This is a genomic window from Streptomyces sp. NPDC093089 (assembly GCF_044754405.1).
GTDB lineage: Bacteria > Actinomycetota > Actinomycetes > Streptomycetales > Streptomycetaceae > Streptomyces.
Genome location: NZ_JBIVPA010000020.1, coordinates 1 through 56,731 on the forward strand (window position 1 = coordinate 1; position 56,731 = coordinate 56,731).

Here is a 56,731-nt window from a genome sequence, read left to right on the forward strand (position 1 = left end):
TTCCCTGAGCCGTTCCTTCGGGATGCCGCGGCCGCGCGTCACGTTCTCCAGGAACGGGACCACGTCGTCCGGACCCTCGGGGCCGCCGAAGGAGAGCAGCAGCAGGGCGTCGTACGGGGCGGGATCGTGCTGATCGGACATGGCACCGATCCTCCCACCCGGCTCCGGTGGCGGGGGGGTGCGGCCCGTCCGTGCCCGATCGTCCGGAAAAGGGGGATGACCGATCGACTTCAACACCGTAGGCTTTAGCTGTTAATTACACGTGTTGACCAAGGACTCCTCTTGCCCAGTCCCTACCGCGCGATCTTCGAGGCGCCCGGCACCGCCTCGTTCTCCGTCGCCGGATTCTTCGGCCGGATGCCGCTGTCCATGATGGGCATCGGCATCGTGACCATGATCTCGCAGGTCACCGGCAGGTACGGGCTCGCCGGCGCACTCGCCGCGACCCTAGCCATGTCCGCCGCGGCCCTCGGCCCCCGGGTGTCGCGCCTCGTCGACCGCCACGGACAGCGCAAGGTGCTCCGGCCGGTGACGCTGATCTCGCTGGCCGCGGCCGCCGGGCTCCTCCTCTGCGTACAGCAGGGGGCTCCGGACTGGACGCTCTTCGCCTTCACGGCCGTGATCGGCGTCGTGCCCAGCCTCGGCGCGATGACCCGGGCCCGCTGGGCGGAGATCTACCGGGGCGACGGGCGGCGCCTGCACACGGCGTACTCCTGGGAGTCGATCGTCGACGAGGTGTGCTTCATCTTCGGCCCGATCATCTCGATCGGCCTGTCGACGACCTGGTTCCCGGAGGCCGGCCCGCTGTTCGCCGGGGTGTTCCTGACCGTCGGCGTCTTCTGGCTGACCGCCCAGCGCGCGACGGAACCCGAGCCGCACCCCCGGGAGGAAGGCGAGAAGAGCGCGTCCGCGCTCCGCTCCCCCGGCCTCCAGGTGCTGACCCTCGCCTTCGTCGCCACCGGCGCCATCTTCGGCTCGGTGGACGTGGTGACGGTGGCCTTCGCCGAGGAGCAGGGCCACAAGGCCGCCGCCAGCCTCGTGCTGGCCGTCTACGCGCTGGGTTCCTGCCTGGCCGGCGCCGTCTTCGGACTGCTGCACCTCAAGGGCGAGCCGTCCCGCCGCTGGCTGCTGGGCGTCTGCGCGATGGCCGTGAGTATGATCCCCCTCCTACTGGCCGGGAACTTGCCGTTGCTGGCCGTGGCGCTCTTTGTCGCGGGCCTGTCCATCGCACCGACGATGGTGACCACGATGGCCCTCGTCGAAGCGCACGTACCGCGCACCAAGCTGACCGAGGGCATGACCTGGACGGGTACCGGCCTCGCGATCGGCGTGGCGCTCGGCTCGTCGGCCGCCGGCTGGGTGGTCGACGCGTCGGGAGCCGAGGCGGCGTACGTGGTGCCCGTGGTCTCGGGCGCGCTAGCGGTCGCGGTGGGTCTCCTCGGACACCGCCGGCTGAGCAGGCCGGCACCGAACCGGGAGGGGCAGCGTGAGCGGGACGACGACAGCGGGGTCGGGGAGCGCCAGGACGGCGAGCAACCCGTGGCGTAACTGGGCGGGGAACGTCACCTCCCGCCCGGTGCGGGAGGTGAGCCCGGCCTCGGCCGAGGAGCTCGCCGAGGCGGTGCGCCGGGCGGCGGCGGACGGGCTGCGGGTGAAGACGGTCGGGACCGGCCACTCCTTCACCTCGATCGCGGCCACCGACGGCGTCCTGATCCGCCCGGGGCTGCTGACCGGGATCCGGCGCATCGACCGCGAGGCGATGACCGTGACGGTCGAGTCCGGCACCCCGCTCAAGCGGCTCAACGTGGCGCTGGCCCGCGAGGGCCTGTCGCTCACGAACATGGGCGACATCATGGAGCAGACCGTCGCCGGCGCCACCTCCACGGGCACCCACGGCACGGGCCGCGAGTCGGCCTCGATCGCCGCGCAGATCCGCGAGCTGGAGCTGGTGACGGCCTCGGGCGAACTGCTCGTCTGTTCGGAGAAGGAGAATCCGGAGGTCTTCGCGGCCGCCCGGATCGGTCTCGGCGCGCTCGGCGTGGTCACGGCGATCACCTTCGCGGTGGAGCCGGTCTTCCTGCTCACCGCGCGCGAGGAGCCGATGACCTTCGACCGGGTCACCGCCGAGTTCGACGCGCTGCACGCGGAGAACGAGCACTTCGAGTTCTACTGGTTCCCCCACACGAACAACTGCAACACCAAGCGCAACAACCGCAGCGCGGGCCCCGCCGCCCCTCCCGGGCGGATCAGCGGCTGGATCGAGGACGAGCTCCTCTCCAACGGGCTCTTCCAGCTCGCCTGCTCGGTGGGCCGCGCGGTGCCGCCGGTGATCCCCTCGATCGCCAAGGTCTCCAGCCGGGCCCTGTCGGCCCGCACGTACACCGACATCCCGTACAAGGTCTTCACCTCGCCGCGCCGGGTGCGCTTCCTGGAGATGGAGTACGCGCTTCCGCGTGAGGCGGCGGTCGCCGCGCTGCGCGAGCTCAAGGCGATGGTCGAGCGCTCGCCGCTGAAGGTGAGCTTCCCGGTGGAGGTGCGGACCGCGCCGGCGGACGACATAGCGCTGTCCACGGCCTCGGGGCGGGAGACGGCGTACATCGCCGTCCACTTGTACAAGGGCACGCCCCACCAGGCGTACTTCACCGCGGTGGAGCGCATCATGACGGCGCACGGGGGCCGCCCCCACTGGGGCAAGGTGCACACCCGCGACGCCGCCTACTTCTCCGAGGTCTACCCGCGCTTCGCCGAGTTCACGGCGCTGCGGGACCGGCTCGACCCGGACCGGCTGTTCGCCAACGACTACCTGCGCCGGGTCCTGGGCGACTGACCGTCACCCGGCGGCCGGGTCGCCGTCGGCCGGTGCCGGGGCGTCCGGCGAGCCGGTGCCGGTGGCGGGCTCCTGGGTCGGGGCGGTGGGCGTCGGGGCGGTCGTGGGTCCCGTCGGTGTCGGGGCGGGCGTCTCTCCCCCGGTGGAGCCGGAGGGGGTCGGCTCCACCGACGGGGTCGCCGTCCCGGTGCCCTTCCCGCCGTCCCGGTCGCCCGGGGTCGGGGTGGCGCCCGTCGCGGGCGTGCCGTCCTCCGGCCGCGTGACGGCGCCGGAGGAGCCGGAGGGCGCGGGCGCGGGCCGCTCGTCGCGGTCCGGCGCGTCCTGCCCCGCGCTCCCGCCGCGGACGACGGAGCCGAAGGTGGTGGTCCCCCGGGTGCCGCCGAAGTCCTGCCCCGAGACCAGCTCGTAGGTGGTGATGCCGCCCATGGTCACGCCGAAGACCAGGGCGGCGGCGAGGGCCGGGCGCTTCCAGCCGCGCACCCGGGTGCCGTGGGTGGTCGCGTCGCCGAACTCCCCGTCGTACGGGGCGGGGGCGGGAGCGATCGTGCCGAGCATCAGGGTGCGGTCGTCCGGCGGCCCCGCCGCGACCGGGACCTGACGCGCCTTCGGTTTGGCGGCCGCGGTCGCGTCGCGCATCTGTTCGCCGGTGCGCCTGAAGAGGTGCTGGAAGAGCGGGCCGCCGCAGGTGGCGATGACACTGATCACACCGGCGCCGAGGATCGTGCCGTACACGCCGAGGGTGGAGGCGAGTTTGGCGGCGATGACCGCGGCCAGGGCGCTGCCCGACACCTGGGCCACGCTCAGGTCGATCCTTCTCCTGCCGTTCTCCCGCTCCTCCTTCGGTTCTTCCGTGTCGGTCTCCGGCCTGTGACGCATCTCCAACCCCTGACGGCTCATCCGTTCGCCTTGCACCCAGAAGGGACATATGGGCGAAGCGAATAGTTCCGTTTCTGCTGTTTCTGTGAACAGCGACACGTATGGGGGAAGATCGCGGAGACTCAACTCCCGTACCGCCCGAGAAGTTGGGCGGCGCGCCGGTCCACCCAAGTGGCCCGAATGGAGTACATTGACGAACCCTGGGTCCGGACGCCTTCGGGCGCCCGGGATCAAGGGGAGGGAGCCGAAAGCGGCACTCGAACCGGTGACGCCACGGCACCACACGGAAACCGGCTGCACAGAGTGACCACCAGTCACTCCGGGTAGCCATCAGGTCACCGTGTCATAACGGCGTCCCAGGGTCCATGCCCGACACGCCGGGCAACTCGGCAAGGTAGTGGCAGGCTGCACCCGGGCAGGCCACACTCGACTAGCGGAAGCAGCGACGCACGTGACGTCGGCAGGCACCACCCGGGAGGTCCCCATGCCCGAACTGCGTGTCGTGGCCGTCTCCAACGACGGCACACGACTGGTGCTGAAGGCTGCGGACAGCACGGAGTACACGCTTCCGATCGACGAGCGGCTCCGTGCCGCCGTGCGCAACGACCGCGCACGCCTCGGCCAGATCGAGATCGAGGTGGAGAGCCACCTCCGCCCCCGTGACATCCAGGCGCGGATACGAGCCGGTGCCTCCGCCGAGGAGGTCGCCCAGCTCGCCGGCATCCCCGTCGACCGCGTCCGCCGCTTCGAGGGCCCTGTGCTCGCCGAGCGCGCCTTCATGGCGGAGCGGGCCCGCAAGACACCCGTCCGCAGGCCCGGCGAGAACACCGGCCCGCAGCTCGGCGAGGCGGTGCAGGAGCGGCTGCTGCTGCGCGGCGCCGACAAGGACACCGTGCAGTGGGACTCGTGGCGGCGCGACGACGGCACCTGGGAGGTGCTGCTCGTCTACCGCGTCGCGGGCGAGGTCCACACGGCCAGCTGGACGTACGACCCGCCCCGGCGGCTCGTCCAGGCCGTCGACGACGAGGCACGGGCCCTGATCGGCGAGACGGACGATACGATCGCCGCCGCGCCCGAGCCGAGCTTCCCGTTCGTGCCGCGCATCGCCCGGCTGCCCCGGGACAGGCCGCTCGACCGGGCCCTCGACCGCCAGATCGACCGGTCGGACCGCCAGCTGGAGCGGGCGTCCGCGTCGGCCGAGCCGGAGGAGGAGCGGGACTCCCTGACCAGCCTCCTGGAGGCCGTGCCCAGCTTCCGCGGCGACATGATCGTGCCCGAGCCTCCGGACACGGAGCCCTCGGAGGAGGTCGAGGCGGAGGAGCCGCCGGCCCCGGCCGCCTCGGCGGGCGCGGGTTCCGCGTACGCCGACGTCCTGATGCCCCGCGCCGTCTCGGGCCACCGGGACCGGCTCACCGGCACCACCGACCGCCAGGCCGAGGCGGACGGCGTCCGTCCGGGCCGCCGCGCCGCGGTCCCCAGCTGGGACGAGATCGTCTTCGGCACCCGGCGCAAGAAGCAGGAGTAGCGCGGTACGCGAAGGGCCCGTGCCGTCGTCCGGCGCGGGCCCTTCGCGTACCGCCGCTTCCCGTACGGACTACCGGGGGTCCGGGCCCGTGGCCACCGGACGGGCGGGGTCGGCGGACCACTCCGACCAGGAGCCGGCGTAGAGCGCCGCGGGGATGCCCGCGATCTCCAGGGCCAGGACCTCGTGGGCACCGGAGACGCCGGAGCCGCAGTAGACCGCGACCTCGGTGCCGTCCTTCGCGCCCAGGGCGGTGAAGCGCTCGCGCAGGGCGTCGGGGGCGAGGAAGCGTCCGTCGGCGTCGACGTTCTCCGTCGTCGGGGCCGAGACCGCGCCGGGGATGTGGCCGCCGACCCGGTCGATCGGTTCCACGTCCCCGCGGTAGCGCTCGGCCGCGCGGGCGTCCAGGAGCAGCCCCGCGTCCGCAAGGGCGGCCGCCGCGTCGGCGTCGAGCAGTCCGAGCGCGCCCGGCTCGGGCCGGAAGTCGCCCGGCTCCGGCGCGGACACCTTCTCGGTGAGCTCGCCCGTCCAGGCCGCCAGGCCCCCGTCCAGGACCCGTACGTCCGGGTGGCCGGCCCAGCGGAGCAGCCACCAGGCGCGGGCCGCGCCCCAGCCGAGGCCGCCGTCGTACACGACGACGGGCCGGTCCGCCGAGACGCCCGCCCGGCGCATCGCGGCCCCGAAGGCCTCCGGGTCGGGCAGCGGGTGGCGTCCGCCGCTCCCGGGCGGGCCGGCGAGCTCCGCGTCCAGGTCGACGTAGACCGCGCCGGGCAGGTGGCCGGCCTCGTACGCGGGCCGTCCGGGCGGGCCGCCCAGCGTCCAGCGGACGTCCAGGAGGACCGGCGGCCTGACCCCGGCCGACTCGCTCAGCAGTTCGCTTGCGGAGATGATGGGCTTCATGGGGCCATCCTCGCGCAGCCGCACGGCCGCCGGGGGCGGACCCGGCGACCTCCCTGCCCGATCGCGCCACGCACGGCGCGGCCGGGGGCGCGCCACGGCCCCGACGGTGGCACCATCGGACCGGGGCACGACCACGACGATGGTCCGAGGAGAGAGTGACGATGACCGAGGCGACTCGGCGCACATCCGGCACCCCCTGTTGGGTGAGTCTGATGGTGCACGGGCTTGACGCCACCCAGGAGTTCTACAACGCGCTCTTCGAATGGGAGTTCGTACCGGGCCCGCGACAGCTCGGCCCGTACGTGCGCGCGCTGCTCGGCGGCAAGGAGGTGGCGGGCATCGGCCAGCTGCCGCCCGACCGGAACCTGCGGATCGCCTGGACCCCCTATCTGGCCACCGACGACGCCGACGAGACCGCCGAGACCATCCGCTGCTGCGGCGGCACGGTCGCGGTGGGCCCGCTGGACGCCGGGGAGGCGGGGCGCCTGGCCATCTGCTCCGACCCGGTCGGGGCCGTCTTCGGGGTCTGGCAGGCGGAGGCGCACCACGGGACGGCGGCGGCCGGGCCGCCGGGGACCCCGGTCTGGAACGAGCTGCTCACGTACGAGACCTCGTCGGTCGGGAAGTTCTACCGGAGCGTCTTCGGGTTCGAGGTGGATCCGGTCGTGTCCGCCGACCACGACTACGCCACGCTCCTGGTCGACGACACGCCGGTGGCGTCCCTGCACGGCGTCGGCAACGCGCTGCCCCGGGACCGGGGCCCGCACTGGATGACGTACTTCGAGGTCGCCGACACGGACGCGGCCGCCCGGTTCGTCGTGGAGCTCGGCGGCCGGGTGCTGCGCCCGCCGCGCGAGGGCACGGCGGGGCGGCTGGCGGTGGTGGCGGACCCGGAGGGCGCGGTCTTCACCCTCGTGAGGTCCGCCCCGGAGTGACGCCGGCCCGCTCGGGACGAGGCGCCCGGCGGCTCAGCCGCGCAGGGTCCGGGCCAGGGTCCGCAGCCGGGAGGAGCCGCCGCGCGCCCGGGCCGGGTCGCTGCCCGGCAGGCCGAGCTCGGTGAGCCGTTCGGTCGTGAAGTGGTGTGCGGTGCCGGGGTCGGCGAGGTGCTCGGTCAGGAAGCGGGCGGTCTCCTCCCGGAGTCCCGGGTGGATCTTGTGCCGCATGCAGTAGCCGACGGCCCGGACGAGCGGCGTGAGCGACTCCGGGGCCGCCCCGGGGACGGCAGGCTCCGCCGCCCGCTCCAGGTCGGGGACGAGGTGGTCGACGACGGTGAGCGGGATCCGGTTGCTGTTCTCGAAGGGCGTGAGGCGGGCGAGGACCTCGGCCGTGCCCACGCGCGCGACGGGGATGCCGTAGTACACGGCGGCGGTGAGCATCGCCGTGGAGAAGCAGCCGACGACCAGCGAGGGCCGGCACCGCTCGTAGAAGGTCTCGGCGAGCAGCGGCCCGTCGAGGACGGTCAGCCGGACGCCGGAGCGTTCCGCCTCCTCGTGGAGGGCCCGGGAGTAGCGGGCGGGTGCGGTCGGGTGCGGCTTGAAGACCACCGAGCGGTGTCCGGCCGCCGCGGCCCCGCGCAGCATCCGTACGTGCAGCTCCTCCTCCTCGTCCGCGGTGAGCAGCGCGAGGGCGGCGAGGTACTGGCCGAGCAGGAGGGCCGTGGCCCCGGCGGCGGCCGTCCGCGCGATGCCGGGGTCGTCGGCCGCCTCCTCGGCGATCTCGGCGAGGACCGCGCGGAAGGCTTCGTCGGGGACCAGCTCGGGTTCGACGCCGTACTCGCTCAGGAGGAGCGGCCGGAGGCCCGGCACCAGGTCGAGGTGGAGGACGCGCCGGAGCCGGCAGGCGATGGACTGCGCGAGGTCGGAGCGGGTGGGGCCGTAGCTCATGAGGCCGTCGGCGTAGACGTGCAGGTCGCTCTCGGGGAACGCGCCGGCGAGCGCCTTGGCGGGGTTGACCTGGATGGACTCGACGACCAGCTCGACCGGGCCGGTGCCGAGGTCCCAGGCGGTGCGCAGGACACGCTGCCAGAGCGGGGCCTCCTCGGGGCGGGGGGCCCAGCCGGCGGGGTGGTACGGGTGGATCGTCTCGTTCCAGTCGAGGACGCCGTCGAAGCGGGCGGCGATCCGGTCGTAGCCGGTCATCGTCTCCAGGCGCAGCGCGGTCTCGGGGATCTCGGCGTTGTGGGAGAGCAGCAGGAGCCTGCGGGCCTCCTCGCGGGGGCCGAACCGTCCGGCGTCCAGGGCGGCGGCGAGCGTGGCGGCGCCGTACAGGGTGGACACCTGGAAGAGCTGGACCCGGCGGCCGTCGGCGGCCGCCTCCGGCGCCGGTCCGGGGAGGGGCGCGGATGCCGTGTCGGTGGCCATGGTTCAGGCGGTCCTTCCGGTGTCGCGCAGGCTTCGCAGGAGGGTGCTGCGCGGGGTGTCCATGGTGGCGAGGGTCTCGTCGAGGACGCCCTGCGGCATCCGGTGCAGGGCGTCGCGGACGTCGGCGCGCAGCCGCGTGGCGACGGCCGGTTCGTACAGCGCGACCTTGCCGACGTGGAAGGCGATCATCGCGCAGTACGTGCGGACCGCCTTCGGCAGGAACCGGTCCGCCTCGGCGTCCCGGGAGACGTCGTCGAGCAGGAGGTCGTACGAGGGGATGAAATCCAGCTGCCGGTTGTCGGTGATCTGGGTGAGCGAGGTGGTGACGCCCCTCCGGTAGAAGACGCCGTGCAGGGAAAGGGCGGCGAAAGTGCGGGCCTTGAGGTGGAGCCGCCAGATCCAGAGGCGGTCCTCGGCCGTTCTGAGGGAGGTCTCGAATCGCGAGGCGCCGTTCTCGAAGAGGCGTCCGCTGTAAATACCGAAGGGGACGAACGGATAATCGACCATCGTGACCATGCTGGCCGGCGAGATGCCGTCCCTGGGGTCCATCACCGTGTCGCGGCGCTTGGCCGGCGCATAGCGGATCTGGCGTTTCCTGCCTTCCGACAGGACGTGGTCGGTGCGCGCGAAGTCGCAGTCGAGGCGGGAGATTCCGTCCACCGCGGCGCGCAGGTGGCCGGGGGCGTACCAGTCGTCGCCGTCGAGGAAGGTGATGTAGTCGCCGCGTGCCGCGTCGATCCCGGTGTTCCGGGCCTGGGCAACGCCCTGGTTGGTCTCGTGCCGGATGACGGTGGCGTGGGGGAGGCGGTCGCGCCAGCGGTCGAGGATTTCCGGGGTGTCGTCCGTCGAGCAGTCGTCGACCAGCAGGAACTCGAATTCCGGATCCGCGTTGTTGGCGAGGCTGCGCAGGGTGTCGGGCGCGTATGCCCCGACGTTGTGGAACGGTACGACGACGGACAGTTTCGGCACTCGGAATCCCTACACTGATTCGAACGGTTAAACGTCGCTACGGCGGGCAGGCTAGCCGTCCGCTTTCCCGGGCGAACGATCCGTACGTGCACTGCGGGTGAACTCTTTCCGTCTCCCGCGGATACCCGTCACGGCCAGTGCGAGCAGCGCGGCCGCGCCGACCGCGCCGCCGAGCTCGAGTCCCGGGGGCCGAAAGGAGCAGCGGACGGTGGTGGCGCGCCCGTCGAGGGGGACGGCGACGAGGCCCTCGTACGCGCGCGCGGGGCGGAGGTCCGTGTCCCCGGCGGCGCAGCTCCAGCCGGAGATGCGGGGTGCGGCGAGGACGGCGACGCCCGTGCTGCCCGGCGGCAGTTCGGCGGTGACGGTGTGTCCGGTGGCACGCACGCGCGTGGCGCCGGTCGCGGTGAGCTGCCGTACGGCGGCGTCGAGGCGGGCGCCGACCAGGCAGCCGACCGGTTGCCGGGGCAGCCGCACGCGGGCCTCGGGGCCCAGGTCGATCCGGACCTCGCCGGAGTCCGGCACGGTCCCGAGGGGCCGCATGGGGGCGCGTACGGACGGCGGCTTGCCCTCGAACTCCACCGGCGACCCACCGGCGAGGGTGGCCGTGCCCCGGTACTCGGGGGCCCAGAACCAGACCTGGGAGCCCGCCGGGCAGCGGGCGGTGACGGTGCGTCCGGTACGGCGCGGGGCGGGCGGCAGCTCGTACACGTCGGAACCGAGCAGGCGTTCCTGGCGCGCGAAGGCGGAGTCCCCGGGGTGCGTGGCCGGCGGCTCCGTCGGGCGGACGGTGACCAGCGGCGGTACGGGGGTGGTGGCGGCGGTGACGGTGGCCCGCGGCAGCGCGTCCTGGCGGACCGGCTCCGCGGGCCGGGAGCGGATCCGGGTGCCGATGGAGAAGAGGGCGTCGGTCACCGGGTTGTCGAGGCTGACCGGGTGCCGGCCCTTGGCGTAGTGGCCGAAGCCGAGCGAGGCCAGGGTCCGGGAGGTCACGTCGGCGGTGAGGCTGCTGTAGTAGTCGGCCCCTTGCCCGCCGACGAGCAGGACGTCGTTCCCGCCGGGGACCTCGCCGGGGTCCGTGCGGTGCTGCGGCCAGGCGTCCGCGCGCGCCGCCTCGCGGGCCACCTCCTCGTGCCACGGGCCGATCCGCGGCGACCAGGAGACCTCGCTCCGCTGCTGTTCCTCGATCCGCTTCCCGGTGACGGCCGCCTCGCCCGCCTGGGCGGCGACCAGCAGGACCACGGCGAGGACGGGAAGCACGCGCGCGTGGACCCGGCGGGCGCCGGCCAGGGCCAGGAGGACCGCCGCGAGCGTCAGGAACGCGGCCGCGCCGAAGGCGGGGAAGGTCCACCGGTCGATGTCGACGCTCCCCCGGGCCGCCCACGCCAGGGCTCCGAGCAGCGCGCCGCCCGCCAGGAGCGCGGCCGGCCGGGGCACGCCGCGGGCGGCCGAGAACCAGGCCGCGACGAGCAGCAGGCCGCACAGGACGAAGGTCTGGCGGTAGGGGATGCCGTTGGGCGAGGCACCGGCGTGCCAGAGCAGATGGGTGGGCTCCCACTGGAGGGAGAGCGCCACGAGGACGATCGCCGCCGTCCAGCCGGCCCGGACGCGCGGGGCGACGGCCCGGTTGAACGGCAGCGTCAGGGCCAGCGCGAGGGCGGGCGTGCCGATGAAGAGCGCGGGGCTGGCCACGCTCGCCGTCGCGGGCAGGAAGCGGGCGAGGACCTCCGTCCAGGCGGCGGGCGCGAAGGTGGTCTCCGGGGTGGGGTCGGCGACCTTCGTGGCGACGAAGACGACCACCACGAGCGGCGCGGCGAGGCCGATCCCGATGAGCACGCTCCGGGCGGCGCGCAGCGCGCCGGCGACGCGCTGCCGGGCGCCGGCGGTCTCCTCGCAGGTGAGGAGCCGGACGACGAGGACGACGGCCGCGCCGAGGGTCGCCATGTACGCGGTGTAGAAGTTCGCGATCCAGGCGAGCGCGACGACCAGGGGGCCGAGCACGGGGCGGCGGCCGGTGCGGGCCCATTCGCCGACCAGGCAGAGCAGCGGGAAGGCGACCAGCCCGTCGAGCCACATCGGGACGGTGGCCCCGTAGTTGAAGGTCCAGCCGGAGAGCGCGTACGCGGTGCCGAGCAGGGCGGCGACGGGCCATCGGCCGGGGCGCAGCCGCAGGAGCAGCAGGGCCATCGCCGCGCCGGCCGCGGTGATCTTGGCGGCGGTGACGACGTAGAGGGCGAGCTCGATCCGGTCTGCCGGGAAGGCCACGACGAGCAGGTCGAAGGGGCTGCTCAGATAGGTGCCGATGTCGCCGAGGAAGTTCGCCCCGAAGCCGGAGTTCCAGTTGAGGAAGGCGTCCCCGTGCGTCTCGCCGAGGAGGAACGCGCGCCAGTAGGCGTGGTACGGCAGGTACTGCTGGCCCAGGTCGACGATGTTCCTGGTCACCGGCCCGAAGGGGTGGCTGCGGGAGAGTCGGCCGGCCAGGCAGAGGAGTACGGCGGTGAGCAGGGCGGCGGCCAGCGGGGCCGCCACGGCCGGGGCCCGGAGTCCCCGTCGCGGGGCACCGGGGCGCCCGCCCGCCCCGTCCCCGCCCCCGACCTTGTCCTCGTCGAGCACGGTTTCGGCGGCGGGGGGCACACGTCCTCCAGGGGGCGCACGGAGCGGGGTGCCCGGAGGGTGGGTCGTCACGGGCCGACCGCCATTACCGCCGAGGCGGGCGACCCGTAACCGATCATCAGGCGGTCTTCCGGCACACCCCGGGTGAACACCCGGTGCGACGCGGGCCGGTGCGCTTCCGGGACGGTGTGGTCCCACCCGTTCGACGGTGGGCGCCGAGGGGCTTCCGGTGTCGCGCTGGTCCCACCCGTTCGACGGTGGGCGCCGAGGGGCTTCCGGTGTCGCGCTGGTCCCCCGTTCGGCGTCCGGTCCCGAGGGGCTTCCGGTGCCGGCCACCTGTCTTGGTGTCAGCCGGCGGGCGTGAGGGCGACGAGGTCGTCGACCGTGCGGGCCACGGTGCCGAAGAGGTCGGAGACCGTGGTGAGGGCGGCGACTTGGAGGGCGTCCGACGACAGGACGGTGCCGTCCGGGGCCGCCAGGGGGCGGGTGGCGGTGGCCTCGGCGACCACGGTGGGGCGGTAGCCCCGGTTGAAGGCGCCCTGCGCGGTGAACTGGACGCACATGTGCGTCATGAACCCGGCGATGACGAGGTCGCCGCCGACGCCGAGGTCCTGGAGGGTCTCCTGGAGGTCCGTGGCGTGGAAGGCGTCGGGGAACTGCTTGACGACCACCTCCTCCCCCTCGACCGGGGCGACCTCGTCGCTGATCGCGCCGATCTCCGCCCGGATGTCGTACGGGGTGCCCTCGCCGCCGTCGTTCACGACGTGCACGACGGGCGCGCCTGCGGCACGGGCGGCCGCGAGCAGCCGGGCGCCCGCGGCGAGGGCCCGCTCGGCGCCGTCGAGCGCCATGACGCCGGTGCGGTAGGTGTTCTGGAAGTCGATCATGATCAGGGCGGACTCACCCAGGCGCGGGAGCTCCTGGGGCAGGCCGATCACATCGCGCAGGGTGGTGGACGCGGTCATGGCGGTTCCTCTCGGTTCGGACGTGAGGTGCGGGAGCCCGGGCGTTATCGACGCTAACACATTTCGCAATCATCGATAACGGCGTTCCGCACGGCCCTCCCCCGGAACGGAGAAAGCCCAGGTCCGCGCTGTTAGCGCTGTTATCGTGGGGGCCATGTCGACGGCACGAGAGCGCATCCTGGAAGCCACCGGGGAACTGCTCGCCACCAAGGACGCGCCGGCCATCTCGACCCGGGCCATCTGCGACCGGGCGAAGGTCGGCATGCCCGAGATCTACCGCCAGTTCGGCGACAAGCAGGGGCTGCTCACGGCCGTGGCCGACATCGGCTTCGCACGCTTCCTCGCCGACAAGCGGCGCAACCCGCTCACCGACGACCCGGTCGCGGACCTCCGAACCGCCTGGGACGGCCACGTCCGGTTCGCGCTGCGCAATCCGCACCTCTACCGCCTGATGTTCACCCCGACCGGCGACACCAGGCCGGAGGCGATCCACGAGGCCCGGGCGATCCTCCTGAAGGCCATGGAGCGCTGCCGCGACGCCGGACGCCTGCGCACGACCCCCGAGCTGGCCGGCCAGACGATCCTCTCCGCCAACGTGGGCGTGTGCATGATGGCGCTGTCCTTCCCCGACCTGTTCGGGGACCCCGCCGTCTCCGGATCGGTCCGCGACGCCGTGATCGGCAAGGTCACCGGCGACGAGCGGGAGGACACCCGGATCGGCCCCGCGACCGTCCTCGCCCAGGCACTCGTCGACACCCTCACGGGCACCGCCCCCGTCGACAGCCCGGCCCTCGACCGCCTGACGGACGCACTGCGGACCGAGTGACCCGGCCGGACGACTCCCGCCGAATTCCCCCGGAAATCAACAGAGTCAGCGATCCCGCGCATTCACCGAACCGGCCTGGATTCCGCCCGATCGCTCTGCAGGATGAATTGATCAAGCGGGACGGGGGTAGCGCCTGCCAGCATTGACCCCTGCTTCGAAGTGTTGCTGTCCGAGGGGGTCACCATGCTTATGCCGCGCACTGTCAAGGGATTTCGAAGTGGACTGGTCGCGATTTCCGCAGTCGTTCTGACGTCGCTGAGCAGCGCCACGGCCGACGCGTCCACCAGCGCTCCAGTGCTTGGCTACGGGAGCTCCGGCTGGGGAGTGAAGTGCGTTCAGGCCGGCATCAACGAGTGACACAGGGGCACAACATGAGTCATCTCGATATCGCGGTGGACGGAATATTCGGGGCAGCCACACTGCGAGAAGTGAAGCACTTCCAGCAGCATTACTCCTACGACGTCGACGGAGTTGTCGGACCCAAGACCGGAAACGGCCTCTACTGGACCTTCCTGGACCACCTTCAGATCGACTGCTACAACTCGATTCCCACCACCGAGTAATAACGCGATCCCCGCCGTTTCCGTCCGGGACCTCCTCGGACGGAAACGGCGGGGCGGTGGAACCACCGGACGGGCCTGCCGGTCTGCCGCGGACACGTCGACCGGAAGCGCAGCGATGTCCACCTGGCCCTGACGGTCACTCCCTCGTCAGGGAGGCCGTCGAACGGCTCTCAGCCCGTCAGGAGCTTCTCCCAGGTCCTCTGGCCGACGATCCCGTCGACGACGAGGCCGTGGTTGCTCTGGAACCTGCGGACGGCCGAGTCGGTGCGGGCGCCGAAGGCGCCGTCGACGAAGTTGCCGCCGCTCTGCTCCCACGCCGTCAGGCCGTACCGCGAGACGAGTTCCTGGAGCCCGGCGACACAGTCGCCGGAATCGCCCAGGGAGTAGTCGCCCCGCGGAATGACGTACCCGTTCGGGGAGAGGCGCGTGCCGTACGCGTCCTTGCAGATCTTGTAGGAGGAGTCGTCCGCGTGGGCAGCCGGCGCGGAGACGAGCAGGGCTCCGGCCGAGACCGCCGCGAGCAGCAGCGCGGCGGCCCCCTTCGCGGGGCGGTGCATGCGCATGTCGGTAAACCTTTCGCTGGTGACACCGCAACCCTGTCGCACGGGGAGCGGCTCGTCTCCCGCGTCCCGCCGTCCCGGGACGCGGGAGACGAGCCGCTCCCCGGCTCCGGACGGGCTTGCGCCGCTCGTCTCAGGGACGTCCCGCCATCGACACGGGACGTCCGGTCGCGCTGGGAGGCGTCAGGCGTGGTTGACCGGGAGGACGTCCGGGGACAGGGCGCCGGCTCGGGCCGAGGCGGAGGTCATGCGGCGACGGTGGTGGCGGCGGCAGAGCACCTCGTAACCGATCTCCTCCGACGGGCGGTTCACGTCGCCGACGACGACCTGCTCGCCCTCGACGACCATCTCGCCGCCGACCGTGCGGGCGTTGTGCGTGGCCCGGGCGCCGCACCAGCACAGCGCCTCGACCTGGAGCTGCTCGATCCGGTCCGCCAGCTCGATCAGGCGCTGCGAGCCGGGGAAGAGCTTGGTCCGGAAGTCCGTGGTGATGCCGAAGGCGAAGACGTCCATGTCGAGGTCGTCGACGATCCGGGCGAGCTGGTCGATCTGGTCGGGGGCGAGGAACTGCGCCTCGTCCACGATCACGTAGTCCGCCTTGCCTCCCTGGGAGAGCTGGCCCACCAGATAGGCGTAGAGGTCCATGCCCTCGCCCGCCTCGACCGCCTCCGTCACGAGCCCGAGGCGCGACGAGAGCTTGCCCTCGCCCGCCCGGTCGTCACGGGTGAAGATGACGCCCTGGAGCCCGCGGGCCGACCGGTTGTGCCCGATCTGGAGGGCCAGGGTGCTCTTCCCGCAATCCATGGTTCCGGAGAAGAAGACCAGCTCGGGCATGACGGGTCGGGGACCTTTCAGGTCGTGGGGGGTGGGGAGCGCGGGTGGGTGAAGGCGTCAGGAACGCACTTCGAGCAGCGGGACGAACTGCTCCGCCGGGGTCATCGACCCGTGCATGCCGGCCATCGCGGACTCGTGGGGCTCGTTGACGGACGCGGTGATCGCGAAGTCCTCGTGGGCCGCGACGACGACGTCGCCGATCCGCCCGTACACCCGCTCGTCGATCTCGTCGCCGAACCAGCCGAGGGAGACGGCCTCCTCGCGGCTCGCGACCCAGAACTGCTCGCCGACGACCTCGCGCCAGCAGGTGAGGACGTCCGCCTCGGCGCCGGGCACCGCGTACACGTGCCGGGCGCGGCCCTCGCCGCCCAGCAGGGCGACGCCGGCCCGCAGTTCCCAGTCCTCGTCGAAGTCGATGCGGTGCTCTTCGTCGAACGGGATGTCGACCATGCCGTGGTCGGCGGTCACGTACAGGGCCGAGCGGGGCGGCAGCTGCTCCGCGAGCCGCTGCACGAGCCGGTCGACGAACATCAGCTGGCCGCGCCAGGCGTCGGAGTCGATGCCGAAGCGGTGCCCGGCGCCGTCGAGTTCGCTGTAGTACGTGTAGACCAGCGAGCGGTCCCCGGCGCCGAGCTGCTCGGCGGCGAAGTCCATGCGCTCCTCGCCGGAGAGCCGACCGTGAAACGTTCCGCCGCTGAGCGCGACCTTGGTCAGCGGGGTCTGCTCGAAGATCGGGGACGACACCTGGGCGGTGTGGATCCCGGCCTCGTGCGCCAGCCGGAAGACGGTCGGGTACGGCTGCCAGACGTGCGGCGACGTCCACGGCTTCCAGCGCAGCTGGTTCATCAGCTCGCCGGTCTCCGGGTTGCGCACCGTGTAACCGGCCAGCCCGTGCGTACCGGGGTAGCGCCCCGTGCCGACGGAGGCCAGCGAGGTCGCGGTGGTCGCGGGGAACCCGGCGGTGATCGGGCGGCCCGTGCCGCCGCGCGAGGAGCCGAGCAGCGAGGTCAGGTACGGGGCCTCGTCCGGGTGCGACCTGATCTGCTCCCAGCCGAGCCCGTCGATCAGGAAGACGCAGTTCCGGTCGGCCGGCGCCAGCTCCTCGATCCGCCGCTCGAAGCCCGCCACGCCCTGGCCCGCGACGAGCGTCGGCAGCAGGTCACCGAGCGAGCCGGAGGCGTACTCCGGGACCGGCGCGCTCTCCGGCGCGAGCGGGACGGGGTCGTCGGGCCAGCCGTGGGGCATCGCGGTGGACTGCGCCATCAGCGGGTGGGCGCGGCGGTCGCCGCGATGGCCTCGGAGAGCGCCTGCGCGAAGGCGAGCGTCTGCCGGACGGTGTCGGGGCCGTCGCCGGCCTCGCTCACCCGCAGGCTCAGGTCGTCCGCGGTGGCGTTGCCCGTGTAGCCGTGGTCGGCGTCGCAGTTGGAGTCGCCGCAGGCGGCGGGCTCCAGGTCGATGCGCGAGACCGCGCCCCAGCCGATGGTGAGGACGACCTCGCGGGGCAGGGTGCCCGGCGTGTACGACTCGGGGTTGGCGACCACGCGGCTGACGACGACCGACGAGATCCGGTCGAGCTTCACGGACTCGGTGGACGTCGTGGCGTACGGGGTCGGGGAGCTCGTGTCGGCGGCCTGCTCGTCGGTGTGGCTGACGATGAAGCGGTGCGGCGTCAGGACGAGGACGGTGACGTGGCGCCGGACCTCGTTCGCGTCGAAGGTGGTCTCCTGGTGGACCACGTACGACGCGACGGCCTCACCGCCGACGGCGGCCTCCACCGCCTCGGCCACGAGGGCCGGGTAGTAGCCGCTGCGCTCGATCGCCGCGCGCAGCCCCTGGGTCGTCGTACCGCTCTTTGCCATGGACTCCATCCTAATCCGTATGCAAGCACGGCTTGGCCGATTGCGAAGGGGGCCGGGCCGTTCGAGAGCACCGGGGCTGTGACATCTGACTCCATCCGGGCCGTCCGACCTGGGCCCCGCCCCCATGGCCGTGCACGTGAGGAACGCGGGAACCTCACGGCGGTCCGGCGGAGGAACCGAGAGATCGAGGCCTCCTTCGATTTCCCCACGCGCCCACGGGAGCACGGCTTGACGAGTGGGGCGCCTGAGGTGTCCACGGGGCCTCGGACCCCCTCCGGCCCCGTCAGTAACTCGGCAGGCTGCGCGGACCGAGGTCGGTGCGGGGCGGGGGCGGGGCCAGCCGGACGGTGGCGCCGAGGACGGAGAGTCCGCGGGGTGCCACCACCACCGGTTCCAGGGAGACGGCGACCACCTCGGGGTGGTCGTCGACCAGGCGCGAGACGCGCAGCAGGAGCTCCTCGAGGGCCGGGGTGTCGACGGGCGCGGAGCCGCGCCAGCCGAACAGCAGGGGGGCGGTGCGCAGGGAGCGGACGAGTTCGGCGACGTCCCGGTCGGTGGCCGGCACCAGTCGGTGGGCGGTGTCGCCGAGCAGTTCGGAGGCCGCGCCCGAGAGGCCGAAGGAGAGGACGGCGCCGACGGCCGGGTCGATGGCGGAGCGGACGACGGTGTCGACGCCCCGGGGCACCATCGCCTGGACGACCGGCAGGAGCTCCTCCGGCTTGCCGAGGACCTCGGTCAGCTCGGCGTACGCCGTGCGGAGCTGCTCCTCCGAGGCCAGGTCGAGCCGGACGCCGCCGAGGTCGGGGCGGTGGCGGAGGTGCGGCGCGGTCGTCTTCAGCGCGACCGGGTAGCCGAGCCGGGCGGCGGCCGCGACGGCGTCGTCGGGGGTGGGGGCGGGCAGCGTCGGCAGCACGGCGATCCCGTACCGGGCGAGCAGTTCACCGGCCTCGGCCGCGCCGAGGGTCACGCCCCGGGCGTCCGCGCCGTCACCGGCCCGGTCGCCGAGCGTCCGCTCGATGAGCGCGGCGGCCCCGGCCTCGTCGATGTCCTCGTACTCGGGGACCCGCCCCGGCTCGGCCGCCTGCCGTCGCCATTCCCCGTACCGCACGGCCTCGGCCAGTGCCCGCACGGCCCGCTCGGCGGCGGGGTAGGCGGGGATGGTGGCGGGCGCGGCGGGCGGCGCGGTCGTGTCGGACGTCACGTCCGTGCCCGGGGTCGCGTGCGTGTCGGACGTCACCGTCGCGCCCGGGGGCATGTCCGTGCCGGGCGTCACCGCCGGCCCCGGGACCGCTGAGGCATCGGGCGTCACCGCCGTCCCCGGGAGCACGGAGGCATCGGGCGTCGCCGTCCGGTCCGTGGGGCGGGTGGCGGGGCGGGGTCCGGTCGGGGGGCCGCCGCGGCCCGCCGGGGCCGGCCGGGTGCTGGTGGCGACCGCGAGGGCTTCCGCGAGGCCGCCCATCTCGACGTGGACGACGACGACGGGCTTGGTGGGCGCGGGCGCGGAGGCGACGGCCGCGCGGAGGGCGGCCGCGAGGACCTCTCCGTCGCCGAACTCGGTGGCGCCGTTCTCGCCGACCCAGGGGATCGCGGTCACGACGACCGCGTCGGCCGTCTCGTCCGCGAGCGCGGCCGCCAGCGCGTCCCGGAAGTCCGCCGGGACCGCCGCCGTCGTCAGGTCGAGCGGCCGCAGCGGCCGCAGTCCCTCCGTGAGGCAGGCGTCGTACGTGAGGAGGCCGAGCGACTCGGAGTTGCCGAGGATCGCGACGCGGGGCCCGGCGGGCAGTGGCTGGGCGGCCAGGAGCAGTCCGGCGTCGACGAGTTCGGTGACGGTGTCGACGCGGATCACCCCGGCCTGGCGGAGCAGCGCGGAGACCGTGGCGTGCGGGATGCGGGTGACCGGCACCCGGTGGCCGGGCGGGGCGCTGCCGCTGTGCCGGGCGCCCTTGACGACGACGACCGGTTTGACGGCGGCGGTGCGGCGGGCGAGCCGGGTGAACTTGCGGGGGTTGCCGATCGACTCCAGGTAGAGGAGGACGACGTCGGTGCCGGGGTCGTCGTACCAGTGCTGGAGGAAGTCGTTGCCGGAGACGTCGGCGCGGTTGCCGGCCGAGATGAAGGAGGAGAGGCCCGCGCCGTGCCGGTGGAGTCCGGCGAGGAGCGCGATCCCGATCGCGCCGGACTGGGCGAAGAGCCCGATGCGCCCGGCGGCCGGCATCTGCGGGGCGAGCGAGGCGTTGAGCCGGACGTCGTCGGCGGTGTTGATGATCCCGAAGGCGTTGGGGCCGATGATCCGCATGCCGTACGAGCGGGCCTGCCGTACGAGCTCGCGCTGGCGGTCGCGGCCGGCCGGACCGCTCTCCGCGTATCCGGCGGAGAGGACGACGAGGCCGCGCACGCCGTGCTCGCCGCAGTCCGCGACGGCTTCCGGGACCCGCTCGGCGGGGACGGCGACGATCGCCAGGTCCACCGGCTCCCCGATGGCGCCGATCGAGGAGTGGGCGGGGACGCCGTCGAGTTCCGCGGCGCCGTCGGTGAGCGCGGCGTTCACCGCGTACACGCGTCCGGTGAAGCCGGACTCGATCAGGTTGCGCAGCACGGTCCGGCCGACGCCGCCGGGTGCGCGGCCGGCGCCGACGACGGCGACGGACCGGGGGGTGAGGAGCCGCTGTACGGAGCGTGCCTCGGCCCGCTGTTCCCGCGCGCGCTGGACGGCGAGGGAGCGGTCGGTGGGTTCGAGGTCGAGGTGGAGGCGGACGGAGCCGTCCTCGAAGCTGCGCTTCTGGGTGTAGCCGGCGTCCGTGAAGACCTTGATCATCTTGTTGTTGGCGGGGAGGACCTCCGCGGCGAAGCGCCGGATGTCCCGCTCGCGCGCCACGGCCGCGATGTGTTCGAGGAGCGCGGAGGCGACGCCGCGGCCCTGGTGGGCGTCCTGGACGAGGAAGGCGACCTCGGCCTCGTCCGCCGGTGCGGAGGCGGGCATCCCCCGGTCGTCGATGCGGTCGTAGCGCACGGTGGCGATGAACTCGCCGCCGACCGTCGCCGCGAGTCCCACCCGGTCCACGAAGTCGTGGTGGGTGAAGCGGTGGACGTCCTTGGCGGAGAGGCGCGGGTAGGGCGCGAAGAACCGGTAGTACTTCGACTCGTCGGAGACCTGCTCGTAGAAGCTGACCAGCCGGTCGGCGTCGTCGGCGGTGATGGGCCTGATGCGCGCGGTGCCGCCGTCGCGCAGGACGACGTCCGCTTCCCAGTGGTCGGGGTAGACGTGCTCCGGCGGGGCCGGCCGTTCCGCCGCTTCCGACTGCTCCGACGCGCTCTGCATGGGGTCAGCCTACGGCCGCGACACGACCGTGGCACCGCTCGCGCGGCGGGTGCGCGCCGTGCAAGGTAGGGAGGGCCGAAGGGCGGTCCGGTCCGGGCCGGAGGTCGGCGCGAGCACCACGCAGCACATGAGAGACTGGTCTAGACAACCCGCTTGAGACCCGAAGGGCAACACCATGGCTGAGCGCCGCGTCAACGTCGGCTGGGCCGAGGGCCTGCACGCCCGCCCCGCGTCCATCTTCGTCCGTGCCGCCACGGCTTCCGGCGTGCCGGTGACGATCGCCAAGTCCGACGGCACCCCGGTGAACGCCGCTTCCATGCTCGCGGTGCTCGGCCTGGGTGCGCAGGGCGGCGAGGAGATCGTCCTCGCGTCGGAGGCCGACGGCGCCGAGGTCGCGCTCGACCGTCTCGCGAAGCTGGTCGCCGAGGGTCTGGACGAGCTCCCCGAGACCGTCTGATCCGGTCCCCGCTCGACGAATGCACGACGAATGGCCGTGGCCGCCGAATTCCGGCGGCCACGGCCATTCGCATTATCCCGGTCACTTTTCCGGGCAGCACGAATAACGCCGTGCGAATACTTCTTCTTTGTATACGGTGCGCACGTTAATTCCGGGCGCTCGCCGTGTTGACTGCATGTTGCGAAACCCTCACACGGCCCCGATCCGGCCTTTTGAGCCGGTGCAGCGACAGGGAGCGTTCGGCGTGCAGCACGGTCAGCGCCCTGGCCCGCTCGGCATCGCCGCGCGCCACCGCGTCGACGATGGCACCGTGCTCGGCCCAGGCCTCCACCGGCTGGGCGGGCGTGTCCACCGCGTACATCCAGGCGATCTTGTGCCGGAGCTGGGTGAGCAGCGCCGTCAGGGCCGGACTGCCGGAGGCCTGCGCGAGCGTCTCGTGGAACCAGCCGCCGAGCGAGCGCAGATCCTCGCCCTGGCCGCGCCTGGCGCGCTCCTGACCCAGTCTGACCAGGCCCCGCAGCACCTTGAGGTGGGCGTCGGTGCGCCGCTGCGCGGCCCGCGCGGCCCCCAGCGGTTCGAGCAGCGACCGCATGTCGAGCAGGTCGGCCGCCTCCTGCTCGGTGGGCTCGGCGACGTGCGCCCCCGCATGCCGGCGGGTGACGACGAAGCCTTCGGACTCCAGCGTGCGCAGGGCCTCGCGGACCGGGACGCGCGAGACCCCGTACCGGCGGGCGAGTTGTTCCTCGGTCAGCCGGCCGCCGCGCTCGTAGACGCCGGAGACGATGTCGTCCCTGATCGCCGTGCATACCGAATGCGCGGGAATGCGCATGTCCGACCTCCGCCTTGGTCCGCGCGAGACAATTCGAGCGGCGCCTGTTCTGCGCCTGATCATCGACTCTATTGCAGCGCGCCGGGATTTCCGATGCCCCGGCGGAATCCATGGCATTGTTCCACTGCCCCGCGAGCAGCGAAAAGCCCCGGCTCAGTACGAGCCGGGGCTTTTGCGACGCGGTGCGGAACCGGGCCGGGCGGGGTCAGACGTGGACGCCGCGGGCGCGGAGGTACGCGATCGGGCTGATGTCGGAGCCGTAGTCGGCGCCCGTGCGCGCCTCGAAGTGGAGGTGCGGTCCGGTCGAGTTGCCGGTCGAGCCGGAGATGCCTATCTGCTGACCGGGCTCGACGGTCTGGCCGACGTGGACCCCGATGGAGGAGAGGTGCCCGTACTGCGTGTACGTGCCGTCGTTCATCCGGATCACGATGTTGTTGCCGTACGCGCCGCCCCAGCCGGCCTCGACGACGGTGCCGGAGCCGACGGAGACGACCCTGCTGCCGTAGGCGGCGTGGAAGTCGACGCCGGAGTGGCTGCCCGAGGACCAGAGCGAACCACCGGTCTTGTAGCCGGTGGAGACGTACGAGCCGGCGACGGGGAGCTGGAAGGAGGCCAGACGGCGGCGCTCGGCCTCGCGGGCGGCGCGCTCGCGCTCCTCGCGGATCTCCTTGGCGCGGGCCTCGGCCTTGCGCTTCGCCTCGGCCTTGGCCTTCGCCAGGGCGAGGGCCTCGACGGCCTCCTGCTCCTGGGCGGCGGCCTGGGCGTCGATCCGGTCGACGAGGGAGTCCTCGGTGATGACCTGGGTGAGGCCGGTGTCCTCGGCGGAGCGGTTGTCCGTGTCGGCGGCGAGCGCCGGGGAGGCGAGGGTTCCGATGACGCCGGTGGTGGCGAGCGTCGCGACGCCGGCGATGCCCACGCTGCGGCGCGCCATCCGGCTCGGACCACGATGCTTCCCGGTGGCACGGGTGAACGCCATGTAGTGGCTGATCCTTTCCTTCCTTCTCGCCTACCGGGTTAGCTGACGGGTTCGGAGCAGGAAGGTCTCCTACGAACCCCTCCGTACGGGACGAAGGCGTCCGATTCACCCCAGGGACTCATGTGGGTCCCCGGCTCCCCAGGCTCGCGCCTGACGGGGACTCGGCGATGACTGTCCGATGCCGCGGCTGCGGCACGTGCAACTGACGAACAGCCGCACCGACGCTATGCGGATCGTCTTTCAATCACCAACCAGACACGCTTTTTGTAAGACTTGCCACAGGGCAAAGAGTTACCCTTGCGCCCAATACGGACATAACGGAGGACCCCGGCGAACCTGCCGCCGGGGCCCTCCCGTTGTCACACCGGAACCGGAATCAGCCGGTCACGACGGTCACTTCACCGATGCCGAGCGCCCGCACGGGCTCCGCGATCTGCGCCGCGTCGCCCACCAGCACCGTGACGAGCCGGTCCACGGGGAAGGCGCTGACCACGGCAGCGGTCGCCTCCACCGTGCCGGTCTCGGCCAGGCGCGCGTACAACTGGGCCTGGAAGTCGTCCGGAAGGTGCTGCTCGACCTGGTCGGCGAGCGTCCCGGCGACGGAGGCGGCCGTCTCGTACTTCAGCGGCGCGACCCCCACCAGGTTCTGCACGGCGGTCTCCCGCTCGGCGTCGGTGAGCCCCTCGGCGGCGAGGGTGCGCAGCACCTGCCACAGGTCCTCCAGGGCCGGACCGGTGTTGGGGGTGTCGACGGAGCCGCTGATGCCGAGCATCGAGGCGCCGTTGCCCTCGGCGTCCGAGCGGAGCACCTGCCCGAAGGCCCGCACGCCGTACGTGTAGCCCTTCTCCTCGCGCAGGACCCGGTCGAGCCGCGAGGTCAGGGTGCCGCCGAGGCAGTACGTGCCGAGGACCTGGGCCGACCACACGCGGTCGTGCCGGTCGGGGCCGATCCGGCCGATGAGCAGCTGGGTCTGCACGGCGCCCGGGCGGTCCACGATGACGACCCGCCCGGCGTCGTCGGCGGTGATCGGCGGCATCGGGAGCGGCTCGGCCGGCTCACCGGTCCAGGCGCCCAGCGTGTCCGCGAGGACCTTGTCGAGGTCGACGCCCGTCAGGTCGCCGACGACCACCGCCGTGGCCGTGCCGGGCCGGACGTACGCGTCGTAGAAGGCGCGGACGGCCGGGGCGTCGATCGCGGCGACGGTCTCCTCGGTGCCCTGGCGCGGCCGGGACATCCGGGACTCGGCCGGGAACAGCTCCTTGGAGAGCTGCTTGGCGGCGCGGCGGGCCGGGTTCGCCGTCTCGTGCGGGATCTCGTCGAGACGGTTGCGCACCAGGCGCTCGATCTCGGTTTCCAGGAACGCCGGGGCGATCAGGGCCTCGGAGAGCAGCCCGAGCGCCTTGGGCAGCCGGGAGACGGGGACCTCCAGGGAGACCCGTACGCCCGGGTGGTCGGCGTGCGCGTCGAGCGTCGCGCCGCAGCGCTCCAGCTCGGCCGCGAACTCCTCGGCGCTGTGCTGGTCGGTGCCCTCGGAGAGCGCGCGGGCCATGATCGTGGCGACGCCGTCGAGACCGGCGGGCTCCGCGTCCAGCGGGGCCGGCAGGAAGATCTCCACGGCCACGACCTGCTGGCCGGGGCGGTGGCAGGTCAGCAGCGTCAGGCCGTTGTCCAGCTTCCCGCGGTCCGGGGCCGGGAAGGCCCAGGGCTTCGCGTCGCCCGGCTGGGGCTGCGGGTGGAAGTCCATGCTCGTCAAAGACGCGGCAGCGTCGGTCACTGGTCCGCTCCCTCTTCGTCGTCGCCGTTGTCGCTCTGCTCGGTCGCCAGGGGCTCGTAGACCAGCACCGCGCGGTTGTCGGGGCGCAGCTTGGCCGCGGCGACCGCCCGCACCTCCTCGGCGGTGACGTCCAGGACGCGGTCCACGGCGGTCAGGGCGAGCTGCGGGTCGCCGAACAGCACGGCGAACCGGCACAGTTCGTCGGCGCGGCCCGCGACGGTGCCGAGCCGGTCGAGCCACTCGCGCTCCAACTGGGCCTGCGCGCGCTCCATCTCCTCCGGCGTGGGGCCCTCGGCGGCGAACCGGGCGAGCTCCTCGTCGACGGCCGCCTCGATCTGCGGGACCTCGACGCCTCCGGAGGTCTTCACGTCCAGCCAGCCCAGCGAGGGCGCGCCGGCGAGCCGCAGCAGGCCGAAGCCGGCGGCGACGGCCGTGCGGTCGCGGCGGACCAGCCGGTTGTGCAGCCGGGACGACTCGCCACCGCCCAGGACGGTCAGGGCCAGGTCGGCGGCGTCGCACGCGCGCGTGCCGTCGTGCGGCAGCCGGTAGGCGGCCATCAGCGCGCGGGCCGGGACCTCCTCCTCGACGACCTCGCGCAGCTGCTCGCCGATGACCTCGGGCAGCGAGCCGTCGCGCGGGGGCAGTTTGCCGTCGTGCTGCGGGATGGAGCCGAAGTACTTCTCGATCCAGGCGAGGGTCTGCACCGGGTCGATGTCGCCGACGACGGACAGCACCGCGTTGTTCGGCGCGTAGTACGTACGGAAGAAGTTCCGCGCGTCCTCCAGCGTCGCCGCGTCCAGGTCGGCCATGGAGCCGATCGGCGTGTGGTGGTACGGGTGGCCCTCCGGGTAGGCGAGGGCGGTGAGCTTCTCGAACGCGGTGCCGTACGGCACGTTGTCGTAGCGCTGGCGGCGCTCGTTCTTGACGACGTCCCGCTGGTTCTCCATGGACTCGTCGTCCAGGGCGGCCAGCAGCGAGCCCATGCGGTCGGCCTCCAGCCAGAGGGCGAGCTCCAGCTGGTGCGTGGGCATGGTCTCGAAGTAGTTGGTGCGCTCGAAGCTCGTCGTGCCGTTGAGCGAGCCGCCCGCGCCCTGCACCAGCTCGAAGTGGCCGTTCCCCTGGACCTGCTTCGAGCCCTGGAACATCAGGTGCTCGAAGAGGTGGGCGAGGCCCGTGCGGCCCTCGACCTCGTGGCGCGAGCCGACGTCGTACCAGAGGCAGACCGCGGCGACCGGGGTCAGGTGGTCCTCCGAGAGCACCACACGCAGGCCGTTCGCCAACCGGTGCTCGGTCGCTGTCAGGCCGCCGGAGCCGGCCTCGGCCGTGGCCGTGTGACCCATGGGCATGTACGTCCCTTCGATCGCGATGTGAAAAAGTCCTGCCACTGTATGCAAGCGCGCCGACACCTCGCGAAGTTCCCGTCGGGTCCCGATGTCCCTCTTCCGGGTCGCGGTCGGCGTTGTCGGTGGCACGGTCCACAATGGTCCGCGTCAGATCAACCTTGTTGGTGAAGGAGCCGCAGCCGCGATGGCCCGCCGCAGCACGAAGACACCGCCGCCGGACGACGCGTTCGAGGAGCGAATCCTCGACATCGACGTCGTCGACGAGATGCAGGGCTCCTTCCTCGAGTACGCGTACTCGGTGATCTACTCGCGCGCCCTCCCCGACGCCCGCGACGGCATGAAGCCCGTCCAGCGCCGCATCGTCTACCAGATGGGCGAGATGGGGCTCCGCCCCGACCGCGGGTTCGTCAAGTGCGCCCGCGTCGTCGGCGAGGTGATGGGCAAGCTGCACCCGCACGGCGACGCCTCGATCTACGACGCCATGGTCCGCATGGCGCAGCCCTTCTCGATGCGGCTGCCCCTCGTCGACGGCCACGGCAACTTCGGCTCCCTCGGCAACGACGACCCGCCGGCCGCCATGCGGTACACCGAGTCGCGGATGGCCCCGGCCGCGCTGCTCATGACCGAGTCCATCGACGAGGACACGGTCGACTTCGCGCCGAACTACGACGGCCAGGAGCAGGAGCCCGTCGCGCTCCCCGCCGCCTACCCGAACCTGCTGGTCAACGGCGCGTCCGGCATCGCGGTCGGCATGGCGACCAACATGCCGCCGCACAACCTCGGCGAGGTCGTCGCGGCCGCCCGCCACCTCATCCGGTACCCCGGCGCCGACCTCGAGACCCTGATGCGGTTCGTGCCCGGCCCCGACCTGCCCACCGGCGGCCGGATCGTCGGCCTCTCCGGCATCAAGGACGCGTACGAGTCGGGCCGCGGCTCCTTCAAGATCCGCGCCACGGCCACCGTGGAGACGGTGACGGCCCGCCGCAAGGGCATCATCGTGACCGAGCTGCCGTTCACGGTCGGCCCCGAGAAGGTCATCTCCAAGATCAAGGACCTGGTCGGCTCCAAGAAGCTCCAGGGCATCGCCGACGTCAAGGACCTCACCGACCGCAGCCACGGCCTGCGGCTCGTCATCGAGATCAAGAACGGCTTCGTGCCGGAGGCGGTCCTCGAGCAGCTGTACAAGCTGACGCCGATGGAGGAGTCCTTCGGCATCAACAACGTGGCGCTGGTCGACGGCCAGCCGCTCACCCTCGGCCTCAAGGAGCTCCTGGAGGTCTACCTCGACCACCGCTTCGAGGTCGTCCGGCGCCGCTCCGAGTTCCGCCGGACCAAGAAGAGCGACCGCCTCCACCTGGTCCTCGGCCTGCTCGTCGCCCTGCTCGACATCGACGAGGTCATCCGCCTCATCCGGGAGAGCGACAACTCCGCGCAGGCCAAGGAGCGCCTGATGGAGCGCTTCTCGCTGAGCGAGATCCAGACCCAGTACATCCTGGACACCCCGCTGCGCCGCCTCACCAGGTTCGACCGGCTGGAGCTGGAGACCGAGCGCGACCGGCTCAACGGCGAGATCGACGAGCTGACCGGCATCCTCGAATCCGACGCGGAGCTGCGCAAGCTCGTCTCCGCGGAGCTGGCCGCCGTCGCCAAGAAGTTCGCCACCGACCGCCGGACCGTCCTGCTCGAGTCCGCCGGCGCGCCCGTCGCCGCCGTGGCCCTGGAGGTCGCGGACGACCCCTGCCGGGTCCTGCTGTCCTCCACCGGCCTGCTGGCCCGTACGGCGACGGCCGAGCTGCCCCCGGTCGACCCGGAGGCCGCGCGGGCCAAGCACGACCTGATCCTGTCCGCGGTGGCGGCCACCCAGCGCGGTGACGTCGGAGCGGTCACCTCGACCGGCCGGCTGCTGCGGATCGCGGTGATCGACCTGCCGCAGCTCCCGGACACCGCCAACGCCCCGAACCTGGCGGGCGGCGCGCCGCTGTCCGAGTTCCTCACCCTGGAGGCGGACGAGACGGTGGTCTGCCTGACCACGCTCGACGAGTCCTCGCCGGGCCTGGCCCTCGGCACGCTGCAGGGCGTCGTGAAGCGCGTGGTCCCGGACTACCCGGCGAACAAGGACGAGCTGGAGGTCATCACCCTCAAGGACGGTGACCGGATCGTCGGCGCGACCGAGCTGCGCACGGGCGAGGAGGACCTGGTCTTCATCACCTCCGACGCCCAGCTGCTCCGCTACCAGGCCTCGCAGGTACGGCCGCAGGGCCGTCCGGCCGGCGGCATGGCGGGCATCAAGCTGACCACAGGCGCCGAGGTGCTCTCGTTCACGGCGGTCGACCCGGCGGCGGACGCCGTCGTCTTCACCGTCGCGGGCTCCACGGGCACCCTCGACTCCTCGGCGGGCACGTCCGCGAAGCTGACCCCGTTCGACCAGTACCCGCGCAAGGGCCGCGCGACCGGCGGCGTCCGCTGCCAGCGCTTCCTGAAGGGCGAGGACGTGCTGACCCTGGCCTGGGCCGGCGCCACTCCGGCCCGCGCCGCGCAGAAGAGCGGCGCCCCGGTGCCGCTCCCGGAGGCCGACCCCCGCCGCGACGGCTCGGGGACCCCGCTCCCCCAGCCGGTCGACGTGGTGGCGGGCCCGGCGAACTAGGAACGGTTCCGTCGGTCGGGCCGGAGTTCCGGCCCGACCGGCAGGGCGCCCACGGGCCCGGCATGACCGGCGAGACGCCCCCCGGGGGGTGTCCTGTCGATCAGCCCGGCCCGATCGGCAAGGCGCTCCCTAGGAGTCTTCGGGCTCCTCCTCCGTGTGCCGCACGTACCGCAGGACGCCCCACATCGCGTGTTCGTCGGGGGCGTCCTGCGGGCCGTTCAGCTCGCAGGACGCGAGGTCCTTGCGCAGGCCGGCCGCGTCGACACCGGAGCCGATCAGGACGAGCTGGGTGAGTCGCTCCTCGCCCTCGGGCCACGGCTCGGGATGGAAGCGCAGGAAGCGTCCGACGGCGTGCACGGTGTAGCGGTTGGCCGGGTCGGCGGCGCCGAAGTCGACGAACCCCTTGATCCGGTAGAGGCCCTCGGGCCGGGCGTCCAGGAAGGCCATGAGCCGGCGGGGGTGGAGCGGGGTCGAGGCCGCCAGGGAGACCGTGTCGTAGGCGGCGTGCGGGTGGGCGTGCGCGTCGTCGTCGCCGTACAGGATGTCCTCGATGGACATCTGCCCCTCGATCTCCCCCTCGGGGGCCACCCGGTCGAAGAGCAGTTCCGGATCGATCCTCCCGTGCCGGGCGTCGACCACCACGGCCTTGCCCGCGAGGCCGCGCACCGTCTCGTGGACGGCTCGCAACTCGTCCTCGGAGACCCGGTCGGCCTTGTTGACCACGACGAGGTCGGCGATCGGCAGGTGCCGGTCGGTCTCGGGGTGCCGCTGCCGGGTGGCGGAGAACTCGGCGGCGTCGACCACCTGGACGAGGCCGCCGTACACGATCCGCTCGTTCTCGCTGGCGAGCACCATCCGCACCAGCTCCTGCGGCTCGGCGAGGCCGCTCGCCTCGATGACGATCACGTCGAGTCGCGACGAGGGCCGGGCCAGGACCTCCAGGTACTCGTCGAGCTCGCTCGCGTCCACGGCACAGCACAGGCACCCGTTGCCCAGCGAGACGGTGGAGCCGACCTGCCCGGCGACGCTCATCGCGTCGATGCCGATGTCGCCGAAGTCGTTGACCATGACGCCGATACGGGTGCCCCGGGCGCTGCGCAGCACATGGTTCAGGAGCGTGGTCTTCCCGGCCCCGAGAAACCCGGCGAGAACGACGACGGGGATCTGCTGCGTGGTCAAGGGACGTGCCTCCGGTTCCTTCGTGCCCCACGGCCGTGGGAAGCCCCCAGGATAGGCAGCCCTGAGTGCGGCACACCGGGGACGCGTCGGAGCCCGCACCAGGTGCTCCGCACCCTCCGGGTGTCCGTCGCGGTTCCGTGTTTCCGGTCGCGGGGCGGGGCGCCGTACCGTTTCCGGCATGAGCCCCGCACAGACCAGCCCCTCGCGCCCCCGCGCGCGCCGACGGCGGATCGGGTGGCCGCAGCGGGTGTTCTCGCAGGTCCTGCTGATGCAGCTGGCCATCGCGACCGGTGTGACCGTCCTCGCCACGGGGCTCTTCCTCGCTCCGCTCAGCGCCCAGCTCGACGACCAGGCCATGCGGCGGGCCCTGGCCATCGCGGACTCCGCGGCGTCCCCCCGGCTCGCCGCGGACCTGACCGGAACCCCTCCGTCCGCGCGGGGCCCCGTGCAGACGGAGGCCGAGCGGATCCGGACCGCGACGGGCGCCGAGTACGTCGTGGTCATGGACACCCGCGGGGTGCGCTGGTCGCACACCGACCCCGCCCAGATCGGCAGGCTCGTCTCCACCGACCCGAGCAGCGTCCTCGCCGGGCACGAGGTCATGGAGATCGACGACGGCACCCTGGGCCGCTCGGCGCGCGGCAAGGTGCCGCTGCGGGACGCGGACGGCCGGATCGTCGGCGCGGTGTCGGTCGGCATCGAGTACGAAAGCGTCCGGGACCGGCTCCTCGCCGCCATCCCCGGCCTCCTCGCCTATGCCGGCGGGGCGCTCGCGGCCGGCGCCCTGGCCGCGTACCTGATCTCCCGGCGCCTCCAGCGACAGACCCACGACCTGGCCTTCTCCGACATCTCGGCGCTGCTCGCCGAACGCGAGGCCATGCTGCACGGCATCCGCGAAGGCGTCGTCGCCCTGGACCGCAACGGCTCCGTACGCCTGATGAACGACGAGGCCCAGCGCCTCCTCGGCCTCGGCCCCGAGGCGGCGGGCCGGCCGCTCGACGAGGTCCTCGGCACCGGCCGCACCGCGGACGTCCTGGCGGGCCGGGTCACCGGCGACGACCTCGTGACCGTCCGGGGCCACCGGGTGCTGATCGCCAACCGGATGCCGACGGACGACGGCGGCGCCGTGGCCACCCTGCGCGACCGCACCGAACTGGAACACCTCGGACGCGAGCTGGACTCGACGCGCGGTCTGATCGACGCCCTCCGCGCGCAGGACCACGAGCACGCCAACCGGCTCCACACCCTCCTCGGCCTCCTGGAACTGGAGATGCACGACGAGGCGGTCGAGTTCGTCACCGAGGTCGTCGGTGTCCACCGGGCCACCGCCGAACAGGTCACCGAGAAGGTCCACGACCCCCTCCTCGCGGCCCTCCTCGTCGGCAAGGCCACCGTCGCCGCCGAGCGCGGGGTCTCGCTGCGCCTGGCTCCCGACTCGCTGCTCCCGGACCGGCTCGTCGACCCCCGCGAACTGGTCACCGTCGTCGGCAACCTCGTCGACAACGCCCTGGACGCCGTCGCCGGCACCCCGGGCGCCCGAATCGTCGTCGCCTTCCGCGCCGAGGGCCGGACGGTCGTGCTGCGGGTCTCGGACAGCGGCCCCGGAGTCCCCGAGGAGCGCCGCGAGCTGATCTTCACCGAGGGCTGGACGACGAAGGCGCTCCCGTCGCACGGGAAGCGCGGCCTCGGCCTCGCCCTCGTGCGCCGCCTCGCCGAGCGCCGCGGCGGCACCGCCACGGTGGCCGCCGGCCCCGACGGGGGCGCCGCCTTCACCGTCCTCCTCCCGGACGCCCTGACCGACCCGGAACCCACCGCGCCCGAGCCTGCCCTGCCGGAGGAGGTCTTGTCCGAGTCGGTCCTGAGCGAGCCGAACCTGCCTGAGGCGGCCTTGTCGGGGGCGGCCCTGTCCGAGGGAGAGCGGTCCGGGGACGGGACCGGGGCCGGACCGTCCGTGCCGGAGAGCGCCGAGGAGGCGCGATGATCGACGTGCTCGTGGTGGACGACGACGTCCGGGTCGCGCGGATCAACGCCGCCTACGTCGCCAAGATGCCGGGGTTCCGGGTGGTCGCCACCGCGCACTCGACCGCCGAGGCGCTCGCGGCCCTCGACGGGCGGCCGGTGGACCTGGTCCTCCTGGACCACTACCTGCCCGACGAGAACGGTCTCGCGGCCGTACGGGAGCTCCGCGCGCGCGGCCACCAGTGCGACGTGATCATGGTGACGGCCGCCAGGGACGTGGCGACCGTGCAGGCCGCGATGCGGCACGGGGCCCTCCAGTACCTGGTGAAGCCGTTCAACTTCGCCGGACTGCGGGCGAAGCTGGAGGCCTACGCGACCCTGCGCCGCACCCTGGAGAGCGGGGGCGAGGCCGAACAGGCCGAGGTGGACCGGATCTTCGGCGTCCTCGCGGCCGGTTCCGTCGCCCCCGACCTGCCCAAGGGGCACTCCCCGACGACGGCCGAGCTGGTCCGGCAGGTCCTGCTCGCCGCCGACGGACCGCTCTCCGCGCAGGAGATCGCCGAGCGGGCCGGCGTCAGCCGACAGACCGCCCAGCGCTACCTCAAGCTCCTCGAACGCACCGGCCGGGTGCGCCTCTCGCTCCGGTACGGCGAGACCGGCCGCCCCGAGCACCGGTACGCCTGGACGCCCTCACCGCCCGCCGCCTGAGCGGCGGTCCGGAAACGGTCGGACGGCGCCCGCCGCCTGAGCAGCGGTCCGAGATCGGTCAGACGGCGCCCGCGCCGGTCAGCGCCCGGACCTCGGTCTCGGCGTGGCGCGCCTCGTCGGGAGGCTCGGACGACGTGACCGTGCCGATCCAGCCCGCGAGGAAGCCCAGCGGAATGGAGACCACACCCGGGTTCTGCAGCGGGAACAGGTGGAAGTCGACGCCGGGGAACAGCGCCTCGGGGTTGCCGGAGACCACCGGCGAGACCAGCACGAGCAGCACCGCGGGAACCAGACCGCCGTACACGGACCAGACCGCGCCCCGCGTGGTGAACTTCCGCCAGAACAGGGTGTACAGCAGGACCGGCAGATTCGCGGAGGCCGCGACCGCGAAGGCCAGACCGACGAGGAACGCCACGTTGAGATCACGGGCGAGCAGCCCGAGTCCGATGGCGGCCGCGCCGATCACCGCGGCGGCGACCCGGGCCACGGTCACCTCGCTGTACTGCTTCGTGTGCCGTCGGCGCAGCGAGCTGTACAGGTCATGGGCGACGGAGGCCGAGGAAGCGAGCGTGATCCCCGCGACGACGGCGAGGATGGTCGCGAAGGCGACGGCGGCGACGATCGCGAAGAGCACCGTGCCGCCGGTGGAGCCCGCTCCCCCGCCGAGGTCGAGGGCCAGCAGCGGCACGGCGGTGTTCCCCGAGGCGTTCGAGGCGCGGACCTCGTCCGGGCCGATCAGGGCGGCCGCCCCGAAGCCGAGCACGATGGTCATCAGGTAGAAGCTGCCGATGAGCCCGATGGACCACACGACGGAGCGGCGGGCGGCGCGGGCGGTCGGCACGGTGTAGAAGCGCGACAGGATGTGCGGCAGTCCCGCGGTGCCGAGGACCAGGGCGATGCCGAGGCTGATGAAGTCGAGCCGGGACGTCCAGTCCCCGCCGTAGCGGAGTCCGGGGGCGAGGAAGTCCGTTCCGTGGCCGCTGCGTAGAGCCGCGGTGGACAGCAGGCTGTTCACGTCACCGTGGAACCGGAACAGCACGAGGACGGTGAGCGCGACCGTGCCCGCCATGAGCAGCACCGCTTTGACGATCTGGATCCAGGTGGTGGCCCGCATGCCGCCGAGCGACACGTAGATCACCATCAGCGCGCCCACTCCGATGACCGTCCACGACCGGGCCGCCTCACCGGTGCCGCCGAGCAGCAGGGCGACCAGGCTCCCGGCCCCCACCATCTGCGCCACGAGGTAGAGCACGGAGACCGCCACCGAGGACGTCCCGGCGGCGATGCGCACCGGCCGCTCGGCCATCCGCGCGGCGACGACGTCGGCGAGCGTGAACCGACCGCAGTTGCGGACCAGTTCGGCGACCAGCAGGAGCACGACCAACCAGGCCACGAGGAAGCCCACGGAGTACAGCATGCCGTCGTAGCCGTAGAGCGCGATCAGCCCGGAGATGCCGAGGAACGAGGCTGCGGACATGTAGTCGCCGGCGATGGCGAAGCCGTTCTCCATGGGAGAGAACAGCCGTCCGCCGGCGTAGAACTCCTCTGCCGAACCGTGCCGGTTGCGGCTCACCCAGGTGGTGATTCCGAGGGTGACCGCGATGAAGACGCTGAACAGCACGAGCGCCAGCGTCTGGTGGTGTCCGGTCACCGCTGCGCCGCCCCTCGGGTCATCTCCTGCGTGTCCCAGCGCAGCTCCAGCGCCGCCCGGTCCCTGCGCAGCCGCGCGTGCCGCGTGTAGGCCCAGGTCAGCAGGAAGGTGGTGAGGAACTGTCCGAGCCCCGCGACCATCGCCACGTTCACCGCTCCGGCGACCGGCCGGGCCATGAGCCCGGGTGCGGTCGTCGCCGCCACGACGTAGGCGAGGTACCAGAGGAGGAAGGCGAGGGCCGCTGGGAAGACGAACCGGCGGTAGCGGCTGCGCACTTCCTGGAACGCGGGGCTCCTCTGGACCTCCAGATAGATCTCCGCCGCGCTGTGGACCCGCTGCCCCGGCACCGCGTCGGGGCGGCTGCCGTCGGGCCCCTCGGCGCCCGACCGCTCACCCCACTCGAAACCCGCCGTGTCGTACCAGGGGTCATCGACCGGCATTGCCGGAGCGCCGCGCCCCTCCTGCTCGTCCACCTGCTCCACCGGTCAACTCTCCTTGTCAGCGAACCGTTTCGGCCGCGTGCCCAAGGATGGACAGAGCGGGAAGATCCCGGACTCTTCTGCCCTCTCACTTCACCCCATCAGGTGACTCTTCTCCCAGGTGCCCTGACCACACCGTGCTGATATGCGTATCGCACGGCCTGGGCCCGGTCGCGCACCCCTGTCTTGGCGAAGAGATTGTTGATGTGGGTCTTCACCGTCGCCGTGGAGATCCGCAGCCGCCCGGCGATCTCCTGGTTGGACAGCCCGTCCGCGACGAGCACGAGCACCTCCGTCTCCCGTTCTGTCAGACCATCCGCCTCAGGCGCCCCGGCACCACCCGGTCCACCCGAACCACCCGAACCACCCGGTCCACCCGACACCCCGCGCCCCTCCGCCCCCTCCCCGATACGACCGCCGGGAACCACCCCACCCGAGACCGCCCCGCCCGTCCCCCCGAAGCCGGCTGGGCCCGTGGCCCCTGCCACCCCCGCGGCCTCGCCCGTCCCCGCGTGCCCGGCATTCCCCGGCCATCCGCCCGGCGCCGACCGCCCCGAAGGCTCCGACCGCTCCATCAGCTGCTCCAGCAGGCGTCTCTGCACGGACGGCGACAGCCCCGCACGCCCGTCGACGACGTCCCGCAGCGCCCGGACGATCTCCTCCCCGTCGGCGTCCTTGGTCAGATACCCCCGGGCTCCGGCCCGCAGCGCCGGGAACAGCGAGTCATCGTCGGCGTACGTGGTGAGCACGACGACCTCCGTCCCGGGGAACAGCTCACGGATCCTGCGGGTGGCCTCGACCCCGTCGCAGCGGGGCATCCGCAGGTCCATCAGCACCACGTCGGGCTCGTGTGCGGCGGTCAGCGCGACCGCCTCCTCGCCGTCCCGAGCCGATCCGACGACCTCGACCCCCGGCAGCAGTCCGAGCAGCATCACGATCCCTTCGCGGACGATCGCCTGGTCGTCGGCGACGACCACCCGCACCATCCGGTGGCTCTCGGCCGCGCGCGACCCCTCCTGCCCGCTCACGCCGGCACCCGCAGCCGCACGGTGAACCCCGGGCCCTCGGGCCCGGCGTCCAGGCTGCCGCCGAGCAGCTCGGCCCGCTCCCTCATGCCGAGCAGCCCGTATCCGGACCCGGAGGAGCCCAGCCCCTGCCCCGCCCCGGCGCCTCCGGACGCTCTGGGCGGCCCTGAGTCACGTATCTCCAGGGAGATCTCGTGCGTGCCATAGGCGAACCGGATCCGGGTCCGGGCGCCCGGGGCGTGCTTGCGGACATTGGTCAGCGCCTCCTGGGCGACCCGCCGCACCGCCTGCGAGGCCTCCGCGGGCAGGTCCCGGCGCTCGCCGGTGACGGCGACCTCGGCCCGGTCCTCTCGGGCCAGTTCCCGCAGGTAGTCCTCGACGGGCGCCATGTCCCCGCGCAGCGCGGAGAGCGCGTGGCGGGTCTCGGCAAGCCCTTCCCTCGCCATGGAGCGGGCCGAGGTCACGAGCTTGAGGATCTCCGCCCGCTCGGCCCCCGCCTCGATCTGGAGGCGGGCGACCTCCAGGTGGACCATCTGGGCGGACAGGCTGTGGGCGAGCACGTCGTGTATCTCGCGGGCGATCCTGGCCCGCTCGGCGAGCGCCGCCGACGCGGCCTCCGCCTCCCTGGCGAGCCGCTCCTGGGCGAGCAGCCGGAACCCCGCGCCCCGGGCCTCGGCGTCCAGCCGGAGCGAGTAGCCCGCGAGGAGCACGGCGGCCGTGGTGACGGCGGCTCCGAGGATCCCGGTCTCGTCGGCCTCCACGAATCCGGGGACGAGCACGGCCACCGTCGCCAGCCCGGCGGGCAGCGGCAACCGCTGCATCGCCATCACCGAGACGACTATCCACATCACGGTCGCGGCCGTCGGGGCACCGGCGGCATAGGCCCCGAGACCGCAGAGCGCCATCACGCCGAGGAGCCCCAGCGAAGCGGCCGCCCGGTGGTCGAGGGTCGTATGGTGGAAGCCCAGCGCGGCCGCCACGCACAGCCCGAACCCGAGCGGCGGCACCAGCGCGTATCCGCCGGCGAAGGCCCCCGAGGTGTAGCAGCCGCTCAGCACCCAGACGCTCAGGCCCGCCATCATGCTGTAGTCGAGGACCATCCGACCCCGGGGCACTCCGACCCGGGTCAGCGCCTCCCGCGAGGGCCAGCCGCGCCAGGCCCGTGGGCCGCGCCAGGTGCTCTCCGTACGACCTCGGTCGCGCTTGTCTTCCATCACCGTCCCCCTCCGTCGTCTTGATGCTACGGAGAGTCGGCGACCGTGTGATCGGCCCGTGGGTGGAGCGTGTGGCTCCACCCACGGGTGGAGTGGATCAGGCGTCGATGCGCGACCGGTCGAGCGTCGCCGCCGAGCCGGTGATGAACTCCTTGCGGGGCGCCACGTCGTTGCCCATGAGGAGGTCGAAGACCTGCTCCGCCGCGTCCAGGTCGCCGATGTTGATCCGGCGCAGGGTGCGGTGCCGCGGGTCCATCGTGGTCTCCGCCAGCTGGTCGGCGTCCATCTCGCCCAGACCCTTGTAGCGCTGGATGGAGTCCTTGTAGCGGACCCCCTTGCGCTGGAACTCCAGGAGCGTCTGCCGCAGCTCGTTGTCCGAGTACGTGTAGACGTACTTGTCCTGGCCCCTCTTGGGCTGGACGAGCTCGATCCGGTGCAGCGGCGGCACGGCGGCGAAGACCCGGCCCGCCTCGACCATGGGCCGCATGTAGCGCTGGAAGAGCGTGAGCAGCAGGCAGCGGATGTGGGCGCCGTCGACGTCGGCGTCGACGAGGAGGACGATCTTCCCGTACCGGGCCGCGTCGATGTCGAAGGTGCGGCCCGAGCCCGCTCCTATGACCTGGATGATCGCCCCGCACTCGGCGTTCTTGAGCATGTCCGAGACGGACGACTTCTGGACGTTGAGGATCTTGCCTCGGATCGGCAGGAGGGCCTGGAACTCGCTGTTGCGCGCGAGCTTGGCCGTGCCGAGGGCCGAGTCGCCCTCGACGATGAAGAGCTCGCTGCGCTCCACGTCGTCGCTGCGGCAGTCGGCCAGCTTGGCCGGCAGCGAGGAGGATTCGAGCGCGGTCTTCCTGCGCTGCGCCTCCTTGTGCTGCCTGGCCGCGATCCGGGTGCGGGCCGCGGCGACGGCCTTGTCCAGGACGGCCCGGGCCTGCGCCTTGGCGTCCCGCCGGGTGGAGGTGAGGAAGGCCTTGAGCTCCTTGGCGACCACGTTCGCCACGATCCGGCGAGCGGCGGACGTACCGAGGACCTCCTTCGTCTGCCCCTCGAACTGCGGCTCGGCGAGGCGGACCGTGACGACGGCGGTGAGGCCCTCCAGGGCGTCGTCCTTGACGATGTCGTCCTCGGCGACGCGCAGCATCTTCGCCGAGCGCAGCACCTCGTTCACCGTCTTGGTGACGGCCGTCTCGAAACCGGAGACGTGGGTGCCGCCCTTGGGGGTGGCGATGATGTTGACGAAGGACTTGACCGTGGTGTCGTAGCCGGTGCCCCAGCGCAGGGCCACGTCGACGGCGAGCTCACGGGTGACCTCCGTCGGGGTCATGTGGCCGCGCTCGTCGAGGACGGGCACGGTCTCCTTGAAGGTGCCCTGCCCGGTGAGCCGCTGGATGTCGCAGACGGCCTTGTCCTGCGCGAGGTACTCGCAGAACTCGCTGATGCCGCCGTCGAAGCGGAAGGTCTCCTCGCTCTTGCCGATCCCGGCCAGGTCCCGCTCGTCGCGGACGACGATGGTGAGGCCGGGCACGAGGAAGGCGGTCTGCCGGGCGCGCTGGTGGAGCGTCTCCAGGGAGAGCTTGGCGTCCTTGAGGAAGATCTGCCGGTCCGCCCAGTAGCGGACGCGCGTGCCGGTGCGGGTCTTGGGGACGCGCTTGCCCTTGAGCAGGCCGTTGGCCGGGTCGAAGGGGCTGTCGGGGCCCTGCTCGGTGAAGATGCCCGGGACGCCGCGGCGGAAGCTGATCGAGTGCGTGGCGCTGTTGCGGTCGACCTCGACGTCGAGGCGGGCCGACAGCGCGTTGACCACGGAGGCGCCGACGCCGTGCAGACCGCCGGACGCGGCGTACGAACCGCCGCCGAACTTGCCGCCGGCGTGCAGCTTGGTCATGACGACCTCGACGCCGGAGAGTCCGGTCTTCGGCTCGACGTCGACCGGGATGCCGCGGCCGTTGTCGCGGACCTCGACGGAGCCGTCGTCGTGGAGGATGACCTCGATGTGGTCGCAGTAGCCTCCCAGGGCCTCGTCGACCGAGTTGTCGATGATCTCCCAGATGCAGTGCATCAGGCCGCGGCTGTCGGTGGACCCGATGTACATACCGGGGCGCTTGCGGACCGCTTCGAGCCCTTCGAGTACGAGCAGGTGCCGCGCGGTGTAGTTGGAACCGTCACGGTCTGCGGTCAGCAGCGCACTGGACGGCACGGACGTCTCGGCGGTCACGCGGTTCGCTCCTCGCTGAATTTGAAATGTGGCCCAGTGGGGTAAGGCCCGGCGTCGGTCACCGGTTCAGAGGGTACCGATGCCTGGTAGAGCCGTTGCCACACCACCCACTTCGATTCCTCATGCTAGTCCAGGGTCGTATGGATGTTCGATCCCTCGATGGGGTGACGCGAACATCACGTTCCCTTCCAGGCATGAACCATTTAGGCTCCGGGCACGTCCTCATGAACAACCGGCAACCACGCCGGGAGGACGAACCGACACAAGCAACGCGAAATCCGTAGAGCAACGCAATACGGCTCATTCGCCGCCAACCGGCAGCAGACAGCCACCTTGGGAAGAAGTTTCAAGGAAAAGCCACGAGCGGGAACGTTTTCGGCCTGGTTGGATGTTGACCCTGGTACGACAGCTCGTCGAGCTAGAGAAGAGGCGACGTGACTACTGTTCTGACCCCCGCGAGCCCCCTGACGGCCGCTGACCGTTGCGACCGCTGCGGCGCCCAGGCATACCTGCGCGTCGTTCTGACCAGCGGAGGTGACTTGCTCTTCTGCGCCCACCACGGACGCAAGTTCGAGCCGGAACTCAAGAAGATCGCCGTTGAGATACAGGATGAGACGGACCGGCTCACGGATGTGCCGGCCCGCACGCAGGGCGAAGACCACGCCTGACCTCATCCACGACGAGCCCAGGGCCGGTCGCTGACCCCGACCGGACGACGGGCGGCCACCCCCGCGAGGGGGTGGCCGCCCGTTCTCGTACCCGGAAGGAAGCACGACCCTCGGAGCGGGCCCGGGCCCCGGCACGCGAGTTCCGGATCAGAAGCGCGCCGGCAGCACCGCCGAGACCCGCGTGTAGACGCCCGGATTCTCCGCCTGCCCGCAGCCGCTGCCCCAGGACACCAGGCCGACGAGAAGCCCCTTGGCCACGAGCGGACCTCCGCTGTCCCCCTGGCACGCGTCCTTGCCGCCCTGCGGGTCGCCCGCGCACAGCATCGTCTCGCGCTGGTACCGGACGCCGAAGCCGCCCGGGTACGCCCGCTCGCACGACGCGTCGGGGAGCACCTGCACGCGCGCCGTACGCAGCGTGGAGGCGTAAGCGCCGTTGCCGGTCGTGTCACCCCAGCCGTAGACGTCCGCCTCCGTGCCGGGCCCGTACGCCGCGTCTCCCGAGCGGGCGACGCCGATGACGTACGACTGCGGCAGCGCGCTCGCCAGCGTCAGCACCGCGAGGTCCCCCGAGTTGCTCGTCGGGTCGTAGTCGGGGTTCACCCACGTGTCCGAGATCCGGACCTCCTGGCCGCCCTGCCCGCGCAGCGCGGCGCGTCCCGCGATGACGACGAAGTCGCGCACCTCCCACGGCTCGCCGCCGAGCACCTCCCGGCCCAGGCAGTGGGCCGCCGTGAGCACCTTGGTCGGGGCGACCACCACACCCCCGCAGAACTGCCCCGCGCGCGTACCCCCGAACCGGTCACGGCTGGACAGGGCCACCACCCACGGCGCGTCCGTGATCTGAGCCGTGCTGCCACCCACCACGACGCTGTCGGCCGCCGCGGGGGCGGCGGTGGCGACCTGCCCCGCCGCCGCGGCGAGCAAGCCCACCGCACCCGTCAATGCTCGGGCCAAGGAACCACGCATGGAGCCTCCTGACTCTCCGGTGATGTCGGTTCACCCAGCGTCCAGCACAGCTCCGCGCCTTGCACCCCCGCACGCCGGAGGGCCCGGCTCCCCCTCTCGGGGAACCGGGCCCTTCCGCGTACCGCTCTGTGCCTCGTACGGATCAGTCGAGGTAGTCGCGCAGCACCTGCGAGCGCGACGGGTGGCGGAGCTTCGACATCGTCTTCGACTCGATCTGGCGGATCCGCTCTCGCGTCACGCCGTAGACCTTGCCGATCTCGTCCAGCGTCTTCGGCTGGCCGTCGGTGAGACCGAAGCGCATCGAGACGACGCCGGCCTCACGCTCGGAGAGCGTGTCGAGGACGGAGTGCAGCTGCTCCTGGAGCAGCGTGAAGCTCACCGCGTCGGCCGGGACGACCGCCTCGGAGTCCTCGATCAGGTCGCCGAACTCGCTGTCGCCGTCCTCACCCAGCGGGGTGTGGAGGGAGATCGGCTCACGGCCGTACTTCTGGACCTCGATGACCTTCTCGGGGGTCATGTCGAGCTCCTTGGCCAGCTCCTCCGGGGTGGGCTCGCGGCCCAGGTCCTGGAGCATCTGACGCTGCACGCGCGCGAGCTTGTTGATGACCTCGACCATGTGCACCGGGATACGGATGGTGCGGGCCTGGTCGGCCATGGCGCGGGTGATCGCCTGACGGATCCACCAGGTGGCGTACGTGGAGAACTTGTAGCCCTTGGTGTAGTCGAACTTCTCGACGGCGCGGATCAGACCGAGGTTGCCCTCCTGGATCAGGTCCAGGAAGAGCATGCCGCGGCCGGTGTAGCGCTTGGCCAGGGAGACCACGAGACGGAGGTTGGCCTCCAGGAGGTGGTTCTTGGCCCGACGGCCGTCCTCGGCGATGATCTCCAGCTCGCGCTTGAGCTTCGGAGCGAGCTTGTCCGAGTTCGCGAGCTTGTCCTCGGCGAACAGGCCGGCCTCGATGCGCTTGGCGAGCTCGACCTCCTGCTCGGCGTTGAGCAGCGGGACCTTGCCGATCTGCTTGAGGTAGTCCTTGACCGGGTCGGCGGTGGCGCCGGCGACGGCGACCTGCTGCGCCGGAGCGTCGTCCTCGTCCTCGTCGGACAGGACGAAGCCCTTGCTCTCGCCCTCGGTCTCCTCTTCCTCACCCTTGCCGGGCGCGACGTCCTCGAGGAGCTCCTCGCCCTCGACGAGCTCGTCGGAGTCCTTCTTGGACGTGGCCTTCTTGGCCGTCGCCTTCTTGGCGACGGTCTTCTTGGCCACCGTCTTCTTGGCGACGGTCTTCTTCGCCGCCGCCTTCGGGGCGGATCCGGCCTCGTCGGACGGGTCGGCACCCTCGGCCGCGGCGGCCGAGACGGTGGTCTTCGTCACGGTCGTCCTGGCGGTGACGGTCTTGGTGGCGGTGCGCTTGGCCGGGCTCTTCGCCGCGACGCTCTTGCGGGCGCGCTTCGGCGACTCCGCTGCACTGACCATCAGCGTCACACCCTCTTCCTCGAGGATCTGATTGAGGCTGCGCAGAACATTCTTCCACTGGGTTGGCGGAATCTGGTCAGCCTCGAAGGCACGACGCACGTCATCGCCGGCGATCTGCCCATCAGCCTTTCCCCGCTCGATGAGCGCCATCACAGACTCGGACTCGGCGATCTCCGGCGGGAGCGTACGGGATGTGCTGGCCGACACGAACAACCTCTCGGAACGATGGAAACGGCTTCCGGCCCCGCTCTGGATCGAGCTGGAGCCGACGACCGTCGACGGGGAATGTGCCGACGGCGCGGGTTGGGCCGGGGAACTGCACAGCGCCTCCACGGGCTGCTGTATTCCTTCCTCGGCTGTCACCTCTTAGGTCATCGCACGGCTCGGAGGAGTGTTACGCCCAATCTTCGTGGCCCGAGTCACACCTCATTTGCGGCGAAACGGCCAGAGTGGTCGATCGGTGCACATTCGTACCGCCGGAACCCTGGCGTCACCCGGGGGACCCTGCCGGGCCCCCGGGTGACGCTCGGATCCGGCGGCACGCACCGCGCACGCCTCAGCACTCCCGGCCACGGCCCGCGGATCAGTGTTCGCGAGGGGCGGGGACGACGCGCTCCACCTCGGGGTGGACCGTCAGCAGCTGCCGCATGGCCGTCTCGGCGCCGTGGGCGTCCCCCGCGGCGAGTGCGTCCACGATACGGCCGTGGTGGGCGAGACAGGCCTCGCTCGGCCGGTCGCAGCCCGTGACGGGGCCGCCGGACACCTGGAGCGCGGCGGAGACGATGCCGGAGAGGTGCTCCAGCATGCGGTTCCCGGCGAGCTGGATGAGGAGGGAGTGGAACTCGGTGTCGGCCCGGGAGAAGGTGATGCCGTCGCCCTGCGCGAACGCGTGACCCATGATCTCGACCATGTCGGCGAGACGCTGCTGCACGTCCTCGCGGCCGTGTCCGGCGGCGAGCCGTGCCGCGAGGGGCTCGATCGTCCAGCGCAGCTCGTTCAGCTCGCGGCGCTGGTCGTCGCGCTGCGGACCGAAGGCGCGCCACTCGATGATGTCGGGGTCGAGCAGGTTCCAGTCGCTGACCGGCCGGACCCGGGTGCCGACGTTCGGGCGGGCGCTGACGAGGCCCTTGGCCTCCAGCACGCGCAGCGACTCGCGGACGACGGTGCGCGAGACCTCGAACCGCTGGCCGATCTCCTCGGGGACGAGCGGACGGTCGGCTCCGAGGTCGCCGGAGACGATCATCTGACCGAGCTGCTGGACGAGCTGTCCGTGCAGCCCGCGCCCCCGGTTGCCCGCGGTCCGGCGACCCACGCGGCCGAGGTCGGTGTCCACCCCCTCCCAGGAGGGCGGGCCCACGCGGCCGGCGGCGGGCGCCTCCGCGTAGGGGTAGCGGTCGAGGTCGCCCGGGGCGCCGAGGGGGGAGTCGACGGGGCGGGCGGCGGTCATCATGGTGTGCGCAAGGGTACTCACGCATCCTTTGTCGGCGTTGCCCCCGTGACCCTTGAGGTCTTTGGTGAAAAGCACACGAAAGGGTGATCGGCGCCCTCTGCGCAATTGACGATCAATCTGACATATGGGGCATATTTCAAGGAAGTTGACGGTGAACCGGAGCCTTTCGGTCCGCAAGTGATCACCAACGGGCCTTCCGCCGAAGACCGGTGAACACGTAGGCGCAGAGCAACCCTGTCAACGTCAGCGAGAGCGCCACCCCTGCGGGTTGCCCGACCACCCGCAGGGCCCCTGCCAGCCAGTGCTCGGCGGCCGGCGACCAGCGCGGGCCGGCGAACTCCCGCAACCGGCCGGGAAGTCCGGCGGCCGACCGCACCGACGGCCCGGTCAGCACCTTCTGCAGCAACGGCACGAAGGCCACCGGTACGGCGAGGACCGCGGCCACGCCTGCCGCCGCGGCCCGGAAGACCCCGGCGCCCAGCAGCCCGGCCCAGGCGCAGCCGATCAGCAGCCCCAGCCAACTCGCGCAGAGAGTGGGCCAGTTCCTCGGTACGGGGATCAACTCGCCGCCGTAGAAAAACCGCAGCGCCCCGAGGTCCGCGAGCACGACGAGCACCCCGAGGACGAGGGCGACGGAGGCCGCCACGACGAGCTTCGCCAGCAGGAGGCCGGGCCTGCGCGGCACCGCACCTCGCCCCGAGGTGAGCGCCGGGTAGCGGTACTCCTCTCCGAAGGAGAAAGCGCCGAGCAGCCCCGCGCCGAGCGCCGCCGGCGGCAGCGGCGAGATCGCCGGCCAGCCGGCCAGGACCGCGGGCAGCGCGGCGCGTCCGCCACGGCCGAGGAGCAGTGCGAGCGTCACCGACACCAGCAGGACGGCCGCCGCCACGAGCGGAGTGCTCGGCACCCCCAGGAGCCGGTGGAGTTCGTACCGCAGCGGCCGCAGCGGCGAGCGGGCCGGCCGCCGGGCGGCGCGCCGTCCGGTCGAGTCGCCGCCTGCCGCGGCGGACCCCGACCCGCCCTCCGGCGACTCGCCGGACCGGCTTCCGGGGACGGCGTTGCGGGATGCGGCGCCCTCGGCGCCCGGTGCGGGCACGAGATCGCCGCGTCGGGGCGCTCGCGGAGCGGCGGGGGCCGCGTCGCCCGTCTCGTCGACGAGCCGGTGGATCGGTACGCCGTGGCGGAAGGCCGTGTCTCCGACGGCGGCACAGTCGCTGCCGTAGACGGACAGGCGATTGCCGGCCTCGGCGACCACCTCGACGGCGCGGCGGGCGGCCCTGGCCTCCTGCGTCACGGCGGCGGCGAGACGCGCGGGGTGCGGGGTGCGGACGGCGACCCGGGGGCGCAGCCGGGTGCGGGCGAACTCGGCCGCTTCCTGGTCGGCGACGAGGCGTCCGCCGTCGAGCGTGACGACCCGGTCGGCGTTGCGGGCGGCGTCCTTGGGGTCGTCCGTGGTGTAGAGCACGGTGCCCCCGTCGGCCGCGTGGGCGCGCAGGAACTCGTACAGCCAGGCGCCGTCGGGCGCCGAGAGGCCGGCACCGGGCTCGTCGAGCAGCAGCGTGTGCGGGGTCCCCAACAGGGCGGATGCGAGGCCCAGTCGGCGGTCCGCGCCGAGCGGCAGGGTGCCGATCCGCCGGCGTTCGAGACCCGCAAGGCCCACGGTCCGCACCAGTTCGTCGGACCTCGACGCGGGCACCCCCGTGGCGGCGCAGAGCATCCGGAGCTGGCCCCGGAGCGTGCGCGAAGGGTGTCCGGGGATGTCGCCGAGGAGTACGCCGACCTCGCGGGGAGGGTGGGCGATGCGGTGCAGCGGCCGACCGCGGAAGTAGGTGATCCCGCGGCCCGGCTCGAGTTCGAGCATGAGCCGGAGGGTGGTGGTCTTGCCGGAGCCCGGGGGGCCGAGGAGGGCGGTCACGGCACCCGGCCGGGCCTCGAAGGTCAGATCGTCCACGGCGGGCGGGCGATCGCGGCGGGGCGTGCTGGTCAGTCCGATTGCCTGGAGCATCGCTTCTCTCGCGGTAGGTGACACCGCTCCGCGGCAGGGCGGCGCTTCCGCAGCAAGATAACGCTACATTTCGGACTTTCCGCGCAGGGATGGCACTCCGAAGGGCGGGATGTCCGGGCCCGTCAGACCTCGGGTCGCAGCATCGGCGGGTTGAGAAGGGTCGCCCCACCTGCCCTGAAGAGCTGGGCGGGACGCCCGCCCTGACGGGTCGTGGTGCCACCGGCCGGGACCAGGAAGCCGGGCGTGCCGGTCACCTTGCGGTGGAAGTTGCGCGGGTCGAGGGCCACGCCCCAGACGGCCTCGTACACGCGGCGCAGCTCTCCGACGGTGAACTCCGGCGGACAGAAGGCGGTGGCCAGGGAGGAGTACTCGATCTTGGAACGGGCGCGCTCCACCCCGTCGGAGAGGATCCGGGCGTGGTCGAAGGCGAGCGTGCCGCCCTCCTCGCCGCCTCCGGCCGCCGCGTCCTCGCCGAGCAGTTCCTCGACCGGAGCCCAGCGGGCGCTGTTCGCGTCCCCGCCCGCCCGCGGCGCCGGGAGGTCCGGGGCCAGGGCGAGGTGCGCGACGCTGACCACCCGCATGCGCGGGTCGCGGTCGGGCGCCCCGTAGGTCGCCAGCTGCTCCAGGTGCGCACCGTTGCTCGGCACCGGCGGCGGGGCCGCCGGATCGTGGGCGCAGAGGCCGGTCTCCTCGACGAGCTCACGCGCGGCCGCGGCCCCGAGGTCCTCCTCGGCGCGGACGAAACCGCCGGGGAGCGCCCAGCGGCCCCGGTACGGCGACTCCCCCCGCCGTACGACCAGGGTGCAGAGCGCATGGCGGCGCACGGTCAGCACGACCAGATCGACGGTGACGGCGAAAGGCGGGAAGGCCGACGGGTCGTAGGGAGGCATGCCGCGATCATAGTCGTCTTCCTGACGATAAACACTCCTCGCGGAAGCATCGAGGACGACTTCCTCCCCCTGCCGCGAAGCTTCCCGCGTGTCTGCGCCCGGCATCTCGTCACACCCCCAGTTGAAGGCCCTCTGCGGCCTCCTCGACCATACCGAGACCGAGCCTGCCGACCCGCACGGCGAAGGGCTCGCCCGCGACCACGAGCCCCGAGAACCGGACCGCTCCGAGCGGGGCCGAGGGCAGCGGGTGCACCGACACGGACCCGCCCGGCACGTCGGGCCGGATTCCGGCCAGGGCGAGGAGCGAATGGAGCGCTCCGGCGGCCGCGACGGCCGCCGGTCTGCACGCAGCCGGGTGGGGCACCGGGCGCCCGCCGGCCGTCCGCTGCTCCCCCGCGTACATCTCGGGGAGGCGATGGGCGAAGGACTCCGCCGCGTCGAGCAGCCCGCGCAGCAGGGAGGCCGCCTCCCGCTCGTGGCCGGCGGCGGCGAGACCGGCCACGGCGACCGCCGTCTCGTGCACCCGGACGGCACCGGCGCGATGGCCGAAGGGATTGTGCCCGGGCTCCTTGGCGCCGAGGCTGCGCAGTCCCCAGCCGGAGTCGAGGACCGGGGCTCCGAGCAGTCTCGCCACCTGCCCGGTCTCCGTACTGTCGAGCAGCCCCGGCGCGTGGCGGCCGCCGCCCAGCAGCCCGGTGTCGAGCAGATGGGCGGCCCAGCCGCCCATCTCGGGCCGGTTGCGGCCGTCAGGCGTCCGGGCGACCGCGGGGCGGCCCCCGGCCCGGTCCTCGATCCAGAACTCCCGCCGGAACCGCTCGCGCAGCATCCCCGCCCCGTCGCGGAGCGCGTCTCCCCCGGGCCTCCCGCAGCCGTCGAGCAGGTCGGCGCCGAGCAGCGCCGCGCGGTGCGCGTGCGCCTGGGTCTCGGCCCGCCACGGCCCGGCGGGCCCCGGGTCCGGCACGAAACCGGTAGCGGCGAAGACCCGGCGCAGCCAGCCGAGGCACCGCTCCGCCACGGGAAGCAGCTCGTCGAGATCCGCCGAAGGCAGCCCCCAGCGGCGGGCCTCCGCGAGCACGACGGGGAAGGCGAGGGTGGCCTCGACGCCGGTGCAGCGGGGCGGGAGGTACGGGCCCGCGTCCCTGAGGGGCCCGGGGATCCGCCCGGACCCGGGCCCTGTTCCCGAGAGCTGGGTACGGCCGAGGGCGCGCAGGGTGGTGGCGGCGAGCCGGGTGCCGAGGGGCAGGGCCATCCGGGCCGCCCAGAGCGCCTCGGCGGTGACCGGTCCGCATCGCCAGGGGACACCGGCGGCGAGGTGGACATCCGCGGGGTGCGCCGGGTCGCGTTGGAGGAGCGCCCGGAGGTCCTCGACGGAGCGGCGCAGCAGTTCGGCGGGGCGGGGGTCGTCGCCTTCGGCGCGGGCTTCGGAGAGCAGGTGGCCACCGAGCCGTCCGGCGCCCGCTCCCGAGGGAGCGCCGGGTCGGGTGGCCGCTTCGCCCCGGACCCGCAGCTGGACCGTGAAGGCGGCTCCGGGGGCCAGCTCGGCCTCCCAGCGGAGCACGCCGGCCGCGGCCAGGGAATCCATCGGCGGCGGGTCGGCCGTGACGGCGACGGATCGGCCGTCGCTGCCGGTCCAGCGGAGTCCGGTGCCGTGGACGCTGGCGGTGAGTTCGGGTCCCGGCCTGCCCGACGCCACCGCGCCCAGGTCCGCGAGATCCGTGCCCAGAGCGATCTCGACGGGGAGCCGGAGGGCGCGGGGGGCGGAGCTGCGCAGGGTGATCCGCTCGGTTCCGTCGGCGCTCCGTGTGCGTTCCACGGCGAGGCCCGGGTCGGGTCCCAGATCCCCCGGCACCCGTAGGACGCCGAGGAAGACTGCCCGGTCCGCGGCCGCCATGCGTCCCTGGAGGGCGACGGGTTCACGGCCCGCCACCCGGAGGACGCATCGGGAGAGGAGTCTTCTCCCCGCCGTGTAGACGCCTTCGGGCCCGTCGCCGGTGAGTTGGCCGTGCTCGGCGCAGACGGCGAAGGCGGGCAGGGCGACGCAGAGGAGGGCGCCGTGCACCGAGGGGAGCTCCATGGGGCGGGCCGCGCGCGGGAGCGCGATGCCCGCACCGGACGTGTGTCCGGAGGGGTACCCGGGCGGATGTCCGATCGGGTGCGGGGACGGGGAGGGGTGGCCGCTCTGGGGGCCGGTGGGTCGGCCGGGGGCCGGGACGGGTCTGGAAGCCATGGCGGGTAGGAAGTGCTCTCTGTGCGAACCGGGCGGCCGGCGAGGTGTCGGCGGCACGGTTCGGACGACTCCGCCACAGAGCTGAACGCGCTCGCGGGCGGCCGGGTCACGGTCGTCATCGGCCGCTCCTGGTGCCGCGCTGCCCGTCGTACCGGGGCGCCCTGTTCACGGGCTTCCCCGTGGCGCGTCCGCCGGGTCGGACCCCGGCGGCCGGCCCGCGCTCCCGCACGGTGGTCCGTCCGGGCTTCCTGAGGGTCTGCCGGGTGCCCTGCGGGCGCGTGGCACGGGCCCTGACCCGGCGGGAGGACGCCGTATCGGCCTGCTCCGCCGCGACCCGGGTGTCCCGCTCGGCCCTGAGGCACGAGCGCAGGGATTCAGGGTCGAGTCCTTCGTTGCAGGCCTGGTGCAGCAGCCGGGCGAAGACGTACTCCGGGTCGGCGTCGAGCGCGAGCCCGAGGGCGACGCGGGCGGTCGGCTCGTCTCCGGTGGACCAGGCCGTCCACCCCGCGAGGCTGAGGGGTGCGGCGGCGTGTTCCTGGTACGGGGTGACGCAGCGTCGGGCCAGCACGCGCCAGAGGCGCAGGGCGGCGGTGCCCTCCCAGCCCTCCATCCATTCGGCGGCGCGGTCCCGGGTGACGCGGTCCTGGAGGCCGAGGATCAGCGCGGCCGCCTCGTCGGCCCCGATCAGGGCGTCGTCCGCCGCGTCCGCCTCCGCCGTCGTACCGGCCGACCTGGTCGACCGCGCCGGGCGCGCGGCCCCGGCCGGGCCGCCGGGAGGCGCCGGGTTCTTCCGGTGGGCGAACCGGAGCATGGACTCGCGGGCCAGCCGCAGGGTCGTCTCGCGGACCTCTTCGCGCCCCTTCCCTTCGGCGCCTTCGAGGATCCGCGGCACGATCGCGGCCGCGGCGGAGTCGAGGGCGGCGCGCTGCTGCTCGTCCCCGGGCTTCCCGGAGGGCTTCAGCCGTGCCTCCATGTCCCTGAGGGATCCGCGCAGCTGGACTCCCGCGTACGCGGCCGTCGCGGCCATCACCGAGGTGCCGGTGAGGGCGAGCGGGGTGCCGTCCGGCGGGCAGCACCGGGCGTCGGGGCAGCAGTAGGAGAAGTAGAGGCCGTCGGAGATGCACAGGGCCTCGTAGACGGGGATGTCGAGGGCGCCGCAGGCGGTGCGGAGCCGCTGCGCGAAGGGCCGCAGCCGCTCCATGACCACCCGGGCCGTCTCGCCCGGCGCGGGGTCCTGGCAGAGGAAGACCACGATGCCGTCCGGTCGGGTGCCGTGGCGGCTGCCTCCTTCGACGAGGCATTCGGCGAGGTGGTCGGCGGTGCTCGCCCATTCGCGGGGCGAGCGGGGGATGCCCAGCCTGACCCGGCCGCCGAAGCGGCCGTGCTCGCCGTGGAGGGCGGCGAGGACGACGGAGTCGGTGGGGTGGAATCCCAGCATGAACGGGAGGGCGTCGGCCAGTTCCGCCGGGCCGCGCAGGGTGATCTGCTGGGTACGGGAGGGTCCGCTGGTTTCGTGGTGATTCGCGTTCATGGTCAGGACGGTCTCGTGATCTCCCGAATTCCGAAACCCCTGTGGATAACTCCCGAAACGGGGCATCCGAAGACCCTGCGAGTTGTCCACAGGTTCGGACGCTCATTCGCGCGATGTCCGAGGCATCGGGTTGCATGGAGGCATGACCCACGCAGACCCCCTGGAAGACCGCGCCGCCCTCAGGACCGCCGCCGACACCGTGCTCGCCCGTCTCGTCTCGGACCCGACGGGCAAGGCGAGACTGCGCGAGGACCAGTGGCGGGCGATCGAGGCGCTGGTCGCCGACCGGCGCCGGGCCCTGGTGGTGCAGCGGACCGGCTGGGGCAAGTCCGCCGTGTACTTCGTGGCGACCTCGCTGCTGCGTGAGCGCGGCAGCGGCCCGACCGTGATCGTCTCGCCGCTGCTGGCGCTGATGCGCAACCAGGTGGAGGCGGCCGCCCGAGCGGGCATCCGCGCCCGGACGATCAACTCGTCGAACACGGAGGAGTGGGAGACCGTCCAGCAGGAGGTGGCCGCCGGCGAGGTGGACGTGCTCCTGGTGAGCCCCGAGCGGCTCAACAACCCCGACTTCCGCGACCAGGTGCTCCCCCGCCTCTCGGCCGCCACCGGGCTGCTCGTGGTCGACGAGGCGCACTGCATCTCGGACTGGGGGCACGACTTCCGGCCCGACTACCGCAGGCTGCGCACCATGCTGGCCGACCTGCCGGCCGGGGTTCCGGTGCTCGCCACGACGGCGACGGCGAACGCACGGGTGACGGCGGACGTGGCCGAGCAGCTCGGCACCGGTGCGGGCACGGACGCACTGGTGCTGCGCGGGCCGCTGGACCGGGAGAGCCTGAGCCTGGGCGTCGTGAGACTGCCCGACGCCGCCCACCGGCTGGCCTGGCTAGCCGACCACCTCGGCGAGCTCCCCGGCTCCGGGATCATCTACACGCTGACGGTCGCCGCCGCCGACGAGGTCACGGCCTACCTTCGGCAGTGCGGGCACACCGTCTCCTCGTACACGGGCCGGACGGAGAACGCCGACCGGCAGCAGGCGGAGGACGATCTGCAGGCCAACCGGGTCAAGGCCCTGGTGGCGACCTCGGCCCTCGGCATGGGGTTCGACAAGCCGGACCTGGGATTCGTGGTGCACCTCGGGTCGCCCTCCTCCCCGATCGCGTACTACCAGCAGGTCGGCCGGGCCGGCCGAGGGGTGGAGCACGCGGAGGTGCTGCTGCTGCCCGGGCAGGAGGACGAGGCGATCTGGCGCTACTTCGCCTCGGTGGCGTTTCCGCCCGAGGAGCAGGTGCGGCGCACGATCGACGTGCTCGCGCAGGCCGGCCGCCCCCTCTCCCTGCCCGCCCTGGAGCCGCTTGTCGAGCTCCGCAGGACCCGCCTGGAGACGATGCTCAAGGTCCTCGACGTGGACGGCGCGGTGCATCGGGTGAAGGGCGGCTGGGAGAGCACGGGCCGCCCGTGGGCGTACGACGCGGAGCGGTACGCCTGGGTGGCGCGGCAGCGGGAGGCCGAGCAGCAGGCGATGCGCGACTACGCGTCGTCGACGGGCTGCCGGATGGAGTTCCTCCGTCGGCAGTTGGACGACGAGGAGGCCGCTCCGTGCGGTCGTTGCGACAACTGCGCGGGGAGCCGCTTCGACCCCAAGGTGTCGGATGCGGCACTGGACGCGGCCAAGGGCGAACTGGGGCGGCCCGGCGTGGAGGTCGAGCCCCGGAAGATGTGGCCGACGGGGCTCGCCGCGGTCGGGGTCGACCTGAAGGGCCGTATTCCGGCCGGAGAGCAGTCGTTCGGAGGCCGGGCCCTGGGGCGGCTCTCGGACATCGGCTGGGGGAACCGGCTGCGTCCGCTGCTGGCCGACGGCACGCACGACGGGCCGGTCCCCGACGACGTCGTGCAGGCCGTGGTGCAGGTGCTCGCCGACTGGGCGAAGGGACCGGGCGGTTGGGCTTCCGGGGCGCCGGACGCACCGGCCCGGCCGGCCGGAGTGGTCACCGTGGCCTCCCACCGCAAGCCGAGGCTGGTGGGCTCGCTCGGGGAGCGAATCGCCCAGATCGGCAGAATGCCGTTCCTCGGGGTCGTGGAGTACGCCCCGGAGGCCGAGGGACTGCGACTCTCCCGCACCAACAGCGCCCAGCGGGTGGTCGGTCTGCAGCGGACGCTGACCGTCCCCGCCGAACTCGCGGGGCGACTGGCCGACGCCGGGGGTCCGATCCTGCTTGTTGACGATCTGTCGGATACCGGCTGGACGCTGGCGGTGGCGGCGCGGCTGCTGCGGCGGGCCGGGGCGGAAGGAGTGTTTCCGTTGGTGCTCGCCGTCCAAGGGTGAAACAGGAGGGGAAACGGGGAGTGAACAATGGGCAACTGGGCAGGGATATGAGAGGCATACCGACGCATTCCCGTCAGCGGCCTCAATTGCTCATTGCCGCTCGCGCACGGGCCCGCAAGAATTGGGAAACCGCCCCACTCGACCCATCAGCGGTCCGGAAGGACTGTGCTGTGGTGCGCCCTCACCCGACCTTGCCCGCCTAGCGGGCGCGTATCCGAAGGGAGGCCCGTGACCCTCGGATTCGCTCCGCCCACAGCCACCTCGCTCAGATCGTCGTCCGAGTCCGCCAGCCGCCTCGCTCGGATGCTCGAACCCGCCGAGTGGGCTGCGGCCGGAATCCCCCTGCTGCGCAATCCGCGTGAGGTCGTCAGCGGCCTCCACTCACGTCACACGCCCACGCCCGCCACGGCGGTCCTGGCGATCCTCGACCACGAGGAGCGCCTCGCCGCCAGCGCCTCCTTCGTTCGTCGCCCCGCCCCCGCGGACGGCTGGGAGTTCCGCAACGCGCTCCTCGCGCATCTGCGCCGTGTCATCCCGCACGACCTCCGGAGGCGCGCCCCGGTCAGGACCGCGGTGCTGCTGTACTGCCGCGAGGGTGACGAGCGATGGACGGAGGAGGACGGGGCCTGGATGTGGGGGCTCCGGGACGCCTGCACCCTGCACGGGCTCCGCTGCGGGGCGTACATCACGCTGACCCGGGGTGGCTGGCAGGTGCTCGGCGAGGGCCGCGGAGGCCGTCGACCGAGCTCCGACTCGCCTCCCCTGCCGCTCGGCGACGAGCCGGTCGAACTGGGCCGGCTCGCACCGCGAACGGCGAGCGGTGCGACGGAACCACTGCGCCGGGTCGCCGCGCGCTGATCACGCGTACGGCACTCCACGGCAGCCTTCGCCCGACCTGAGCAGACCAGAGCGGACCGGAACAGCCCGGCGCGGACCGGAACAGCCCGGAGCGGAGTAGCCCGGACCGGAGCGGAGTAGCCCGGACCGGAGCGGTGCGGACCGAGTCGACCGGTCCGCACCGCTCCGCACCGGCGAAGGGGTGTCGCTCAGACGCCGGCGCCCGCTCCGAGGAGCGAGGTGACGCGCTGCGGGTCGCCGCAGACGACGAGCAGCACGCCCGCGCGGGCCATCGCCGACGGCAGGGCCCGGGCGACCGTCTCGTCGTCGCCGCCGTTGAGGGCGACGATCACCACGGGTCGGGCGTTCGCCCGCTCTGCGGCGGAGGCGTCCGCGAAGAACACGTCGTCGCCGGTGTCCTGCTGGGCCCAGTAGGCGACCTCGCCGAAGGACAGCTCGTGCGCCGCCCACGGGTGCTGGTCGCCGGTGGTCAGCACCAGGACGTCGCCGGGTGCCCGGCCGCTCTCGAGCAGCAGGTCGAGGGCTTCCTCGGCGGCGTCGAGCGCGCCGTCGAGGGGGGCCGGGATCAGCTGGAGCTGCGGCGTGGATCGCTGGTCGGAACGATTCTCCGACCGCTTGGCCGGAGGGCCGGGGCGCGGTGCCGGCGCCGCGGGCCCGGCCGGACCGGGACCAGGGCGTCCGGGACGCGGGGTGGCCGCGGAACGCGGGCCGGGTACGGGACGGGGGGTCGACGCGGTGGCGCGGGGACCCTGGGCGCTCTCGTGAATCTGAGGCTCCTCGGGAGGGAGGGTGGATGGAGGTCGAACACCGCTGCGCGGAGCACCGGCGGGTGGGCACGCATGTGCACCCCGGGCGCGTGAGGGGTCGCCCTGCGGCGGGTCCCCGCGACCGGAAGATCAGAAGTCGAAGCCGAGTTGGCCCCCGCTTTCCAGCGCGGCCGCCTCGGCGGAGAGGCGGACTTTCTTGAGGTGGCGCCACCGGGGCAGCGCGTCCAGGTACGACCAGGAGAGGCGGTGGTACGGGGTGGGTCCCAGCTCCTCGAGCGCCGCTTTGTGGACCGGGGAAGGGTAGCCCGCGTTGGCGGCGAAGCCGTACGCCGCGTAGCGCTCGGCCTCCAGTTCCGCCATGAGGGTGTCCCGGCGGACCTTCGCGATGACCGAGGCGGCCGCGACGGCGATGCAGGACTGGTCTCCCTTGATCACCGTACGGACCTGCCAGGGGCTGCCGAGGTAGTCGTGCTTGCCGTCGAGGATCACCGCGTCGGGGCGCACGGGGAGGCCTTCGAGCGCGCGGACGGCCGCGAGGCGCAGGGCCGCGGTCATTCCGAGCTCGTCTATCTCCTCCGGGGAGGCGTCGCCGAGGGCGTACGCCGTGACCCACTGCTCCAGCTCGGCCGCGAGCGCGGTCCGGCGTTTGGGGGTGAGCAGTTTGGAGTCGGTGAGGCCTTCGGGGGCCCGGCGCAGACCGGTGACGGCCGCGCACACCGTGACGGGGCCGGCCCACGCCCCGCGCCCGACTTCGTCGACTCCGGCGACGACCTTGGCGCCGCTGGTGGCGCGGAGCGATCGCTCGACAGTGTGAGTGGGAGGTTCGTACGGCATGGCGCAGGCCAGGTTACGCCGCCCGGTGCCGCGCGCGATACCCGGATTCCCCCAGGACCCCCGGGAGGCCTCCGCGCCCGGCCTCCCGGACCGTCGTTCCCGTGCCCGCGCGCCCGTTTCAGCCGCGTTCCGCGCGTACCAGCGGCATCATGATCCGGTCGATCACGGCGGCGATCTCGTCGTCCGGCCATTCGCTCCCGCACACCTTGGAGCGGTACATCATCATCGCGGGGATCACATCGAGCACCAGGTCGTCCACCGCGTCGGAACGCACCTCGCCCCGGTTGATTCCGCGCCGCAGCACCTCCCTGAAGAGGCGGGTGGACGGCTCGACCACTCCGGCGACGATGAGTTCATGGAAGCGCTCGGCGGAGTCGGCGTCGCATTCGTGAAGCACCGCGCGCAGGGCGAAGCCGGGCTTGGAGTACATGACGTCCCGGACGCGGAGGCAGAGCTCGTACAGGTCCTCGCGCACGCCGCCGCGGTCCGGGGCCTCGTCGAGCGTGGGCAGTCCGGCCTGGAGGGCGTCCGCGACGAGGTCCTCCTTCGACGGCCAGCGGCGGTACACCGCGGCCTTGCCCGTCTGCGCGCCGACCGCGACGCCCTCCATCGTCAGACCGTTCCAGCCGACGCTCCCGAGCTGTTCGAGCGCGGCCTCAAGGATGGCGCGTTCGAGGACAGGACCGCGGCGTCGCAGCGACGCCCCTTCCGGCCGGGCGGCGGCCGCGGAGCGCGAAGTAACCATCAGGCTCTCTCCGTTGTGGTGATTCGGATCGTCGGCAGCGCTCAGTGAACGGTTGCGTTCACTGTGGGGGACTCACTACCGTGGCGAACAGTGAACGGGCGCGTTCACTAATTCTTCCGTGGGGGATCCATAGTGACAACTTCTCCGCTGGACACCCAGACCAAGGACGGACCCGCCCGCTCCGCGGGCCGGCCGGGCATCGCCCTGGCCGTCATCGCCGCCTGCCAGCTGATGGTCGTCCTCGACGCGACCATCGTGAACATCGCCCTGCCGCACATCCAGGACGCGCTCTCCTTCTCGACGACCGATCTGTCATGGGTGCTCAGCGCCTACACGCTCACCTTCGGCGGCCTCCTGCTGCTCGGCGGGCGCGCGGGGGACATCCTGGGGCGCCGCCGGGTGTTCCTGGCCGGCATCCTGCTCTTCACCTTCGCCTCCCTGCTCGGCGGCTTCGCCCAGGAGCCCTGGCAGCTGCTCGCCGCGCGGGCCCTGCAGGGCGTGGGCGGCGCCATCGCCTCGCCCACCTCGCTCGCGCTGATCACCACGACCTTCC

General features: G+C 72.8%; 46 protein-coding genes and 1 riboswitch (1 of these 47 cut by a window edge). Of the genes, 14 read left to right on the plus strand and 32 right to left on the minus strand.

The window, feature by feature from the left end; genetic code table 11:
* Positions 1–141 (minus strand): ferrochelatase (locus ACIQFX_RS34885; RefSeq protein WP_402471861.1); only part of this gene is annotated, 141 nt, incomplete at its 3' end.
* A gap of 141 nt (positions 142–282) precedes the next feature.
* Here ACIQFX_RS34885 and ACIQFX_RS34890 point away from each other — a divergent pair.
* Positions 283–1,548 carry an MFS transporter gene (locus ACIQFX_RS34890; RefSeq protein ID WP_402471624.1) on the plus strand — a complete coding sequence of 422 codons (1,266 nt, stop codon included), beginning with the start codon at positions 283–285 and terminating at the stop codon, positions 1,546–1,548.
* Positions 1,487–2,827 carry a D-arabinono-1,4-lactone oxidase gene (locus tag ACIQFX_RS34895; RefSeq protein WP_402471626.1) on the plus strand — a complete coding sequence of 447 codons (1,341 nt, stop codon included), beginning with the start codon at positions 1,487–1,489 and terminating at the stop codon, positions 2,825–2,827. The genes ACIQFX_RS34890 and ACIQFX_RS34895 overlap by 62 nt, the downstream gene beginning before the upstream one ends.
* A 3-nt stretch (positions 2,828–2,830) precedes the next feature.
* On the opposite strand, the gene ACIQFX_RS34900 is transcribed toward ACIQFX_RS34895, so the two are convergent.
* Complete coding sequence (locus ACIQFX_RS34900) at positions 2,831–3,703, minus strand: hypothetical protein (RefSeq protein ID WP_402471629.1); 873 nt, start codon at positions 3,701–3,703, stop codon at positions 2,831–2,833.
* A 484-nt stretch (positions 3,704–4,187) separates the two neighbouring features.
* Here ACIQFX_RS34900 and sepH point away from each other — a divergent pair, with 484 nt between their 5' ends.
* Positions 4,188–5,228 carry a septation protein SepH gene (sepH, locus tag ACIQFX_RS34905; protein WP_402471631.1) on the plus strand — a complete coding sequence of 347 codons (1,041 nt, stop codon included), beginning with the start codon at positions 4,188–4,190 and terminating at the stop codon, positions 5,226–5,228.
* 69 nt (positions 5,229–5,297) lie between these two features.
* On the opposite strand, the gene ACIQFX_RS34910 is transcribed toward sepH, so the two are convergent.
* On the minus strand, positions 5,298–6,125 hold the full coding sequence (locus tag ACIQFX_RS34910) for a sulfurtransferase (RefSeq protein WP_402471634.1): 828 nt from the start codon (positions 6,123–6,125) through the stop codon (positions 5,298–5,300).
* 161 nt (positions 6,126–6,286) lie between these two features.
* Here ACIQFX_RS34910 and ACIQFX_RS34915 point away from each other — a divergent pair, with 161 nt between their 5' ends.
* Positions 6,287–7,060, plus strand: coding sequence for a VOC family protein (locus ACIQFX_RS34915; protein WP_402471637.1), 774 nt, complete (start codon positions 6,287–6,289; stop codon positions 7,058–7,060).
* Between the two features lie 33 nt (positions 7,061–7,093).
* On the opposite strand, the gene ACIQFX_RS34920 is transcribed toward ACIQFX_RS34915, so the two are convergent.
* From ACIQFX_RS34920 to ACIQFX_RS34935, 4 genes are all read right to left on the minus strand, one after another.
* Complete coding sequence (locus tag ACIQFX_RS34920; protein WP_402471640.1) at positions 7,094–8,485, minus strand: polysialyltransferase family glycosyltransferase; 1,392 nt, start codon at positions 8,483–8,485, stop codon at positions 7,094–7,096.
* 3 nt (positions 8,486–8,488) lie between these two features.
* Positions 8,489–9,454, minus strand: a complete 966-nt coding sequence (locus tag ACIQFX_RS34925; protein WP_402471643.1) for a glycosyltransferase family 2 protein — start codon at positions 9,452–9,454, stop codon at positions 8,489–8,491.
* Between the two features lie 51 nt (positions 9,455–9,505).
* The gene (locus tag ACIQFX_RS34930) at positions 9,506–12,085 is read right to left on the minus strand and encodes a YfhO family protein (RefSeq protein WP_402471645.1); all 2,580 of its coding nucleotides are present in this window, start codon (positions 12,083–12,085) and stop codon (positions 9,506–9,508) included.
* A gap of 326 nt (positions 12,086–12,411) precedes the next feature.
* Complete coding sequence (locus ACIQFX_RS34935; protein WP_402471648.1) at positions 12,412–13,029, minus strand: isochorismatase family protein; 618 nt, start codon at positions 13,027–13,029, stop codon at positions 12,412–12,414.
* A gap of 154 nt (positions 13,030–13,183) precedes the next feature.
* Here ACIQFX_RS34935 and ACIQFX_RS34940 point away from each other — a divergent pair, with 154 nt between their 5' ends.
* Both ACIQFX_RS34940 and ACIQFX_RS34945 read left to right on the plus strand, forming a co-directional pair.
* Positions 13,184–13,855, plus strand: coding sequence for a TetR/AcrR family transcriptional regulator (locus tag ACIQFX_RS34940; RefSeq protein ID WP_402471651.1), 672 nt, complete (start codon positions 13,184–13,186; stop codon positions 13,853–13,855).
* Positions 13,856–14,226: 371 nt separating this feature from the next.
* Positions 14,227–14,418: a peptidoglycan-binding protein gene (locus ACIQFX_RS34945; RefSeq protein ID WP_402471653.1), complete on the plus strand. Its 192-nt coding sequence runs from the start codon at positions 14,227–14,229 to the stop codon at positions 14,416–14,418.
* 170 nt (positions 14,419–14,588) lie between these two features.
* On the opposite strand, the gene ACIQFX_RS34950 is transcribed toward ACIQFX_RS34945, so the two are convergent.
* From ACIQFX_RS34950 to ACIQFX_RS34970, 5 genes are all read right to left on the minus strand, one after another.
* Positions 14,589–14,981, minus strand: coding sequence for a peptidoglycan-binding protein (locus ACIQFX_RS34950; RefSeq protein WP_402471655.1), 393 nt, complete (start codon positions 14,979–14,981; stop codon positions 14,589–14,591).
* Between the two features lie 180 nt (positions 14,982–15,161).
* On the minus strand, positions 15,162–15,812 hold the full coding sequence (locus ACIQFX_RS34955; protein ID WP_402471657.1) for a thymidine kinase: 651 nt from the start codon (positions 15,810–15,812) through the stop codon (positions 15,162–15,164).
* Between the two features lie 57 nt (positions 15,813–15,869).
* Entirely contained in the window at positions 15,870–17,075 is a 1,206-nt protein-coding gene (locus ACIQFX_RS34960; RefSeq protein WP_402471660.1) for an alkaline phosphatase family protein, read from the minus strand.
* Positions 17,075–17,671, minus strand: coding sequence for a DUF5998 family protein (locus tag ACIQFX_RS34965; protein WP_366305555.1), 597 nt, complete (start codon positions 17,669–17,671; stop codon positions 17,075–17,077). The genes ACIQFX_RS34960 and ACIQFX_RS34965 overlap by 1 nt, the downstream gene beginning before the upstream one ends.
* Positions 17,672–17,954: 283 nt before the next feature.
* Positions 17,955–20,990 carry a GNAT family N-acetyltransferase gene (locus ACIQFX_RS34970; protein WP_402471663.1) on the minus strand — a complete coding sequence of 1,012 codons (3,036 nt, stop codon included), beginning with the start codon at positions 20,988–20,990 and terminating at the stop codon, positions 17,955–17,957.
* Between the two features lie 175 nt (positions 20,991–21,165).
* Here ACIQFX_RS34970 and ACIQFX_RS34975 point away from each other — a divergent pair, with 175 nt between their 5' ends.
* Positions 21,166–21,447 carry an HPr family phosphocarrier protein gene (locus ACIQFX_RS34975; RefSeq protein ID WP_024754966.1) on the plus strand — a complete coding sequence of 94 codons (282 nt, stop codon included), beginning with the start codon at positions 21,166–21,168 and terminating at the stop codon, positions 21,445–21,447.
* Positions 21,448–21,592: 145 nt separating this feature from the next.
* Here ACIQFX_RS34975 and ACIQFX_RS34980 read toward each other — a convergent pair whose 3' ends face one another.
* From ACIQFX_RS34980 to ACIQFX_RS34995, 4 genes are all read right to left on the minus strand, one after another.
* Positions 21,593–22,276: a GntR family transcriptional regulator gene (locus tag ACIQFX_RS34980; protein WP_402471667.1), complete on the minus strand. Its 684-nt coding sequence runs from the start codon at positions 22,274–22,276 to the stop codon at positions 21,593–21,595.
* A 205-nt stretch (positions 22,277–22,481) separates the two neighbouring features.
* Positions 22,482–23,252: a M23 family metallopeptidase gene (locus ACIQFX_RS34985; protein ID WP_402471669.1), complete on the minus strand. Its 771-nt coding sequence runs from the start codon at positions 23,250–23,252 to the stop codon at positions 22,482–22,484.
* 12 nt (positions 23,253–23,264) lie between these two features.
* Positions 23,265–23,429, minus strand: a riboswitch (cyclic di-AMP (ydaO/yuaA leader).
* 199 nt (positions 23,430–23,628) lie between these two features.
* Positions 23,629–24,996: a M16 family metallopeptidase gene (locus ACIQFX_RS34990; protein WP_402471863.1), complete on the minus strand. Its 1,368-nt coding sequence runs from the start codon at positions 24,994–24,996 to the stop codon at positions 23,629–23,631.
* Positions 24,997–25,022: 26 nt separating this feature from the next.
* Positions 25,023–26,372 (minus strand): M16 family metallopeptidase, encoded by a 1,350-nt coding sequence (locus ACIQFX_RS34995; RefSeq protein ID WP_402471672.1) that lies wholly within the window; start codon positions 26,370–26,372, stop codon positions 25,023–25,025.
* A 181-nt stretch (positions 26,373–26,553) separates the two neighbouring features.
* Between ACIQFX_RS34995 and ACIQFX_RS35000 the strand changes: the two genes are divergently transcribed.
* Entirely contained in the window at positions 26,554–29,013 is a 2,460-nt protein-coding gene (locus ACIQFX_RS35000) for a DNA topoisomerase (ATP-hydrolyzing) subunit A (RefSeq protein ID WP_402471675.1), read from the plus strand.
* Between the two features lie 129 nt (positions 29,014–29,142).
* Here the strand turns inward: ACIQFX_RS35000 and ACIQFX_RS35005 are convergent, their stop codons facing one another.
* The gene (locus ACIQFX_RS35005) at positions 29,143–30,192 is read right to left on the minus strand and encodes a CobW family GTP-binding protein (protein ID WP_402471677.1); all 1,050 of its coding nucleotides are present in this window, start codon (positions 30,190–30,192) and stop codon (positions 29,143–29,145) included.
* Positions 30,193–30,370: 178 nt separating this feature from the next.
* On the opposite strand from ACIQFX_RS35005, the gene ACIQFX_RS35010 reads away from it, so the two are divergent.
* Positions 30,371–32,173 carry an ATP-binding protein gene (locus ACIQFX_RS35010; RefSeq protein WP_402471680.1) on the plus strand — a complete coding sequence of 601 codons (1,803 nt, stop codon included), beginning with the start codon at positions 30,371–30,373 and terminating at the stop codon, positions 32,171–32,173.
* Positions 32,170–32,859 (plus strand): response regulator, encoded by a 690-nt coding sequence (locus ACIQFX_RS35015; protein WP_402471682.1) that lies wholly within the window; start codon positions 32,170–32,172, stop codon positions 32,857–32,859. The genes ACIQFX_RS35010 and ACIQFX_RS35015 overlap by 4 nt, the downstream gene beginning before the upstream one ends.
* A 58-nt stretch (positions 32,860–32,917) precedes the next feature.
* Here the strand turns inward: ACIQFX_RS35015 and ACIQFX_RS35020 are convergent, their stop codons facing one another.
* From ACIQFX_RS35020 to ACIQFX_RS35040, 5 genes are all read right to left on the minus strand, one after another.
* A complete protein-coding gene (locus ACIQFX_RS35020) occupies positions 32,918–34,510 on the minus strand; it encodes a cation acetate symporter (protein ID WP_402471684.1) in 1,593 nt (530 codons plus the stop codon).
* A complete protein-coding gene (locus tag ACIQFX_RS35025) occupies positions 34,507–34,992 on the minus strand; it encodes a DUF485 domain-containing protein (protein ID WP_402471686.1) in 486 nt (161 codons plus the stop codon). The genes ACIQFX_RS35020 and ACIQFX_RS35025 overlap by 4 nt, the downstream gene beginning before the upstream one ends.
* Before the next feature lie 98 nt (positions 34,993–35,090).
* Positions 35,091–35,975, minus strand: a complete 885-nt coding sequence (locus ACIQFX_RS35030; RefSeq protein WP_402471865.1) for a response regulator — start codon at positions 35,973–35,975, stop codon at positions 35,091–35,093.
* Positions 35,976–36,013: 38 nt separating this feature from the next.
* A complete protein-coding gene (locus ACIQFX_RS35035) occupies positions 36,014–37,228 on the minus strand; it encodes a sensor histidine kinase (protein WP_402471688.1) in 1,215 nt (404 codons plus the stop codon).
* 97 nt (positions 37,229–37,325) lie between these two features.
* Positions 37,326–39,443, minus strand: coding sequence for a type IIA DNA topoisomerase subunit B (locus ACIQFX_RS35040; protein WP_402471691.1), 2,118 nt, complete (start codon positions 39,441–39,443; stop codon positions 37,326–37,328).
* Positions 39,444–39,877: 434 nt separating this feature from the next.
* Here ACIQFX_RS35040 and ACIQFX_RS35045 point away from each other — a divergent pair, with 434 nt between their 5' ends.
* Complete coding sequence (locus ACIQFX_RS35045) at positions 39,878–40,111, plus strand: hypothetical protein (RefSeq protein ID WP_017237643.1); 234 nt, start codon at positions 39,878–39,880, stop codon at positions 40,109–40,111.
* 147 nt (positions 40,112–40,258) lie between these two features.
* Here the strand turns inward: ACIQFX_RS35045 and ACIQFX_RS35050 are convergent, their stop codons facing one another.
* The 7 genes from ACIQFX_RS35050 to ACIQFX_RS35080 all read right to left on the minus strand — a co-directional run bounded on the left by ACIQFX_RS35050 (position 40,259) and on the right by ACIQFX_RS35080 (position 50,648).
* On the minus strand, positions 40,259–41,077 hold the full coding sequence (locus tag ACIQFX_RS35050) for a S1 family serine peptidase (RefSeq protein ID WP_402471694.1): 819 nt from the start codon (positions 41,075–41,077) through the stop codon (positions 40,259–40,261).
* Positions 41,078–41,219: 142 nt separating this feature from the next.
* Complete coding sequence (locus ACIQFX_RS35055) at positions 41,220–42,755, minus strand: RNA polymerase sigma factor (RefSeq protein ID WP_402471696.1); 1,536 nt, start codon at positions 42,753–42,755, stop codon at positions 41,220–41,222.
* Positions 42,756–43,131: 376 nt separating this feature from the next.
* Positions 43,132–44,019, minus strand: coding sequence for a FadR/GntR family transcriptional regulator (locus ACIQFX_RS35060; RefSeq protein WP_402471699.1), 888 nt, complete (start codon positions 44,017–44,019; stop codon positions 43,132–43,134).
* Positions 44,020–44,179: 160 nt separating this feature from the next.
* Complete coding sequence (locus ACIQFX_RS35065; protein WP_402471702.1) at positions 44,180–46,000, minus strand: ATP-binding cassette domain-containing protein; 1,821 nt, start codon at positions 45,998–46,000, stop codon at positions 44,180–44,182.
* Between the two features lie 122 nt (positions 46,001–46,122).
* Positions 46,123–46,890 carry an NUDIX domain-containing protein gene (locus tag ACIQFX_RS35070; RefSeq protein WP_402471705.1) on the minus strand — a complete coding sequence of 256 codons (768 nt, stop codon included), beginning with the start codon at positions 46,888–46,890 and terminating at the stop codon, positions 46,123–46,125.
* 109 nt (positions 46,891–46,999) lie between these two features.
* Positions 47,000–49,117 (minus strand): glycogen debranching N-terminal domain-containing protein, encoded by a 2,118-nt coding sequence (locus ACIQFX_RS35075; protein WP_402471708.1) that lies wholly within the window; start codon positions 49,115–49,117, stop codon positions 47,000–47,002.
* Positions 49,118–49,232: 115 nt separating this feature from the next.
* On the minus strand, positions 49,233–50,648 hold the full coding sequence (locus ACIQFX_RS35080; RefSeq protein ID WP_402471711.1) for a DUF4192 domain-containing protein: 1,416 nt from the start codon (positions 50,646–50,648) through the stop codon (positions 49,233–49,235).
* A gap of 142 nt (positions 50,649–50,790) precedes the next feature.
* On the opposite strand from ACIQFX_RS35080, the gene ACIQFX_RS35085 reads away from it, so the two are divergent.
* Both ACIQFX_RS35085 and ACIQFX_RS35090 read left to right on the plus strand, forming a co-directional pair.
* Positions 50,791–52,974: a RecQ family ATP-dependent DNA helicase gene (locus ACIQFX_RS35085; protein WP_402471714.1), complete on the plus strand. Its 2,184-nt coding sequence runs from the start codon at positions 50,791–50,793 to the stop codon at positions 52,972–52,974.
* Between the two features lie 228 nt (positions 52,975–53,202).
* The gene (locus ACIQFX_RS35090) at positions 53,203–53,832 is read left to right on the plus strand and encodes a hypothetical protein (protein ID WP_402471716.1); all 630 of its coding nucleotides are present in this window, start codon (positions 53,203–53,205) and stop codon (positions 53,830–53,832) included.
* Positions 53,833–54,020: 188 nt separating this feature from the next.
* Here the strand turns inward: ACIQFX_RS35090 and ACIQFX_RS35095 are convergent, their stop codons facing one another.
* The 3 genes from ACIQFX_RS35095 to ACIQFX_RS35105 form a co-directional block, all read right to left on the minus strand.
* Positions 54,021–54,599, minus strand: a complete 579-nt coding sequence (locus ACIQFX_RS35095) for a hypothetical protein (protein WP_402471867.1) — start codon at positions 54,597–54,599, stop codon at positions 54,021–54,023.
* A gap of 129 nt (positions 54,600–54,728) precedes the next feature.
* The gene (locus tag ACIQFX_RS35100) at positions 54,729–55,433 is read right to left on the minus strand and encodes a ribonuclease HII (protein WP_402471717.1); all 705 of its coding nucleotides are present in this window, start codon (positions 55,431–55,433) and stop codon (positions 54,729–54,731) included.
* Between the two features lie 118 nt (positions 55,434–55,551).
* Positions 55,552–56,178, minus strand: a complete 627-nt coding sequence (locus tag ACIQFX_RS35105) for a TetR/AcrR family transcriptional regulator (RefSeq protein ID WP_402471720.1) — start codon at positions 56,176–56,178, stop codon at positions 55,552–55,554.
* Between the two features lie 132 nt (positions 56,179–56,310).
* Here ACIQFX_RS35105 and ACIQFX_RS35110 point away from each other — a divergent pair, with 132 nt between their 5' ends.
* Positions 56,311–56,731, plus strand: the beginning of a protein-coding gene (locus ACIQFX_RS35110) for an MFS transporter (protein ID WP_402471722.1). It continues 1,133 nt past the right edge of the window; 421 of the gene's 1,554 nt are visible here — the first part of the coding sequence; the start codon lies at positions 56,311–56,313; the stop codon falls past the right edge of the window.

What these genes read in the sequence shown, in the direction of transcription:
- ACIQFX_RS34900 (WP_402471629.1), bottom strand. Translation starts at nt 3,703, where the DNA reads ATGCGTCACAGGCCGGAGACCGACACGGAAGAACCGAAGGAGGAGCGG.
- sepH (WP_402471631.1), top strand. Translation starts at nt 4,188, where the DNA reads ATGCCCGAACTGCGTGTCGTGGCCGTCTCCAACGACGGCACACGACTG.
- ACIQFX_RS34910 (WP_402471634.1), bottom strand. Translation starts at nt 6,125, where the DNA reads ATGAAGCCCATCATCTCCGCAAGCGAACTGCTGAGCGAGTCGGCCGGG.
- ACIQFX_RS34915 (WP_402471637.1), top strand. Translation starts at nt 6,287, where the DNA reads ATGACCGAGGCGACTCGGCGCACATCCGGCACCCCCTGTTGGGTGAGT.
- ACIQFX_RS34920 (WP_402471640.1), bottom strand. Translation starts at nt 8,485, where the DNA reads ATGGCCACCGACACGGCATCCGCGCCCCTCCCCGGACCGGCGCCGGAG.
- ACIQFX_RS34935 (WP_402471648.1), bottom strand. Translation starts at nt 13,029, where the DNA reads ATGACCGCGTCCACCACCCTGCGCGATGTGATCGGCCTGCCCCAGGAG.
- ACIQFX_RS34940 (WP_402471651.1), top strand. Translation starts at nt 13,184, where the DNA reads ATGTCGACGGCACGAGAGCGCATCCTGGAAGCCACCGGGGAACTGCTC.
- ACIQFX_RS34945 (WP_402471653.1), top strand. Translation starts at nt 14,227, where the DNA reads ATGAGTCATCTCGATATCGCGGTGGACGGAATATTCGGGGCAGCCACA.
- ACIQFX_RS34950 (WP_402471655.1), bottom strand. Translation starts at nt 14,981, where the DNA reads ATGCGCATGCACCGCCCCGCGAAGGGGGCCGCCGCGCTGCTGCTCGCG.
- ACIQFX_RS34955 (WP_402471657.1), bottom strand. Translation starts at nt 15,812, where the DNA reads ATGCCCGAGCTGGTCTTCTTCTCCGGAACCATGGATTGCGGGAAGAGC.
- ACIQFX_RS34960 (WP_402471660.1), bottom strand. Translation starts at nt 17,075, where the DNA reads ATGGCGCAGTCCACCGCGATGCCCCACGGCTGGCCCGACGACCCCGTC.
- ACIQFX_RS34965 (WP_366305555.1), bottom strand. Translation starts at nt 17,671, where the DNA reads ATGGCAAAGAGCGGTACGACGACCCAGGGGCTGCGCGCGGCGATCGAG.
- ACIQFX_RS34970 (WP_402471663.1), bottom strand. Translation starts at nt 20,990, where the DNA reads ATGCAGAGCGCGTCGGAGCAGTCGGAAGCGGCGGAACGGCCGGCCCCG.
- ACIQFX_RS34975 (WP_024754966.1), top strand. Translation starts at nt 21,166, where the DNA reads ATGGCTGAGCGCCGCGTCAACGTCGGCTGGGCCGAGGGCCTGCACGCC.
- ACIQFX_RS34980 (WP_402471667.1), bottom strand. Translation starts at nt 22,276, where the DNA reads ATGCGCATTCCCGCGCATTCGGTATGCACGGCGATCAGGGACGACATC.
- ACIQFX_RS34985 (WP_402471669.1), bottom strand. Translation starts at nt 23,252, where the DNA reads ATGGCGTTCACCCGTGCCACCGGGAAGCATCGTGGTCCGAGCCGGATG.
- ACIQFX_RS34990 (WP_402471863.1), bottom strand. Translation starts at nt 24,996, where the DNA reads ATGGACTTCCACCCGCAGCCCCAGCCGGGCGACGCGAAGCCCTGGGCC.
- ACIQFX_RS34995 (WP_402471672.1), bottom strand. Translation starts at nt 26,372, where the DNA reads ATGCCCATGGGTCACACGGCCACGGCCGAGGCCGGCTCCGGCGGCCTG.
- ACIQFX_RS35000 (WP_402471675.1), top strand. Translation starts at nt 26,554, where the DNA reads ATGGCCCGCCGCAGCACGAAGACACCGCCGCCGGACGACGCGTTCGAG.
- ACIQFX_RS35010 (WP_402471680.1), top strand. Translation starts at nt 30,371, where the DNA reads ATGAGCCCCGCACAGACCAGCCCCTCGCGCCCCCGCGCGCGCCGACGG.
- ACIQFX_RS35015 (WP_402471682.1), top strand. Translation starts at nt 32,170, where the DNA reads ATGATCGACGTGCTCGTGGTGGACGACGACGTCCGGGTCGCGCGGATC.
- ACIQFX_RS35030 (WP_402471865.1), bottom strand. Translation starts at nt 35,975, where the DNA reads ATGGTGCGGGTGGTCGTCGCCGACGACCAGGCGATCGTCCGCGAAGGG.
- ACIQFX_RS35035 (WP_402471688.1), bottom strand. Translation starts at nt 37,228, where the DNA reads ATGGAAGACAAGCGCGACCGAGGTCGTACGGAGAGCACCTGGCGCGGC.
- ACIQFX_RS35050 (WP_402471694.1), bottom strand. Translation starts at nt 41,077, where the DNA reads ATGCGTGGTTCCTTGGCCCGAGCATTGACGGGTGCGGTGGGCTTGCTC.
- ACIQFX_RS35065 (WP_402471702.1), bottom strand. Translation starts at nt 46,000, where the DNA reads ATGCTCCAGGCAATCGGACTGACCAGCACGCCCCGCCGCGATCGCCCG.
- ACIQFX_RS35070 (WP_402471705.1), bottom strand. Translation starts at nt 46,890, where the DNA reads ATGCCTCCCTACGACCCGTCGGCCTTCCCGCCTTTCGCCGTCACCGTC.
- ACIQFX_RS35075 (WP_402471708.1), bottom strand. Translation starts at nt 49,117, where the DNA reads ATGGCTTCCAGACCCGTCCCGGCCCCCGGCCGACCCACCGGCCCCCAG.
- ACIQFX_RS35080 (WP_402471711.1), bottom strand. Translation starts at nt 50,648, where the DNA reads ATGAACGCGAATCACCACGAAACCAGCGGACCCTCCCGTACCCAGCAG.
- ACIQFX_RS35085 (WP_402471714.1), top strand. Translation starts at nt 50,791, where the DNA reads ATGACCCACGCAGACCCCCTGGAAGACCGCGCCGCCCTCAGGACCGCC.
- ACIQFX_RS35100 (WP_402471717.1), bottom strand. Translation starts at nt 55,433, where the DNA reads ATGCCGTACGAACCTCCCACTCACACTGTCGAGCGATCGCTCCGCGCC.
- ACIQFX_RS35105 (WP_402471720.1), bottom strand. Translation starts at nt 56,178, where the DNA reads ATGGTTACTTCGCGCTCCGCGGCCGCCGCCCGGCCGGAAGGGGCGTCG.